Source organism: Kitasatospora sp. NPDC086791 (genome assembly GCF_040685975.1).
GTDB lineage: Bacteria > Actinomycetota > Actinomycetes > Streptomycetales > Streptomycetaceae > Kitasatospora.
The window spans coordinates 1-57,671 of sequence record NZ_JBFBOC010000028.1 but is presented as its reverse complement, the minus strand read 5'-3'; the positions used below and the strand labels follow the sequence as shown (position 1 = coordinate 57,671).

Below are 57,671 nucleotides of genomic sequence, written 5' to 3'. Positions count from 1 at the left end.
CGTGGAAGCGGGGCCGACGGGCCTTTCCGAGGACTGCTGGGCGTCCGGGTTCCTCCCGGCGCCGGGGTCAGCTCGCGGCCGGAGCCGGGCTGGACGGGGCCGAAGAGCCCGTGCTGCCCGATGCGGGGGCCGGCGTCGTCGTGGTCGACGTGGTCGACGACGATCCGGAGCTGACCGTGCTGCTGGAGGAGGAGCGGCTGTCGGTCCGGTAGAAGCCGGAACCCTTGAACACGACACCCACGGCCGAGAAGACCTTGCGAAGCCGTCCCTGGCAGTCGGGGCACGTGGTCAGCGCCTCGTCGGTGAACTTCTGCACCGCCTCCAGGCCGTTGCCGCACTCGGTGCACTGGTACTGGTACGTGGGCACTTGTCTTCCTCCTGGCACTCTCGCCTGATGAGTGCTAACGATGGTCAATGATGCGGCATTCCGCTGGATCAGTCCAGCGACTCCGGTGTGAGATCGGCCCCGCCCCGGCCCGGGACCGGCCGCGAACCACCGCCCGCTCAGCCCTTGGCCGCGCCCACCAGCTGCGCAGCACCGCCGCGCCCGGCGGAGCCGTCGTCCGGACCCGCGGCCGTATCCACAGCCGAACCCACGGCCGAATCCGCCGCGGACCCCGACCCCGCCCCCGGCGTCAGCAGGTGCCGCAGCGAGAACAGCGCGACCAGCCCCAGTCCGGCGCCGATCACCGGCACCAGGAACCCGGTCGAGGGCCCGTGCCCGTCGATCAGCTTCCCCGCCGCCATCGAGCCGACGGCCAGCCCCAGCCCGATGGCGCCGGTCAGCCAGGTGAAGGCCTCGGTCTTGGCGCCGTCCGCGACCAGCGTCTCGACCAGGGTGTAGCCGCTGATCAGGGTCGGCGCGATGGCCAGACCGCAGACCAGCCCGGCGACGGTGAGCGCGACCAGGTTCGGCATCGCCCACAGCGTGGAGCAGCCCAGCACCAGCAGCGCGTAGCTGAGCAGCATCCGCTGCTGGACGGGCCGCCGCCAGGCGATCACGCCGTACAGCACGCCGGCCAGCATCGAGCCGCCGGCGAAGATCCCGTAGACGGTGCCGCCCGCGTCGTGCTGCCCGACCGAGTCGGCGAAGGCGTTCACCGACACCTGCATGCCGCCGAACACCGCGCCGACCCCGAGGAAGGTCCCGGCCAGCAGCCGGACACCGGGGGAGGCGAGCGCCGAGGCCCGCTCGGTGCCGGGCCGCGGCACGATCCGGGCGGGGGCGGTGCGCCGCTGGGCGGCGAAGGCCAGGCCGCCGACGACGGTCAGCGCGGCCTCGGCGACCAGGGCGGTCGCGGGGTTGGCGAGGGCGGCGATGCCGGAGGCCAGGATCGGGCCGATCACGAAGGTGAACTCGTCGGTCACGGACTCGAAGGCGAACGCGGTGCCGACCCGGGCGGCCGAGGCGTCGGACGGGCCGTCGGCGGTGAACCGGCCCACCCAGCGGGCCCGGACCATCGCGCCGATCTGCGGCACGCTCGCACCGGCCGGGACGGCGGCCAGGAACAGGCTCCAGGCCGGCGCGTGCCCGAGGGCCAGCGCGATCAGCACGCCGACCGAGACCCCGTGCACCAGGACGGTCGGGACGAGCACCGCGGCCTGCCCGTACCGGTCGGCCAGCCGCCCGGTCTGCGGCCCGACGAGGGCCTGGGCGACGGCGGCGACGGCGCTGACGGTACCGGCGGTGCCGTACGAGCCGTGGGTCTGGGTGACGAGCAGCAGGATGCCCATGCTGAGCATCGCGTACGGCAGTCGCGCGACGAGGGCGGGGGCCAGGAAGGTCCAGGCTCCGGGGGTGCGCAGCAGCTCGCCGTACCCGACGCGGGCGGGGGCCTGGGCTGCGCTGGTGTCCGCGGTGCTGTCCGCGGAGGTGTCGACCGTTCGGCGGGCCGTCACGGTCGGTCCTTCCTGCTGCCTGGTAGCGCGGCAGGGCATGGTGTGGCCCCGACGGCGCCGAGAGTCGTCCTCTCGCGCGTCGACCGGGGTAGATACCGGGTCGGCCCGGTGTGATGGCCGGGGGCGGACCGCGGCCGCCGAGCGGTCGCGCCAACTCTGCGTCAGGCAGATGCTGGGGGTGGTCTAGCGGTAGTTATACGGCGTGGTCGAACCAGCATACATTTACGCGCGTAGACGCCGCCAGTCCCCCCACTTTCGCAGGTCCCCGGGCCTCCCTCCCACCGGCCCGCAGCCCACCGGCCCGCCCCCCGGGCGTCACCGCCCGTTGAGCCACCCCGCGAGCTTGCCGCCCTTGTCCACGGCCCGCAGCCGCCGCTCCGCCGCCTCGCCGACCTCGTCCGTGGTGACCACCAGCAGCTCGTCCCCGCCGCGCAGCACCGTCGCCTTGTCCGGCACGAAGGAGTTGCCCTCGCGCACGACCAGGGTGACCGCCGCGCCCTTGGGCAGCCGCAGTTCGCCGATCTCCACGCCGGACATCCGGGAGGTGGGGGAGAGCGCGACCGACAGCAGGTGTCCGTGCAACTTCTCCAGCGGGGCGGACTCGATGCCGAGGTCCTGCCCCATCGCGCCCTCGCCGATCCGCAGCCGCTTGGCCACCCAGGGCAGGGTCGGGCCCTGGAGCAGGGTGAAGACGACGACCAGGATGAAGACGATGTTGAACACGTCCGCGGCCTTGTGCGCGCCGGACACCACCGGGATGGTGGCCAGCACGATGGGCACCGCCCCGCGCAGCCCGGCCCAGCTCAGCAGCGCCTGCTCGCGGGCCGGCACCCTGAACGGGGTCAGCGACACCACCACGGACAGCGGCCGGGCCAGGAAGACCAGCACGCCGCCGATGACCAGCGCGGGCACCACCGCGGAGCCCATGGTCGCGGGCGTGCAGAGCAGGCCGAGCAGCACGAACATGCCGATCTGCCCGATCCACGCCAGCCCGTCGGCGAAGCCGCGGACGGCCGGCCCGTGCGGCAGCTTGGAGTTCCCGAGGATCACCGCGCTGATGTAGACCGCGAGGAAGCCGGAGCCGTGCAGCAGCGCGCCGCCCGCGTAGGCGAGCACGGTGAGCGCCATCACGGCGATCGGGTAGAGGCCCGAGGAGGGCAGCGCGACGTGCTTGATCCCGTACGCGCCGATCCGGCCGACGGCGAAGCCGATCGCCGCGCCGATCGCGAGTTCGGCGAGGATCGTGCCGATCATGACGTACCAGGGGTCCAGCTCCCCGGTGGTGGCGAAGGCGACGACCAGGATGACGACGGGCGCGTCGTTGAAGCCGGACTCGGCCTCCAGCAGACCGGTGAGCCGGTGCGGCAGCGGGACCATCCGCAGCACCGAGAAGACGGCCGCCGCGTCGGTCGAGGAGACTATGGCGCCGAGCAGCAGCGAGGTCCGCCAGTCCAGGCCGACCAGCCAGTGCGCGCCGGCCGCGGTGGCGAACACGCTGACGCCGACGCCGACGGTGGCGAGCACGGTGGCCGCCGGCACCACCGGCTTGATCTCGCGCCAGCTGGTCTTGAGACCGCCCTCGGCCAGGATCACCACGAGCGCCGCGTAGCCGATCACCTGGGTGAGTTCGGCGTTGTTGAAGGTGAGGCCGATCCCGTTCTGGCCCAGCGCCACTCCGATCCCCAGATAGATCAGCAGGCTGGGCAGCCCTGATCGGGTGGAGATCCGGACGGCGACCACCGCGAAGAGGAGGATCACGGAGGCTTCGAGAAGGAGCTGGTTCAGATGGGAGACGTTCACGCAGGGGCACCTCGGGCAGGCATGGGCGGACGGGGTGTCTGGTGGTGCGATGGGGCCGACCCGTTAAGAAGGCGTCAATGCTCCTCTTGCGGATCGTTACTCAGTCTAACATTTTGCCATATCTTTAGCTTGGTCCCCCGTTCACAGTGCCCGGCCGACTCGGCCTAATGTGGTTCCCTGTCACGGCCGCAGGCCCTGGACACGCCCGCCCGCCCCGAAGTCAGGACCGCAAGGACCCAGATGCCCCGCTCGAAGAAGTTCCGGCGCGCCCGTCTGTTCGTGATCGTGCTGGTCGTGCTGCTGGTGGCCGGCGTCGGCTACGGCGGCTACCGCGGGGTCTCCGCGGTCCGCGCCTCGTTCCCGGAGGTGGACGGCAGCGTCAAGGTGGCGGGCCTGACCGCGCCGGTCGACGTCAAGCGGGACGCCAACGGCATCCCGCAGCTGTACGCCGACACCCCCGAGGACGTGTTCCGCGCCCAGGGCTACGTCCAGGCGCAGGACCGCTTCTGGGAGATGGACGTCCGACGGCACATCACCGCCGGCCGGCTCTCCGAGATGTTCGGCGACGGCCAGGTCGACACCGACGCCTTCATCCGCACCATGGGCTGGCGCCAGGTGGCGCAGAAGGAGTACGACACCAAGCTGGCGCCGGAGACCAAGAAGTACCTGCAGGCCTACGCGGACGGCGTGAACGCCTGGCTCGCCGAGCACCCGGGCGGTGCGAAGGCCTCGCTGGAGTACGCCCTGCTCGGCGTCGCCAACAGCGGCTACACGCCCGAGCAGTGGTCCCCGGTCGACTCGGTGGCCTGGCTCAAGGCGATGGCCTGGAACCTCTCCGGGAACCTCCAGGAGGAGGTCGACCGCTCGCTGCTGGCACAGGACTTCGGCCCGGACAAGATCGCCGAGCTGTACCCGGACTACCCGTACGCCCGCAACGGCACCATCGTGAAGACCGGCACGGTGGCCGGTGACAACACCTACCGCCCCGCCGACGGTTCCGCGCAGCCGGGCGCCGGCAACGGCACCGCCACCGCCCAGGGCGCGGCCACCACCAAGGCGCTGCTGCAGGGCCTCACCGACCGGATCGACGGGATGCCGCAGCTGCTCGGCCGCCCCGGCCAGGGCATCGGTTCCAACTCCTGGGTGGTCGCCGGCTCCCACACCACCACCGGCAAGCCGCTGCTGGCCAACGACCCGCACCTCGGCCCCGGCCTGCCCTCGGTCTGGTACCAGATGGGCCTGCACTGCCGGACGGTCTCCCCGGCCTGCCAGTTCGACGTCTCCGGCTTCACCTTCGCGGGCATGCCCGGCGTGGTGATCGGCCACAACAAGGACATCGCCTGGGGCTTCACCAACCTCGGCGCCGACGTGACCGACCTCTTCCTGGAGAAGGTCACCGGCCCGGACACCTACCAGGTCGACGGCAAGGACGTGAAGTTCGACCTCCGCAAGGAGACCATCAAGGTCGCCGGCGGGGAGGACCGCACCATCACCGTCCGCACCACCCAGACCGGCGCCCCGCTCATCTCCGACCAGAGCACCGAGCAGCAGAACGTCGGCAAGTACGCCCCCAACGGCACCTCCGCCCCCGACCGCGGCACCGGCGGCTACGGCGTGGCCCTGCAGTGGACGGCGCTCAGCCCCGGCAAGACCATGGACGCCGTCTTCGCGCTGGACAGGGCGAAGAACTGGGACGACTTCCGCGCCGCAGCGAAGGACTTCTCCGTCCCCGCGCAGAACCTGATCTACGCCGACGCCAAGAACATCGGCTACCAGGCCCCGGGCACCATCCCGGTCCGCGGCAAGGGCGACGGCAGTTACCCCGCGCTGGGCTGGGACTCCGCGTACCAGTGGAAGGACCCGATCCCCTTCGGCGCGCTGCCGTGGAGCCTCAACCCCTCCTCCGGCTACATCGTCACCGCCAACCAGGCCGTGGTGGACCCGAGTTACAAGTACACCCTGACCAAGGACTGGGAGTACGGCACCCGCGCCAAGGAGATCACCGACCAGATCGAGGGCCTGCTCAAGAACAACGGCAAGATCTCGCCGGACGACATGCAGACCCTGCAGCTGGACAACACCAACGTGATGGCCCAGACGCTGGTCCCGCTGCTGCTCAAGCAGCAGATCGACGACCCGTACGTGCGCGAGGCCCAGGACCTGCTGAAGGACTGGAACTACCACCAGGACGCCGACTCGGCCGCCGCCGCCTACTACAACGGCGTCTGGCGCCAGCTGCTCACCCTCGCCTTCGGCCAGAAGTTCCCGGCCGACCTCCGGGCCAAGGACAACTGCCTGCTGGTCCGCCGGCAGGACGACCCCACCAAGCCGGACAGCACCACCAAGATCGTCACCGAGTGCGGCACCCGCGACCCGGGCAAGGCCCAGCCGGACGGCGGCGACCGCTGGACCGAGGTGGTCCGCCAGCAGCTGGAGAAGCCCGACAGCTCGTGGTGGACGTACATCGACTCCCAGCACAGCGTCCAGAAGGGCCTGGACAACCTGCTCAAGGAGGCGATGAAGAACGCCCGCCAGGAGCTGACCTCGCTGCTCAGCAAGGACGTCTCCACCTGGAGCTGGGGCCGCCTGCACAAGCTGGAGCTGCGGGAGCAGACCCTCGGCAGCGACGACTCCTCGATCGCCTCCGGCGCGCTCCACAAGCTGCTCAACCGCGGCCCGTACCGGCTCTCCGGCGGCTCGGCGACGGTCGACGCGGCCGGCTGGAACGCGGCGGCCGGCTACCAGGTGGACTGGATCCCGTCGATGCGCATGGTGGTCGACCTGAACGACCTCGACTCCTCGCGCTGGGTCAACGTCGGCGGCGCCTCCGGCCACGCCTTCCACGACAACTACAACGACCAGACCGACCTCTGGCTCAAGGGCAAGCTGCTCACCTGGGCCTACACCCCGGACGCGGTCGAGAAGGCCACCAAGCACAAGCTGGTGCTCACCACCGGCTGACGCCCCGGAAGCCCGAAGGCCCGGAAGCCCGAAGATCCGGAAGCCCGAAGGCCCGCAAGACCCGGAGTCCGGAAGGTCCTGGACGACGAACCCCGCGGCCCCGCCCCCTCGCCCGAGGGAGCGGGGCCGTCGTCGTCGTCCGCCCGGGTCACCCCAGCCGCCGCACCCCCGACGGCGTGACCGCCAGGTCCACCGGCCGGTCGTGCGGCTCGGCGGGCACCCGCTCCAGCAGCTCGTGCTCGTACAGCAGCACCGCCAGCACCGGCCGGACACCCGCCCGCCCCAGCCGCTCCAGCACCCGGTCGTAGCTGCCGCCGCCCCGGCCCAGCCGCAGCCCGCCGCCGTCCACCGCGAGGCCCGGCAGCAGCACCACCGAGGCCGCCGTCACCGCCTCCGGCCCGAGCCGCGGCCCGACCGGCTCCAGCAGCCCGCGCCCGGCCGGGGCCAGGTCTTCCGGCCCCGCGTACACGGCCCAGTCCAGGTCGTTGTCGGCCAGCAGCACCGGCAGCAGCACCCGCACCCCGCGCGCCCGCAGCGCGTCCAGCAGCGGCCTGGTGCCGGGCTCCGCGCCCACCGAGACGTACGCGGCCACCGTGGCGCCCGGTCCGGCCAGCTCCCCGGCGTGCCCGGCCAGCGCGAGCGCCGCCGCCGTGCGCTGATCGGCGGAGAGCGCGCGCCGCCGGGTCAGCAGCCGTGTCCTCAGGTCGCTCTTCTCGTTGTGCACCGGATCCTCCACGTCTCCAGACCGTCGACTCCAGACCGTCGACGCGCAGAGCCTGCCACGCGAAAGGGCGCCCCGATTGTCCACCCCGCTGCTGGTCCAGGCCCTGGCCGCGCTGAGCGCCCCCGCGCTGGCCGGCGCCACCGTCCTCGGGCTGCGGGTGCGGCGGGAGCGGGCCGGCGCCGCGGCCGGATCGCAGCGGCTGCGCGAGCGGATCGCCGAACTGGAGGGCCGATGCGCCGAGTTGGAGCGCACCGCGTCCTGCGACCCGCTCACCGGCGTGTGGAACTACCGGCACCTGCAGCTCACCCTGGACCGGGAGATCGAACGGGCCCGCCGCGCCGAGCACGCCGACCAGACCGACGGCCCCCGCCCGCTCGCCGTGCTGATGCTGGCGATCAGCGGCTTCGACGCGGTCATCGCCGAGCACGGCCGCGGCCGGGCCAACGCGATACTGCGCGACCTCGCCCAGCGCCTCGCGATGGAGATCCGCCGGGCCGACACCCTGGGCCGTTACAGCGGTGAGGAGTTCCTGGTGCTGCTGCCCGACACCGGTGCCGAGGGCGCCGCGCAGGTCGCCGAGCGTCTGGTCTGGTCGGTCCGCCGCCACCTGCTGCTCGACTGGTCCTCCGGGACGCGCGAATCCCGCCCGGCGCACGGCAACGGCCTCACCGCCGCCGCCGGCGTCGCCGTCCTGCCCGAGGACGGCGCCCACGCCGCCGTCCTGCTGCGCGCCGCCGACGCGGCGCTCACCGAGGCCCGGGCGGCCGGCGGCGACTGCTGGCGGATCTCGCCACGCGATGTCGACCGCTCCTCCACCGGGGTTCCCGAAACGGTCACTTCCGGTACGGAATACGGTCCGACTGCCGAACGTGACCGTTCGGAAAAGCCGGGTAGTCTGTCGCCCTGTGCCGGAGGGGACCCCCTCGCCCAGCCGGTCCCTTCCCATACGCCAGCCACTGTGGCCGTGCCCCGCGACGTGCTGTCCTAGCCGTCCGACCGCGCTCGGCCGGGCGAAAACGTGCCTGAGTAAGGTAAACGCATGACGACGACCAACTCCCGAGTTCCGGTAACCAAGGCCGTGGTACCCGCGGCCGGACTGGGCACCCGCTTCCTTCCGGCGACCAAGGCCACCCCGAAGGAGATGCTGCCCGTCGTCGACAAGCCGGCCATCCAGTACGTCGTCGAGGAGGCCTCCGCCGCGGGCCTGTCCGACATACTGATGGTCACCGGCCGGAACAAGCGCGCTCTTGAGGACCACTTCGACCGCGCCTACGAGCTGGAGGAGCTCCTCGCGCGCAAGGGCGACCAGCAGCGCCTGGCCCGGGTCCGGGAGTCCGTCGAGCTGGCCAACATGCACTACGTCCGCCAGGGCGACCCCAAGGGCCTCGGCCACGCCGTCTCGGTCGCCGAGCAGCACGTCGCCGGCCAGCCCTTCGCCGTCCTGCTGGGCGACGACCTGATCGACCCGCGCGACCCGCTGCTCTCCCGGATGATCGAGGTCCAGCAGGAGCTCGGCGGCTCGGTCGTCGCCCTCATGGAGGTCGACCCCTCGCAGATCCACCTCTACGGCTGCGCCGCCGTCAAGGCCAACGGCTTCGGCGAGGACGTCTTCCAGGTGACCGACCTGGTCGAGAAGCCCGAGCCCGGCGAGGCCCCCTCGAACTACGCCGTCATCGGCCGCTACGTCCTCGACCCGCTGGTCTTCGACGTGCTGCGCGAGACCCCGCCCGGCCGCGGCGGCGAGATCCAGCTCACCGACGCCCTGCGCGAGCTCACCACCCGTGAGCCGGCCGACGGCGGCCAGGTGCACGGCGTGCTCTTCAAGGGCCGCCGCTACGACACCGGCGACCGCGCCGACTACCTGCGCGCTATCGTCCGTCTGGCCGCCGAGCGCGATGACCTGGGCCCGGAGTTCCGCTCCTGGCTGCGGGAGTTCGTCGGTTCCGAGATGCAGGACTGACACGACAGAGAGCGAGTCGCCGATGACCGGGTCCACCGAGCACAGCACCACGGCCGCAGCCTGCTGCGACGCCGGAACGGACCCGGCACCGGCGGCCCCCCGCCGCTGGACGGTCGACGAGCACCTCGCCGACGTCCTGGCAGCCGTCGGCCCGCTGCCCGCGATCGAGCTGCGCCTGCTCGACGCCCAGGGCTGCCGGCTCGACGAGGACGTGGTCGCCGACGGCGACCTGCCGCCCTTCGACAACAGCTCGATGGACGGCTACGCGGTCCGCACCGCCGACACCGAGGGCGCCACCGGCACCTACCCGTCGGTGCTCCCGGTGGTCGGCGACGTCGCCGCCGGCGCGGGCGAGCTGCCGAAGGTCGGCCCCGGCCAGGCCGTCCGGATCATGACCGGCGCCCCCGTCCCGCCCGGCGCCCAGGCCGTCGCCCCGGTCGAGTGGACCGACGGCGGCACCGGCACCGGAGTGGCCGCCGCCGCGATGACCGCGCCGCTCCCGGACGAGGAGGTCCGCGTCCTGCGCCCGGTCGCCGAGGGCGCGCACATCCGCCGCCGCGGCAGCGACGTCGCGGCCGGCTCGAAGGTCCTGGCGGCCGGCACCCGGCTCGGCCCCACCCAGCTCGGCCTGCTCGCCGCGATCGGCCGGGCCACCGTGAAGGTCCGCCCGCGCCCGCGGGTCGTGGTGATGTCCACCGGCAGCGAGCTGGTCCAGCCCGGTGAGCCGGTCGGGCCCGGGCAGATCGCCGACTCCAACAGCTTCACCCTCACCGCCGCGGCCCAGGAGGCCGGGGCCATCGCCTTCCGGGTCGGCGCCGTCCCGGACGACGCCGACCGGCTGCGCGCCGCCCTGGACGAGCAGCTCGGCCGGGCCGACCTGATCGTCACCAGCGGCGGGGTCAGCGTCGGCGCGTACGACGTGGTCAAGGAGGTCCTGCAGGCCCGCGGCGGAGTCGACTTCCGCAGCCTGCGGATGCAGCCGGGCAAGCCGCAGGGCTTCGGCCGGATCGGCGGCGCGGACGGGGTCCCGCTGCTGGCACTGCCCGGCAACCCGGTGAGCGCCTACATCTCGTTCGAGCTCTTCGTCCGCCCGGTCATCCGCACCATGCTCGGCGCCGCCGACGTGCACCGCCCGGTCGTCCGCGCGCTCTGCCCGGTGGCGCTGCGCTCCCCGGCCGGTCGCCGGCAGTTCCTGCGCGGCCGCTACTCGGCGGCGGACGGCACCGTCGAGCCGGTCGGCGGCGCGGAGTCGCACCTGGTCGGCGCGCTGGCCCGGGCCGACTGCCTGATCACCGTCCCCGAGGACGTCACCGACCTGCCGGCCGGCAGCGCGGTGGACGTGGTGCTGCTGGACTCCTGAGCGCCCGGCGGGCCCGCCCCGCGCCGAGCGTCGACACCGGGTCCTGAGCGCCCGGCGCGCCGGGGGAGTTGTACGGTAGCGCGGTACTTCGACCCGCGCGCCCCTGGAGCCACCCGTGACGACACCTCCCCCCGGCGACCGCCTCACCCACGTCGACGACCAGGGCGCGGCCCGGATGGTCGACGTCTCCGAGAAGGCCACCACCGCGCGCACCGCCGTCGCGGCCGGGAGGGTGCGGGTCTCCCCGGCGGTGGTCGAGCTGCTGCGCGGCGAGGGCGTGCCCAAGGGGGACGCCCTCGCGGTGGCCCGGATCGCCGGGATCATGGGCGCCAAGCGGACCCCGGACCTGATCCCGCTCTGCCACCCGATCGCCGTCTCCGGCGTGACGGTCGACCTGGCCGTCGCGGACGACGCGGTGGAGATCACCGCCACCGTGCGGACCGCCGACCGCACCGGCGTCGAGATGGAGGCGCTGACCGCCGTCGCGGTGGCCGGGCTGACCGTGATCGACATGGTCAAGGCCGTGGACAAGGCCGCCGCCGTCGAGTCCGTCCGGGTGCTGAGCAAGACCGGCGGCAAGAGCGGCGACTGGTTCGCCCCGGAGGCCGGCGCGTGAGGGCGCTCGCCGTCACGGTGTCCAACCGCGCCTCGGCCGGTGTCTACCAGGACCGGGGCGGCCCGCTGCTGGTGGCCGGCCTGACCGCGATGGGCTTCACCGCCGACGGCCCCCGGGTCGTTCCGGACGGCGAGCCGGTGGAGGCCGCGCTGCGCGAGGCCGTCGCGGCCGGCTACGACGTCGTGCTGACCACCGGCGGCACCGGCATCTCGCCGATGGACCTCACCCCCGAGATGACCGCCCGGGTGATCGACCGCCAGGTCCCCGGCATCGCCGAGGCCATCCGCGCGTACGGGCGGGAGAAGGTGCCCACCTCGGCGCTCTCCCGCGGGCTCGCCGGGCTCGCCGGACGTACCCTGATCGTCAACCTGCCGGGCTCGACCGGCGGCGTCAAGGACGGCCTGGCCGTGCTGGAGCCGCTGCTCGCCCACGCCGTCGACCAGCTCGGCGGCGGGGACCACCCCCGGTCCGACGCCCCGGCACCCGGGGCTCCAGCATCCAGGAGAGGGCACTGAACGCCGGCTGGCCGGTAGAACTGCACGAGGGGGAGGTCGTGCTGCGTCCGATCCGGGCCCGCGACCAGCGCGACTGGCAGGAGGTGAGCCGCCGCAACCGGGACTGGCTGCGGCGGTGGGAGGCCACCGTGCCGCCCGGCCCGGCCGGTCAGGTCGCCGGGCCCCGCCCGACGTACCGGCAGATGGTCCGCTTCCTGCGCGGCGAGGCCTCGGCGGGCCGGATGCTGCCCTTCGTGGTGCTCCACAAGGGCCAGCTGGTGGGCCAGTTGACCGTCGGGGGGATCACCTGGGGCTCGATGTGCTCGGCGAACATCGGGTACTGGGTCGACGAGGCGGTGGCCGGCCGGGGCATCATCCCGACCGCCGTGGCGCTTTCGGTGAACTACTGCTTCCGCACGCTCGGACTGCACCGGATCGAGGTCTGCATCCGGCCGGAGAACGGCCCGAGCCGCCGCGTGGTGGAAAAACTGGGCTTCCGCTCGGAGGGAATCCGCCCGCGCTATCTCCACATCGACGGCGACTGGCGCGACCACCTGGTCTACGCGCTGACCGACGAGGAGGTCCCCGAGGGGATGCTGGAGCGCTGGCGGGCGCTCAGTTCCGGCCGCGATCCCGGTAATTGAATATATGTTCGAATCAAATATCGATATGGCATCGGCTCGGTGGCGGACCGTCACAAATGCCGGCAAAATAGTCGGAGAATCAGCTTGATCACACGACACGCCGCGTCAAATTGCTGCCAGGCCTTCCCCACCGCCCGTACGGTGTGAATCGTGAGCAGTAGCGGCCTTATCTACGCCGTCATCGTAGGGGCCTGGGCCGCCTATCTGGTGCCGATGTGGCTCCGCAGGCAGGACGAACTCAACGAGGCGCGCCCGACGGAACGCTTCAGCACCGCCATCCGCCTGCTGGCCGGGCGTTCGGCGCTGGAGCGGCGGGCAGCCCGGGCCCTGGGCGACGAACCGAGTGGCGACGAGCAGAGCAACGACGGCCCTCCCGGACGGGACGGGGCCGCCTCCGACGACCCCGCGGCGCGGGAGCCCGAACCCCCGGCGGAGCGGCCGGCCGAACGGCCCGCCCCGGCGCCACGGGTCGGGGTCGAGCGCCGGGCGCGGCTGCTGGCCCGCCGGCGCCGGATGGTCACCGCCCTCTTCCTCTCCTTCGCGCTCGGCGCGGTGGTCGCGGCGGTGGCCGGACTGGCCTTCCTCTGGGTCCCGGCCGTCCCGGCGGTCCTCCTCACCCTGTACATCGGCCACCTGCGCCGGCTGGAGCGCCAGCGGTACGAGGTGAAGCTCGACCGCGTCCGGGCCGCCCAGGCGGCCGAGCGGCTGCGCAAGCGCGAGCAGCAGCGGGCCCAGGCCCCGGCGACCGACGCCGCCCCGGCCGAGGCGCCCGCGGCGGAGCCGGCCCCGGCCGCGCCCGCCGAGGAGCGCGCCGTACGCCGCCCGCACCTGCGGCTGGCCGCCGAGCCCGAGGAGGCGGCCGCCGCGGTGCCCTCCGCCTCCGCGGTGGCCGAGGCGACCGAGCACGAGGAGTGGGTCGACGGCATGCGCGAGCGCGGGGCGGCCGGCCCGGACTCCTGGGAGCCGGTGCCCGTCCCGCTGCCGACCTACGTCACCGCGCCGGTCGCGCCCCGGGTCTCCCGCGGGCTGGACCTGTCGGCCCCCGGCACCTGGACCGCGGGCCGCCCCGCCGAGTCCCGCACCACCCCGCTGTTCGACCAGTACGCCGAGCCGCAGGCCCCCGAGGCCCGCCCCCGCGCGGCCAACGAATGACCCGGGCCACCCCCCGACCAGCACCGCGATCCGGGGGGTGGTCACGGACCCCCTCCGAAAGGTGCTAGAGTTTCTTCTCGTTGGGGCTGTGGCGCAGTCCGGTAGCGCACCTCGTTCGCATCGAGGGGGTCAGGGGTTCGAATCCCCTCAGCTCCACCCAACGGACCGGCTCCGGCCGGTTCACCGAAATCCCGCCGGGAGGCAACTCCCGGCGGGATTTCGCGTTTCCTGACGCCGGGTCGGCTCCGGGCCGCCCCACGGGCCCGCTGTGGCCGGGATCACAACACCTTCCGGGTGCGGTTTCTGACGCGGTTCGGGCCTCAGGGGGGTCGGTTATGGTGGGTGGGCCCAGACGCTGACGACGGAACGATCTGGTCTATCTCAACGGGGTGCCATCGCGGTGCGCGAGTTCGGTCTGACACGGCGGGTGCGGCGAACCGGCCCGGACGAACCCGGCGCCGGCCCGGCAACCGGAAGACCGAATTCCTGGACCCTCGCGGCGGCCTGCGCGGCGGCCGTGTCACTGGCGGTGTTCGCCTGCTTCCGGCACGCCCACGGGGCCACCATGGTCGACATGCTCGTCTACCGGGCCGAGGGCCAGGCCGTCGTCCGGGGCGAGGACCTGTACGCGATGCGGCTGCCCGGCTGGGACCTGCCGGCCACCTACCCGCCGTTCGCCGCGATGCTCTTCGTGCCGAGCACCTGGTTCGACGTGAGCACCCTGCGCGTCCTGGTGATGCTCCTCAACTACGCGCTGCTCGCGCTGGCCGTCCACCTGTCGCTCAAGCTGGCCGGGTGGCCGAGGCAGCACCGCCCCGCCGTGGTGATCCTGGCGACCGGCCTGGGCATCTGGCTGGAGCCGGTCTTCACCACCTTCCAGTACGGCCAGGTCAACCTCGGCATCCTCTGCCTGGTCCTGTGGGACCTGACCCGCTCGGACCGGAACCGGTTCAAGGGCGTGGGCATCGGCCTGGCCACCGCCATCAAGATCACCCCCGGCCTGTTCGCGGTCTACCTCTTCCTGACCGGCCGGGTCCGGGCCGCGCTGGTCTCGGCCGGCACCTTCCTGGCGGCGGGCCTGATCGGCTGGGCCCTGCTGCCGGACGCCTCGTACGGGTTCTGGACCACCTACCTCTGGGACCCGAGCCGGGTCGGCGTGACCGTTCTGGTGGACAACCAGTCGCTGCGCGGCGCCGTCTGCCGGCTGCTCGACGTCAACGACCCGGGCCTGGTCGGGCTGGTCGCCTCCGCGCTGGTCGGCGTGCTCGGGCTCGGGGTGGCGGTGCTCGCCGGGCGCTCCGCGCGGGTGCTGCGCCGGGCCGACGCCTGGGGGGCGGTCTGCGCCGCGTTCACCGCGCTGCTGGTCTCGCCGATCAGCTGGACCCACCACTGGGTCTGGTGCGTCCCGCTGCTCGCCCTGCTGGCGGTCGAGGCCCGGACCGGGGCGCGGCGGGTCCTGCTCGGCGTGACCCTGCTCGTGTTCCTCTCCCACGTCATGTGGACGGTGCCGCACCGCTGGGGGCGCGGGGTCGCCTGGTACTGGCAGCTGCCCGGCGCGATCTACCCGCCGATCGGGATCGCCGTCCTGGCCGTCGTGGGGGTGCGGGTGTACCGCGCCCGGCGGCAGGCCGCGGACGCGACCGGCGGCGGGGCCTGGGCCCTCCCGGCCACCGCGCCGGACCGCGATCCCGCGCTGACGAACCGGACCTGACGGACCGGACCGGACCGACGGACCCAGACCGGACGGATCAGAGCTGACGTGACCACCCAGAGCACCCAAAGCACTCGGAGCGCCCAGGGCACCCGGAGCACCCGGACCGCTTCCGCGCCGCCGGCCGCCGCACCCGCCGCCGCACCCGGCGCCCGGGGCGCGGCCGCGGCCCTCCTGCGCGGCCCTGCCCGGCGCACCGCGCTGCTCACCGCGCTCTGCTTCGCGGTGACGTGCGCCATCGGCCTGCAGGGCTGGACGTCGGTCTCGCTCGGTGGCTTCGACCTCGGCATCTTCGACCAGGGTGTGCGCGGCTACGCCCACTTCGGGCTGCCCGTCTCGTCGCTGAAGAGCTACCACCACGAGTTCCCGCCCGGCTTCTCGCTGCTCGGCGACCACTTCTCGCCGGTCCTGGCGCTGCTCGCGCCGCTGTACTGGATCTGGGACGACCCGCGCTCGCTGATCATCGGACAGTCGCTGCTGTTCGCGGCCGGGGTGCCGCTGATCCGGCGGATCACCGCGCACGGCTTCGCCGCCGCCCAGCCGCGCACCGCCCGGCGGGCCGCCGACCTGGCGGGCCTGGTGTACGCGCTCGGCTGGCCGCTGCTGGTCGCCGCCCGGGTCGGCTTCCACGAGGTCGCCTTCGCCGTGCCGCTGACGCTGCTGATGCTGGAGCGCGGCCTGGCCCGCCGGTACGGCACGGTGGTGCTCGCCGCCGTCCTGCTCTGCTGCACCAAGGAGGACCTCGGCCTGATGGTCGGGGCGTACGGGCTGGTGCTGCTGCTGCGCACCCGCCGGACGGCGGACCGGGCAGGCCGGTTCACCGGCCTCGGGCTGCTGCTGGGCGGGCCGGTCGCCTCGGCCGTCGCGATCACGTGGCTGATCCCGGCGATGGGCGGGGAGCCGGGCTACTACTGGAACTACGGTTCGCTCGGTACGGACGGCGGGGACGCGCTGCGGCACCTGCTGCACGACCCCTTCCTGCTGGTGCAGGCGGCCCTCGACCAGCCGCTCAAGCCGCTGCTGCTGCTCTGGCTGTTCGGCACCACGCTGCTGCTGCCGCTGCGCTCGGCGACCGTGCTGTGCGCGCTGCCGCTGCTGGCCGAGCGGATCCTGTCCAGCAATCCCAACCACTGGTCGATCGCCCGGCACTACGACTCGATGCTCTGGCCGATCCTGCTCACCGCCGGGATCGAGGTGCTGGGCCGGCTGAGCGCCGCCGAGCGGCCCGCGCGGACCGTCCGGCGGGCGCGTCGGCTGGGCCTCGGCGCGGCCGGCATCGCGCTGGTGGCCGCCGTACCGATCGGGCTGCTGCAGCTGGCCGTGCCGTCCTCCTGGTCGGCCAAGCCGAGCGAGGCCGCGCTGGTCCGGGCGGCCGCGCTGATCCCGGACGGGGCGTCGGTCGAGGCGGACAACCAGATCGCGCCGCGGCTGACCGCCCGGACGGACGTGGTGCTGGTGGACGGCACGCCGCGCGGGCGCGAGTACGTGCTCACCCGGTCGAACAAGCGCTCCTTCCCGTTCGCCGCGGACACCGAGCAGGCCCAGCGGATCCGGTTGCTGCTGGAGCACGGGTACCGGCAGTTCTGGGCCGAGGACGGGGTGGTGCTGCTGCACCGGGAGAGCGGCGAGCCGGTGCCCGGCGAGCACGTGCCTGGGCCGGGCAGCAAGCCGGTCCAGGACAAGGTCCCGTCCGACGTGGGGCACGACCTCTTCCGGGGCTGACGCTCGCTGCCGGGGCCGACGTCCGCGGTCGGGCCCTGATACGGCCGAGGGCCGGCCCGGAGGAACTCCTCCGGGCCGGCCCTCGGGGCGTACGGGGGCGCGGGTCAGGGACGGTCGGCGTACGAGCCGCTCTGGTGCGAGCCCTGGGGCGGGACGGAGCCGTGGTGGCCGGGCCGCCGGCCGTGCGGGTGCCGGGTCAGGTTGTAGCCGAGGACGCCCGCCAGCGCGGCCAGGAAGCCGCCGCCGATCGTCCAGTACCAGCGGCTGTTCCAGCCGGAGAACCAGCCGGTGTACCAGTGCTCCTCCTCCGCGACCGGGGCGGCCGCCTTGGCGGTGCTCGCGCCGCCGCCGGCCGGCGGGACCAGCGGGGCCTTCAGCTCCCCGCCCTCCGGCTGGGCGTTGTCCGAGCCGCCCTTGGCGGCGACGTGCAGTTGGACGGCGGAGGCCAGACCGAGGTCCGGCTGCGGGACGTCGGTGACCGACAGCCGCACGTAGTAGGTGCCGGGCAGCGGGTCCCCGGACCACGGCTCGGCCCAGGTGCGGACCTCGCGCAGGGTGCAGTCGAGCGCCAGCGTGGCGGTGCCCTGGTCGGCGGTCGCGTTCTGGGTGCCCGCGGTGCAGGCCTGCCGGCGGCGCAGCCCGTCGAAGACCTCGACGGACCAGGTCTGCGGGCCGTGCCGGTCGGTCGAGGGGGCCAGGTTGACGGTCAGCCTGACCGTCGGGGTCTGGCCCTCGGAGGCGCCGAACGCCCAGTACAGGTAGTCACCGGTGGAGACGGCGACGTTGGCGTCCTGGCCGGGGGAGAGGTTGACCGCGGTCAGGAAGGAGGTGCCGGCCTTGGTGGCCGGGGCCGGGGTGCCGCTCGCGCTGGCCGAGGGGGACGGCGCGGCCGAGGCGGCCGGCGCGCCCAGGGCGAGGGCGGGCAGCAGGGCGAGGGCGGCGAGGGCGCCGCGAATCGTCGTACGCATGGTCAGTTCTCCCGCCAGACGGCGATCCGCCACCGTGCGATCCAGCCGAACAGCAGGCCGCAGACCAGGCCGGCGAGGGTGAGGGTGAGCAGCAGGATCCAGCCGCGGCCGAGGCCCATCGCGGCGCCCTCGGGGGCGGGCGAGGAGGAGGCCAGGTCCACGGTCAGCTCCAGCGGCAGGCCGGGGTCGGCCTGCACACCGGCCTGCGGGGACAGCGAGTTGCTGACCACCAGGCAGACGGTGGTCGCCGGCTTCTCCTTCGACTCCTTCGAGGCGGAGCCCGGGCTCGCGGTGACGTAGCCCTTGGAGTCGTCGGTGGACCAGCGCAGGCCGGTGGAGATCACGTCGGTGCGGCTGCTGCCCGCGTCGGTGCCGCGGACCAGTTCCTGGCCGGCGGCGCTGGTGGCCTGCAGCAGGACGCCGTAGTCCCGGGCCACCGGGCGGTCCAGCGCGACGCTGACCGAGGCGCGCAGCTCCTGGCCGGCCTTGACCGGGACCTTGTAGACGCGGTGCTCGGAGAACTTCTCGCGGTCGGTGTAGACGCCCGGGGCGAGCACCGGGGCGCTCTCGCACTTGTCGGTGCCGGAGGTCTTGACCGGCGTCACCGTGTAGGTGTCGTTGGAGCGGTCGACCAGCTGCTTCACCTTGTCGGTGAGCTGCTCCTGGGTGCGCACGTCGGTGTAGGTGCCGCCGGTCGCGTTGGCGATGCAGAGAAGCTGCTGGCGGGTCTTGTCGTCGTGGGCCAGGCCGAGGGTGTCGACGACCAGGTGGATGCCCTGGGAGGCGAGTTCGCGGGCGACGTCACAGGGGTCGGGCGGGGTGCAGGTGTCCTCGCCGTCGGTGATCAGCACCACCCGGCGGGTGGTCTCGCCCTTGCCGAGGTCCTGGGCGGCTCCGCGCAGCGCCAGGCCGATCGGGGTCCAGCCGGTGGGCCGCAGGGTGGCGACGGCGGTCTTGGCCTCGACCTTGTTGGTCTTGCCGACCGGGAACAGCTGCTTGGTGTCCTGGCAGCCCTGGACCTTGTCGTTGCCGGGGTAGGTCGCGCCCAGGGTGCGGATGCCGAACTCGGTCTCCGCGGGCAGTGCGTCGATCACCTCGTTCAAAGACTGCTGGGCCACCGAGATGCGGCTCTTGCCCTGGATGTCCGTGGCCGTCATGGAGCCGCTGACGTCCAGGATCAGGTCGACCCGGGGGGCCTCCTTGGGGGCGGGGGAGCCGGCTGATGGTTCGTCGGCGTGGGCGGGCAGGCCGAGGAGCAGCGAGGCGCCCGTTATCGCCAGGGCGGCCAGCAGGCTGCCGAGCCTGGTCTGTGGTCGTCGTCCGGTAGTCACCCGGCCGATCCTAGGGATCATCAGTTCGCCATGGCGAAACGAGACCGGATCGTGCACCCACCGGCTCCGGGCGAACTCCGGCGCGAACTCCGGCTCGGGGGTGCGGAATCCGCGCTCACGCCGGTCTTACGCGCGGTGGATAGCCTTCGTACCCGGCGGGCGGAACGGGGGAGCGATGGAGCTGGCGGCGGTCGGCAAGCGGTACGGGCGGAGCGGGCCGTGGATCCTGCGCGGGGTCGATCTGGCCGTCGGGCCCGGGGAGTTGGTGCGGATCGCGGGGGCGAACGGGAGCGGCAAGTCGACGCTGCTGCGGCTGGTCGCCGGGATCGAGCGGCCGAGCGTGGGCCGGGTGGTGCGGCCCGGCCCGGTGGCGTACGTGCCCGAACGCTTCCCGCCGGCGCTGCCGTTCGACGCCGCCTCGTACCTGCTGCGGGTCGGCCGGGTGCACGGGCTGCCGGCGGAGCGGGCGCGGCGACGGGCGGGGGAGTGGCTGGACCGGTTCGGCATCGCGGACCGGGCGGGCACCCCGCTGAGCCGGCTGTCCAAGGGCACCTGCCAGAAGGTCGCGGTCGCGCAGGCGCTGATGGCCGAGGCCCGGGTGCTGCTGCTGGACGAGGCCTGGACCGGGCTGGACCCGGAGGCCCGGGCGGTGCTGGACGAAGCGGCCGCCGAGCGGGCGGCGGCGGGTGGCACGGTGCTGTTCGTCGACCACGACCCGGCCCGGCTGGAGGGGCTCACCAGCGCTGCGTACCGGGTCGGCGCGGACGGTGCGCTGCGGCCCGTCGAGGACGCGCCGGCGGGGCTGGTGACCGGGTCGGTGGCGGGCGGCCCGGTGATGGTGGTCGAGGTGGACGTCCCGGACGGCCTTGCGCTTCCGGACCGGCTGCCGGGGGCGCCGGAGCGCACCGCCCTGGCCGGGACCGCGGTGCGGCTGACCGTGTCGGCCGCGCACTCGGACGCGTTGCTGCGCCGCTTGCTGCTGGGCCGCCCGGCGGTCCGGGTGCTGGTGGTCCGGCGGCGCGGGGACGGGGAGGCGGCAGCGGTGCCGGGGGCGGACGAGGGGCAGCGGTGACGGGGCGGATCGGTTCGACGGCGCGGTACCACCTGGAGCTGCTGCTGCGCTCGCACGCCTGGCTGCCGCCCTTCCTGGCGTACGTGCTGCTGCTGGTGATCGGGGTGACGGTGGGCGACCCGCTGCTGGGCGGCCTCGGCCTGGGCGCGGGGGCGCTGCTGCCGGTGAGCGCCTGGTTCGTCCGCGGTGTGCTGGCCGCGGAGCCGTCGGCCTCGCGGGCCTGCCTGGTCGCGGTGGCGGGGCCGGTCCGGGTGCACCTGGGCGCGTTGCTGGCGGCGCTGACGGTCCCGCTGGTGCTGGCGGTGGGCCAGGTGGTGGCACTGGGGTGGACCAGCGGGCCGGTGGCCGACCCGGGGGCGGCGGGGCGGCCGGAGACCTGGGCGGCGCTGTTGGCGGGGCTGCTGGCCTCGGTGGTCTGCGCGCTGCTCGGGGTGCTGGCCGGGGCGCTGGCCGACCGGCCGGTGCTGACCCGCGGGCCGTACGGGATCCCGGTGGCGCTGACGCTGTCCGCGCTGCTGCTGGTGGTGCCGGTCTCGCCGGCCAACGCGGCGGTGCGCGGGCTGGTGGCGGCGGCCCGGACCGGCCGGGTCGCGGTGCCCTGGGTGGAACTGCTGCTCGCCGTCGCCCTGCTGGCCGCGGGCTGCGCGGGCGTCGTGGCGCTGGCGGGGCGGCGGCCGGAGTGAGCGGGGTCGGGCTGAACGGGCCGGACTGAGTGGGTAGGCGTGCGCGGGCCGGCCTCAGCGGGCCGGACGGAACGGGTGCTCGGCGGATGATCTCTGCGACGGGCCCTGAGCTGGGGCTCTAGCCGCTCCATGGCAGATGCGCCGTTTGCGAAGTGTCCGGTTTGTGCATCGATATGTGCCGATGTGGACAATGCGCGTACCCGTACTGTTCGTTTGCGACACTGGTGCTTTCGCCGGGTACTGTCCCATCTTTGTTCGGTTGGTCCACAATGCCGCCCTTCGGGGCATTGGGCGACCAGCCGCCAGGACACCCTCCCCCGCCTAGAAGGACCGCAGTTTTGGCCAGCAACACCCTCGGTGCGCGTCTGCTGCGACGCAAGCCCGTCTCGACCCTGATCGCGGAGAGCGAGGGGCGTGACGCCCTTCCGGCCGGCGCGCCCGAGGAGGGCGGTCGCTCCGGCATCCACCTGCGCCGCTCGATCGGACTCTGGCAGCTGTCCTCGATCGGCATCGGCGCCACCATCGGCACCGGCATCTTCTTCGTGCTGAACACCGCGGTGCCCTCGGCCGGCCCGGCCGTCATCCTGTCCTTCGTGATCGCCGCGGTCACCGCCGGACTCACCGCGCTCTGCTACGCCGAGATGGCGTCGGCGATCCCGGTCTCCGGCTCCTCGTACTCCTACGCCTACGCCACCCTCGGCGAGGGCGTGGCCTTCGCCGTCGGCATCTGCCTGCTGATGGAGTACGGCGTCTCGGCCTCCGCGATCGCGGTGACCTGGGCCGAGTACCTGAACAAGTTCTTCGACCTGGCGTTCGGGTTCAAGATCCCCGAGGCGCTGTCCGGCGCACCGGACGGCACCCACTGGTTCAACCTGCCGGCGCTGCTGCTGGTCGCGATGGTCTGCTTCCTGCTGATCCGCGGTGTCAGCGAGTCGGTGAAGGTCAACGCGGCGATGGTCGCGATCAAGATCGTCATCCTGCTGATGTTCATCGGCGTCGCGCTCACCGGCTTCCACTCCGGCAACATGACCCCGTTCATGCCGCTCGGCATCAGCGGCGTGCAGGTCGCCGCGTCCAGCATCTTCTTCTCCTTCATCGGCCTGGACGCCGTGTCCACCGCCGGTGAGGAGGTCAAGAACCCGCGTCGCACCCTGCCGATGGCGATCATCATCTCGCTGGTCGTGGTGACCCTGCTCTACATCCTGGTCGCCCTGGCCGGCATCGGCGCCCAGCCCTGGACCAAGTTCGACGGCCAGGAGGCGGGCCTGGCCCAGATCCTCCAGGACATCACCGGCCAGAGCTGGCCCGCGATGGTCTTCGCGGTCGGCGCGATCGTCTCGATCTTCAGCATCACCCTCGTGGTGATCTACGGCCAGACCCGCATCCTGTACTCGATGGGTCGCGACGGCCTGCTGCCCAAGCGCTTCGCCGAGCTCTCCCCGCGCACCGGCACCCCGATCTGGAACACCATCGTGGTCGGCCTCGGCGTGGGCGCACTGGCCGCCTTCATCCCGCTGCGGGTCCTGGCCGACATCACCAGCCTCGGCACCCTCATCGCCTTCTCGGTGGTCTCGATCGGCGTGATCGTCCTGCGCCGCACCCAGCCCGACCTGCCGCGCGGCTTCAAGGTGCCCGGCTACCCGGTCGTGCCGGTGCTGAGCATCGTCTTCTGCGCCTACCTGATCAAGGGTCTGCACGCCGACACCTTCCGGGCCGGCGGGATCGCCCTCGCCGTCGCGGTGGTCGTCTACTTCGGCTACAGCGTCAAGCACTCCCGGCTGGAGCGGGCCGCGCAGGACGCCGTGCCGGTCGCGCAGGACGCCGTACCGGTCGCGCAGGACGCCGCGTCGGCCGACCGTACCGCCGGCTGACCCGGAGACGAATCAGACGTGAAGGGCCGCCGACCGACAGGACATCCGGCGGCCCTTTTCGTGTCGTCGCACGCCCAGTGCCCCATGCCATGGCGACAGGGCCGGGCCCGCACCCATAACCTTCCACCATGGTGAGCACCCGCACGCCCGGCTACTCCCGCCCGCGCGGCCGCTTCACCGGCCGCCGCAGAACGCCGGCCCAGACCTTCGCGACCGAGACGTCGTCCGGACCAGGACGACCGCCGAGAGGCTTCTCGGTCCGCCCGTTCCCCCGCCAGCGTGGCGAGAGCACCTTTCCGCCCACGCCCGATCGGCTGAATCCCGCCAGGCTCGCCTCGACGCGAACCGTCCAGCTGTTCGGCTGCCTGATCGCGGCCGGCTGGGCCGCCGCCTTCCCGCTCGTCTCCGACCTGCCCAACCAGCGGCAGTGGGGCCTGATCGCCGCCCCCGCCTACGCCCTGGCCGGGCTGCTCTGCCTGACCCTGCCGGGCCGCTTCGCCGCCCGTACCGCCGCCGCCGTCGCCCTCGTCGGTGCCGTGCTCCTGCCGCTCGGACTGCTCGCCCTGCACGGCCGCCACCAGTCCGAGGTGATGGTGGTCGAACGCTCGGCCCACCTGCTGCTCACCACCGGTGACGCCTACCTGCCGCACCCGGTGGTGGTCACCGACTACAACCCGTACCTGCCGGCGATGGCCCTGTTCGGGTTGCCGCGCCAGTTGCTCGGCGACTCCACCGCCTTCACCAGGGTCGCCGGGGACGCCCGGATCTGGTTCGCGCTGACCTTCTTCGCCTGTCTGCTGGGCGCCTGGCGGCTGCTGCGGCCCGCCCACCCCGGCACCGGCGACCCGCGCGCGCCGCTGCTGCCGCTGGCCGTCCTCACCGCCTCGCCGCTGATAGCGCTGGCCCTGGCGGTCGGCGGGGTGGACCTGCCGCTGATCGGCGTCTGCTGCCTCGCCATGGCGCTCGCCGAGCGGAACCGCCCCGTCGGCGCCGGATTGGTGCTCGCCCTCGCCTGCACCCTGAAGTGGACGGCCTGGCCCGCGCTGCCGGTCGCCGTCCTGCTGCTCTGGCGGCTGTACGGCCGCCGGCCCGCCGCCCGGACCGCGCTGATCGGGATCGGGGTGAGCGCGGCGGTGATCCTGCCCGCCGCCCTGACCCAGGCGGACGCGCTGCGCGAGCAGGTGGTGCGCTTCCCGCTCGGGCTGACCGCGATCCGCACCCCGGCGGGCAGCCCGCTGCCCGGCAAGGTGCTGGCCGGGTTCGGGCCGACCGGGCACTCCATCTCGCTGGCCCTGATGACCGTCGCCCTGGTCGGGGTGGCGATCTGGCTGCTGGCCCGGCCGCCGGTCTCCGCGATCGCCGCGGCCGACCTGCTGGCCGCCGGGCTCGCGATCGCCTTCATGCTCGCCCCGGCCGGGCGGTTCGGGTACCTGGCGCTGCCGGTGGTCCTGGTGATCTGGCCCCGGCTGGCGGCCCGGCGCTGGAGCAGTCGGCGCCCCGCCCCGCTCGGCCTGGTGCCGGACGTGCCGGAGCCCGCCCTGCCGCGAGGCTGAGAGCGGGCTCCGTACGGGGGCTGCCGGTACGTCCACTGCGCCGGCGCCTCCCGTGACCGGGGGACCGCCGACGGGTCCGGCGGGCGCGGCCTAGCGGCCGGCGGCGGCCTTCAGGATGGAGGCCACCGCCGGGCCGGCCGCGTCGACGCCGTGGCCGCCGCCCTGGACCTCGGAGGCGACCGCGATGTTGCCGCGGAAGGCGGCGAACCAGCTGTTGGTGGTGGACGCGCCCTGGACCTCGGCGGAGCCGGTCTTGGCGCCCGCGTTGTCGGTGATCCCGGCCATCACGTCCTTGGCCGTGCCGCCGACGGCGGTGGCGTTCATCATCGCGCGCAGCTTGGCGGCGACGTCCGGCGAGATCTGGCGGGCCGCCGCCTGCTGCGGGAGACCGGCCACCAGGATGGGCTGCTTGAACGCCCCGCTCTGCACGGTGGCGGTGATCGAGGCGATGGCCAGCGGGTTCATCTGGACCTTGCCCTGGCCGATGTAGTTCATCGCCTGCTCGTCCTTGCTGCCCGGCGTCGCCGGCACCTTGCCGTCGGCGTTCGGCAGGCCGGTCTTCCACTCCAGGCCGATGCCGAACAGGTCCTTGGCCGTGCCGGACAGCGTCTCCGGCTTGAGGCTGGTCAGGCCCTGGTTGATGAAGGCCGTGTTGCAGGACACCATGAAGTCCTGCTGGAGCGTGTTGTTCGGGAAGGCGCCCGGGAAGTCGTTCGGGATCGCGACCGCGTTGCTGCTCTTCTCCGGGCAGGCCACCACGGTGTCCGGGTTGATCCCGGCCTCCAGCAGCGCCGCCGAGGTGACGATCTTCATCGTCGAACCCGGCGCGAGCAGCCCGGTGAACGCCCGGTTCTGGCCGTTGGCGGGCGAGTTGGCGAAGGCCAGCACCTGGCCGGTGCTCGGCTCGATCGCCACGACCGAGCCGGGCTTGCCGCCCAGGTCGGTCATCGCCTTCTCGGCGGCGGCCTGGACGGTGTTGTCGATGGTCACCTTGAACGGCTTGCCGGGCTTCGGCTCGACGATGGTGAACAGCTTGTCGGAGGGGGCCTTGCCGGCCGGGTCGCTGATCACCACGGCCTTGCCCGCGTCCTGGTCCCGGGTCGGGTCCGGCGGGAGCAGCTTCTGGGCGTTCTCCTGCACGGTGTTCATCAGCGCGGCGGTGAGCGAGGCGCCCTGCAGCGGCTTGCCGTTGCGGTCGACCACGGTGGACGGCGGGGCGAAGACCTGCTGGGTGGCGATGGTCTCGTTGCCGGACAGGTGGGGGTGGAGCACCGACGGCGCCCAGTGCACGGCCGGGGTGTTGTCGCTCATCTTCACGACGCCGAGGAAGCCCTGGTAGTCCCAGGCCCGGCTGGTGCCCTCGAACTCGGCCCGGGCCTTGAAGCTCATCAGCGTGCCGGTGGGCCCGGGCGTGGCGGTGGCGGACGGCGAGTCGGTGGCGCCCGGGGTGCCGGCCGCGGGCGTCGCGGAGGCCGCGGCGGTGGGCTTGGCCGGGGCCGGGGTGCCGGTGGCGGCGGAGAAGACCTGCTGGGTGGTCGGACCGGTCGGGGTGAGGGTCAGCGCGCTCGGTTTCACCTGGTCCTTGAAGGCGGTCAGCGCGGTGGTGGCCGCGGCCGGGTCGTCGGTGAGCGAGGCGGCCTTGGCGATGTCGCCGGCCGCCCAGGCCGCCAGGAAGTCCTTCGCACCGGCCGCCGCCTGATCGGCCGAGGGCGGCTCGGCGACCACCGTACGGGCCTTCGCGCCCCCGGACCCGGAGTCCGAGCCGCCCATCAGGCTGTACGCGGCGTAGCCGCCGCCCGCGAGGACGACGATGGACACGCCGGTGATGATGCCGATCTTCGCGCCACTGCGCATGGTGCAGGTCCCCCAGGGGTCTCGCGGCCGGGCGCAACCGGCCGGGGCCGGAAACGCGGTACGCCCCCCACCCTAGGCAGCCGGAATCGGTGCGCCGACGAAACGCCCGGGACTTGTGACGGATCTGGTACGTGTCGTGCACCGTATACGGACGGAACCGGGGGAGACGGTGCGGGCCGGACCGGGGGCGGGGGCGCGCCGGAGCGCGGGCGGCGGCCGCGCGCCGGGACGCGGGAGGGGAGGCCCGGCGGCGGGCCCGGCCGTCAGATCCAGCTGTTGAACCACATCCGGCGGCGCCAGTCGTCCAGCGGGATGGTCTGGCCGGTGAACAGCGGGAAGAAGAACAGGAAGTTCCAGACGATCAGCAGCACCAGCAGGCCGGCCGCGGCGGAGCCGATGATCCGGCGGTCCCGGGAGGCGCTGGGCGGGCCGATCAGGGCGCCGATCAGCATCGTCACCGCGAGCGCCAGGAACGGGACGAAGACCACCGCGTAGAAGAGGAAGATCGTCCGCTGCTGGTAGGCGAACCACGGGAGGTAGCCGGCGGCCAGGCCGCACAGCAGCGCGCCGGCCCGCCAGTCCCGCCGGAACGCCCAGCGCCACAGGCAGTAGACCAGGGCCACCACGGCCGTCCACCACAGCAGCGGGGTGCCGATGCCCAGCACCTCGCGGGCGCAGTCGGCGACGGTGCAGCCGGCCTGGCCCTGCTTGGGGGACTCGTAGTAGAAGGAGACCGGCCGGCCCAGCACCAGCCAGGACCACGGGTTGGACTGGTAGGTGTGCGGGTCGCTCAGGTGGGTGTGGAACTCGTAGACCGTGGTGTGGTAGTGCCACAGGGCGCGCAGGCCCTCGGGTATCCACGGGTAGTCGGTGTCCCGGCCGACCGCCCAGTCCCGGCCCCAGCCGCCCTTGCCCGGGGCGTTGCTGCTGGCGAACCAGCCCCACCAGGACGCGACGTAGACCACGATCGGGAGCACGACGACGGAGCCGAAGGCGGGCGCCACGTCCCGGGCGAGCACCGCCCGGAACGGGCGCCGGGCGCCGGCCAGACGGCGGGCGCCGACGTCCCAGAGCACCGTCATCAGGCCGAAGGCGGCCAGCACGTACAGGCCGCTCCACTTGGTGGCGCAGGTCAGGCCGATGCAGACGCCGGCCGCGATCCGGTACGGGCGCCAGCCCAGGCCCAGCCGCTGGGCGAGCTCCGGATCCTCGACCCCGCCCAGCCGCTCGGCGAGCAGGCCCCGGGTGCGGTCGCGGTCCAGCAGCAGGAAACCGAAGGCGGCGACGATCCAGAACATCACCACCAGGTCCAGCAGGGCGGCCCGGCTGAGCACCAGGTGCAGGCCGTCCACCGCGAGCAGCAGGCCGGCCACGCAACCCAGCAGGGTCGAGCGGAACATCCGGCGGGCGATCCGGGCCAGCATCAGCACCGACAGGGTGCCGAGCAGGGCCACCGCGAAGCGCCAGCCGAAGGGGTTCATGCCGAACAGCTGCTCACCCGCGCCGATGATCCACTTGCCCACCGGCGGGTGGACCACGTACGAGGGCGTCGCCCGGTACGGGACGGCCGCGCCGGGCGTCATGATCGTCGTGTTGGCGTCTTCCGGCCAGCTGATCTCGTAGCCGCCGTGCCAGAGCGCGTAGGCGTCCTTGGCGTAGTACGTCTCGTCGAAGATGATCGCGTGCGGCTGGCCGAGGTTCGTGAAGCGCAGGATCCCGGCGAACACCGCCACCGCGACCGGGCCCAGCCAGCCCGACCAGCGGCACAGGAAGAACCACAGGCCCTGCGGCAGCGAGACGCCCAGGCGCAGCAGCAGCGGCGACTGCGGCACGTCGCGCGGGGTCACCCGGGGGCCGTCCGGCATCGGCGGCACCAGGCGCTCGGCCAGCGGTGCCGTCGGGCGGGCGAGGTAGCCGTGGCCGGCCAGGCGCTCGCGCCAGGTGGGGGGCGTGGGGGGCGTGACGGGGGAGGGGCCGGTGGGGGCCACGGCGAGGGCGGCGGCGGACTCCGGCGGGCGCGGTGACGGCACGCCGGCGCCGCCCCACGCGGAGTGGTCCGTACCAGTGGGCGTCTGCGCCGCCGTGTCGCCGTTCATCCGCCACATCGTAGGGGCGCTCCTCGTACGCGTGTCCGCTCCCTCGGAAGCTGACCGAATCGTCACCAAAAGCCCCGCGCGGCGGCAGCTGGAAGGATGGGGCCCGTGACAGGAGTACTCGTTCTCGCAGGCACCCCCATCGGCGACGTCTCGGACGCCCCGCCCCGACTGGTCCACGAACTGGCCACGGCGGACGTCATCGCGGCGGAGGACACCCGGCGGCTGCGCCGGCTCACCCAGGCGCTCGGGGTGACCCCGGCCGGCCGCGTCGTCTCGTACTTCGAGGGCAATGAGGTCGGCCGCACCCCCGAACTGGTCGAGGCGCTGCGCGGCGGCGCCCGGGTGCTGCTGGTCACCGACGCCGGCATGCCCTCGGTCTCCGACCCCGGCTACCGGCTGGTCGCCGCGGCCGTCGAGGCCGACGTCAAGGTCACCGCGGTGCCCGGGCCGTCCGCGGTGCTCACCGCGCTCGCGCTGTCCGGCCTGCCGGTCGACCGCTTCACCTTCGAGGGCTTCCTGCCGCGCAAGACCGGCGACCGGGCCCGGCAGCTCGCCTCGATCGCCGCCGAACCGCGCACCATGGTCTTCTTCGAGGCGCCGCACCGGATCGCCGAGGCGCTGGCCGCGATGGCCGCGGCGTTCGGGCCGGAGCGCCCCGCCGCCGTCTGCCGCGAGCTCACCAAGACCTACGAGGAGGTCAAGCGCGGACCGATCGGCGAGCTGGCGGCCTGGGCGGCCGACGGCGTCAAGGGCGAGATCACCGTCGTCGTCGCGGGCGCCCCGCCGGCCGCGCCGCAGGAGCTGACCCCGGCCGAGCTGGCCCGGCTGGTGGCCGTGCGCGAGGAGGCGGGGGAGCGGCGCAAGGAGGCCATCGCGGCGGTCGCGGTCGAACTCTCGCTGCCCAAGCGAGAGGTCTTCGACGCGGTCGTGGCGGCCAAGGCGGTGGCGGCCGAGAAGGAAGGGCCGGACGCGGCGCCGAAAAAGGGGTGAATTCCGGGGGTTGCGTTGCGCACCGGTAGTCGTACCTTGGAGGGAAGGCCCCGGTAAACACCCACTGAGCTGAAGTTTCGGTCGCGGTTCGCAGTCGTCGGGAGGCCCTTCGTATAGGGCTTCCCAACCCGCATCCAATTCTTCACAAGCGGGGCATCGGCCGAGGCGGTCCGGGCATTTCCTGGAATGGAAAGACCCAGCCGGGCGAGCGCCCGGCGGGCGCTGGGAGACGGCTATGAGCGAGATCGTCGGTAGCCCCCGCAGTGGCAACGCACTGAGCACCGCCGGCCTGACCGGCCGCGGGCACACTCCCGTCGAGACCGTACGGGAGGCCTACTCCTTCGCCTGCCTGCGCTGCGGGTACGGCTGGGAGCAGGCGTACGACATCGAGCACCACGCGGCCAAGGACGGGCACGTCGTGTTCGAGTACCACGCCAACGGCGTCCGGGTGCCGTCCCCGCTGCTCAAGCCGACCTGCCCCGGATGCGGTGGCCACACCGTCCGGATCATGCGCGAGGGCCGGGTGTCCTCCGCCGAACAGTCCGTGCACCACGCCCCCGGCTTCTCGATGCACGCCGAGCCGGCCGGGCCGCTCCCGGCGTCCGGGGCCGCCGAGCCGCGCGGGCGCTGGGCCCGGTTCTGGTCGCGGCTGCTGGGCTGACGCCGGGGCGGACGCGGGCGGACGCGGGAAGACGCGGGAGGACGCGGGAAGGGCCGCCCCCGGCCGGGGAACAACTCGGTCGAGGGCGGTGCGCGTGCCCGACTAAGCTTTCCGACCATGGCGGCCACTGCAGACCACAGCACCACCGGGGCGAGCGCCCCGGCGTACTACGTATCCACCCCGATCTACTACGTCAACGATCGCCCCCACCTGGGCCACGCGTACACCACCGTGGCGGGCGACGTCCTCACCCGCTGGCACCGCCAGCGCGGCGAGAAGGTGTGGTACCTGACCGGTACCGACGAGCACGGTCAAAAGATCATGCGGACCGCCGAGGCGAACGGCGTCAGCCCGCAGGAGTGGTGCGACAAGCTGGTCGAGGAGGCCTGGAAGCCGCTCTGGGAGCACCTGGAGATCGCCAACGACGACTTCATCCGCACCACCCAGCAGCGCCACACCGACCGCGTGCAGGAATTCGTCCAGGACCTGTACGACAAGGGCGAGATCTACAAGGGCGGCTACTCCGGCCCGTACTGCGTCGGCTGCGAGGAGTACAAGCTCCCGAACGAGCTGCTCGACGGCGCGACCGAGGACGAGAAGCTCTGCCCGATCCACAAGAAGCCGGTGGAGTGGCTGGAGGAGGAGAACTACTTCTTCCGCCTGTCGGCCTACGGCGAGAAGCTGCTGGAGTTCTACGCCGAGAACCCCGGCTTCATCGCCCCCGAGACCGCCCGCAACGAGGTGCTGCGCTTCGTCGAGCAGGGCCTGCAGGACCTCTCGATCTCCCGCTCCACCTTCAACTGGGGCGTCCCGCTGCCCTGGGACGAGAAGCACGTCCTCTACGTGTGGGTCGACGCGCTGCAGAACTACATCACCGCGGCCGGCTACGGCAGCGACCCGGAGCGCTTCGCCGAGCTGTGGCCCGCCTCCGTCCACCTGGTCGGCAAGGACATCCTCCGCTTCCACGCCGTCATCTGGCCCGCCATGCTGATGGCCGCCGGGCTGCCGCTGCCCAAGCGGGTCGTGGCCAACGGCTGGCTGATGGTCGGCGGCGAGAAGATGTCCAAGTCCAACCTGACCGGCATCGCGCCCACCGACCTGACCTCGCACTTCGGCGTGGACGCGTACCGCTACTACTTCCTGCGGGCGATCCCGTTCGGCACGGACGGCTCGTTCTCCTGGGAGGACTTCACCGCCCGCTACACCTCCGAGCTCGCCAACGACTTCGGCAACCTGGCCTCCCGGGTCGCCGCGATGGTCGGCAAGTACTTCGACGGGGTGCTGCCGGCCGCCGCCGCCCCGGGCGAGGCCGAGCAGGCCGTCGCCGACGGGCTGGCCAAGGCCGTCGGGACGGCCGACCGCAAGATCGGCGAGGAGCTGGACTTCGCCGGCGGCCTCGCGGCGATCTTCGAGTTCGTCAAGCAGGTCAACGGCTACATCACCGAGCAGGAGCCCTGGAAGGTCGCCAAGGACGACTCGGCGGAGGGCCGGGCGCGCCTCGCGACCATCCTCTACACCGCCGCCGAGTCGCTGCGCGCCACCGCCGTCCTGCTCAACCCGGTGATGCCGTCCACCGCCGAGAAGCTGTGGGACTCGCTGGGCGCCGACGCCGCCGGGCTGGGCGCGCTGTCCGCGCAGACCATCGCCACCGTCGCCGACTGGGGCCGGCTGCCCGCCGGTGCCACCGTCACCAAGGGCGAGATCCTGTTCCCGCGCCTCGAAGAGAAGCCGGCCGCCTGACGTGGCCGCCAAGGACGACGCCCGGTCGACCCCGCCGCCGCTGCCGGAACCCCTGGCAGTGGCGGTGGCCGACTCGCACACCCACCTCGACATGCAGTCCGGCACCCCGGCCGAAGGCCTGGCCCGGGCCGCCTCGGTCGGGGTCACCACGGTGGTCCAGGTGGGCTGCGACGTGCCCGGCTCGCGCTGGGCCGCCGAACTGGCGGCCCAGTACGAGCAGGTGCACGCGGCCGTCGCCCTGCACCCGAACGAGGCGCCGCGGATCTTCCTCGGTGACGCGGACGGCTGGTCCGGGCAGCAGCGGAAGGCCGGCGGCGCCGCCGCGCTGGACGAGGCGCTCGCCGAGATCGACCGGCTCGCCGCGCTGCCCCAGGTGCGGGCCGTCGGCGAGACCGGCTTGGACTACTTCCGCACCGGGCCGGAGGGCGTGGAGATCCAGAAGGAGTCGTTCCGCCGCCACATCGAGATGGCCAAGCGGCACGGCAAGGCCCTGGTCATCCACGACCGGGACGCCCACGAGGACGTCATCGCCGTCCTGCTGGCGGAGGGCGCCCCGGAACGGACCGTCTTCCACTGCTACTCCGGCGACGCCGAGATGGCCAAGACCTGCGCCGAGCACGGCTGGTACCTCTCTTTCGCCGGCCCGGTCACCTTCAAGGCCAACCAGCCGCTGCGGGACGCGCTGCTCGCCACCCCGCTCGACCGGATCCTGGTCGAGACCGACGCCCCCTTCCTCACCCCGCACCCCTACCGCGGCCGACCCAACGCCCCGTACCTGATCCCGGTCACGGTGCGGTCGATGGCGGCCACCCTGGGGCTGCACGAGGACGAGCTGTCGGCGGCCATCGCGGAGAACACGGCGCGGGCCTTCGGGTACTGAGGGGTGGTGGGTCGGCGGAGTCCGGGCCGGGCGCCGGGTGCGGCCGTCGGGGTTCGTGCCGGGCGGCGCCGGTTGCCGCCGTCCGGGCCGGCGCGTCCGGACGCCGGCCCGTACGCCCGTATCCTTGGCGCGTGAGCACCACCGACCCCACCCCTGACAGCCACCTGCTGGGCGCCGCCGACATCCGGGAGCTGGCGGCCGCGTTCGGCGTGAAGCCGACCAAGCAGCGCGGGCAGAACTTCGTCATCGACGGCAACACCGTGCGTCGGATCGTCCGGGCCGCCGACGTGACGGAGCAGGACGCGGTGGTGGAGGTCGGGCCGGGGCTCGGCTCGCTGACCCTCGCGCTGCTGGAGGTGGCGCGGCACGTCACGGCGGTCGAGATCGACCCGGTGCTCGCCCAGCACCTGCCGGACACCGTCGCGGCCCGGATGCCGGGCAAGGCCGACGCCTTCGACCTGGTGTTCAGCGACGCCATGGAGGTCACCGAGTTGCCCGGGCCGGCGCCCACCGCGCTCGTCGCCAACCTCCCGTACAACGTGGCCGTGCCCGTCCTGCTGCACATGCTGGCGACCTTCCCCAGCATCGAGCGGACCCTGGTGATGGTGCAGAGCGAGGTCGCCGACCGGCTCGCCGCCAAGCCGGGCAACAAGGTCTACGGCGTCCCGTCGGTCAAGGCCAACTGGTACGCGGACGTGAAGCGGGCCGGCGCCATCGGCCGGAACGTGTTCTGGCCCGCCCCCAACGTCGACTCCGGGCTGGTCTCGCTCATCCGCCGCGAGCCGCCGAAGACCAGCGCCAGCCGCGAGGAGGTGTTCGCGGTGGTCGACGCCGCGTTCGCCCAGCGGCGCAAGACCCTGCGTGCCGCACTGGCCGGCTGGGCCGGCTCCCCCGCCGCTGCCGAGCAGGCGCTCGCCGGCGCCGGGATCGACCACAAGCTGCGCGGCGAGATGCTGACGGTGGAACAGTTCGCCGCGATCGCCGAGCACAAGCCGAAGGCTGGGAACGAGTGATCACCGTACGGGTACCGGCGAAGGTCAACGTCCAGCTCGGGGTCGGCGGACTGCGCGCCGACGGCTTCCACGACCTGGCCAACGTGTTCTTCGCCGTCGCCCTCGGCGACGAGGTCACCGCCACCCCCGGCGAGGGCGTCACGCTGACCTGCTCCGGGCCGGACGCCGCCGCCGTCCCGCTGGACGACAGCAACCTCGCCGCCCGCGCCGCCCGGCTGCTCGCCGCCCACCACGGCATCGCCGACCCCGGCGTGCACCTGCACATCGCCAAGGCCATCCCGGTGGCCGGCGGCATGGCCGGCGGCAGCGCCGACGGCGCCGCCGCGCTGGTCGCCTGCGACGCGCTGTGGCAGCTGGACACCCCGCTCGAAACCCTGCTGGAGCTCGCCGCGGAGCTGGGGTCGGACGTGCCGTTCGCCCTGCTCGGCGGGGTCGCGCTGGGCCGCGGCCGGGGCGAGATCCTGGAACCGCTGGCCGTCGGCGGTACCTTCCACTGGGTCTTCGCGGTCGCCGACGGCGGCCTGTCCACCCCCGCCGTCTTCCGCGAGTGCGACCGGCTGCGCGACCAGGCCGGCACCGGCTCCAGCGACACCGACGTCCCCACCCCCGACGCCGACCGGGCCCTGCTCGCCGCGCTCGCCGAGGGCGACGCCGTCGCCCTGGCCGAGGCGCTCGCCAACGACCTCCAGCCCGCCGCGCTCTCGCTGCGCCCCTCGCTCGCGGACACCCTGCGGGCCGGCACCGAAGCGGGCGCGCTCGGGGCCCTGGTCTCCGGCTCCGGGCCCACCTGCGCCTTCCTCGCCAAGGACGCGGACGCGGCCGCCGCCGTCGCCGAGGCGCTGCGGGCCTCCGGCACCTGCCGGACGGCGCACGTGACGTACGGGCCGGTGCCGGGGGCCTCCGTGCTGCCGCAGTAGCGGGGCGGGTTCCGGGTGCCGCTCCGGCGACGGGGTGCGGGCGTCGCCGTCGCGGCAGGAGCAGCGCGGTGAGGGCGTCGCTGCGGGCCCATTAGGCTGGGGAGATCGGGGTCACCCGAGCCAGGGGCGGTGCGCCGCCCCGCGACCGCCGAACCCAGGAGCGCAGCACACGTGGCCGTCAACCTCGCCACCATCGAGTCCGTCACGAAGGTCTACGGCACCCGCACCCTGCTGGACGCGGTCAGCCTCGGCGTCAGCGAGGGCGACCGGATCGGCGTCGTCGGCCGCAACGGCGACGGCAAGACCACCCTGATCCGGATGCTCGCCAAGCTGGAGGAGCCCGACAGCGGTCGGATCACCCACTCCGGCGGCCTCCAGCTCGCCGTCCTCACCCAGCACGACTCGCTCGACCCCGAAGCCACCATCCGGCACGAGGTGATCGCCGACCGGGCCGACCACGAGTGGCTCGGCGACGCCCGGATCCGCGACATCATCGAGGGCCTCTTCGGCGGCCTCGACCTGCCCGGCTTCGCCGACGGCCTCGACACCGTCATCGGCCCGCTCTCCGGTGGCGAGCGCCGCCGGATCGCCCTCGCCAAGCTGCTGCTCGGCTCGCCCGACCTGATCGTCCTGGACGAGCCCACCAACCACCTCGACGTCGAGGGCATCAACTGGCTCGCCGAACACCTGCAGAAGCGCCGCTCCGCGCTGGTCTGCGTCACCCACGACCGCTGGTTCCTCGACCAGGTCTGCACCCGGATGTGGGACGTCCAGCACGGCGAGGTGCACGAGTACGAGGGCGGCTACTCCGACTACGTCTTCGCCCGCGCCGAGCGCTCCCGGATCGAGGCCGTCGAGGAGCAGAAGCGCCAGAACCTCGCCCGCAAGGAGCTCGCCTGGCTGCGTCGCGGCGCCCCCGCCCGCACCTCCAAGCCGCGCTACCGGATCGAGGCGGCCAACGCGCTGATCGCCGACGTGCCCGACCCGCGCGACAAGTCCGAGCTGATGAAGTTCGCCAACGCGCGGCTGGGCAAGACCGTCTTCGACCTGGAGGGCGTGACCGTCAAGGCCGGCCCGAAGCTGCTGCTGGAGAACCTCACCTGGCAGCTCGGCCCCGGCGACCGGATCGGCCTGCTCGGCGTCAACGGCGCCGGCAAGACCTCGCTGCTGCGCGCCATGCGCGACGCCTACGCGAGCGAGGGCGACGTGCAGCCCGCGTCGGGCGTCATCAAGGTCGGCAAGACCGTCCGGCTGGCCTACCTGTCGCAGGAGGTCGCCGAGCTGGAGCCGACGACCCGGGTGCTGCAGGCCGTCGAGCAGGTCCGCTCCCGGGTCGACCTCGGCAAGGGCCGCGAGATGAGCGCCGGCCAGCTGTGCGAGCAGTTCGGCTTCGGCAAGGACAAGCAGTGGACGCCGGTCGGCGACCTGTCCGGCGGCGAGCGCCGTCGCCTCCAGCTGCTGCGGCTGCTGATGGACGAGCCCAACGTGCTGTTCCTCGACGAGCCGACCAACGACCTGGACATCGAGACGCTCAACCAGCTGGAGGACCTGCTCGACGGCTGGCCCGGCTCGATGGTCGTGATCAGCCACGACCGCTTCTTCATCGAGCGGACGACCGACGTCGTCCACGCGCTGCTCGGCGACAAGAAGATGCGGATGCTGCCGAACGGCGTGGACGAGTACCTGGAGCGGCGCGCGCGGATGGCCGCCGCAGCCGTTCCGGCCGCCGCCGCTCCGACGGCGTCGTCGTCGGCGGCCGGGGACGCCGCCGCTGCCGGGCTGTCCGGCGGGGACCTGCGGGCCGCCAAGAAGGAGATGCAGAAGCTGGAGCGGCAGATCGCCAAGCTGGACGAGAAGGAGTCCAAGCTGCACGCCCAACTCGCCGAGCACGCCGCCGACTTCTCCAAGGTCGCGGAGCTGGACGCGCAGCTGCGCGGGGTGCGGGACGAGAAGGAGGAGCTGGAGATGAGCTGGCTGGAGCTGGCCGAGCAGGTCTGAGTCCGGGCCTGGGCCTGAGTCCGGGTCGGGGCCTGAGTCCGGGCCGGGGCTGTGGCTGTTAGGCCGTTTGTCCGCTCAGCCACTTGGCCGTTTGTCGGCTCACCGCTCAGCCGCTCAGCCGCTCAGCCGCTCGCGAGGAGCGTTTCGAGTTCGTCCGCCGCACGGCCCAGCGCACTGTGCGTGGGGTCGTGCGGCGCGGTCGGACGGTCCGCCGGTGTGGTCGGCGGGCGGTGCGCACGGGCGGCGGCGGTCAGCTCGTCCAGCGCCCGGCGGACCCGGTCCACCTCGGCCGGGTCCGGCACCCGGCCGCCGTACCGGATCTGCGCCGCGAACGCCGCCACCGCGCCGCCCAGCCGTTCCAGCGCCGCCGTCGCCGGCAGCCACCGCTCGGCCAGCCGCCCGGTGGGCGGCGGTTCGGCCAGCCCCTGCCGCACCTCCTGGCGGGCGTCCGCCAGTGACCGGTACGCCGAACGGCGGAGCCACACCTCGGCGCGGTCGGCCGGCCCGGCGGTCACCGCGTCGAGGTAGGCCCGCAGCGCCGTCGCCGCCTCGACCAGCCGGGGCTCGATCCGGTGGCGCGGACGCTCCGGCCACAACAGGTACCCGAAGAGCAGGACGATCGAACTGGCCAGGACGGTGTCCAGCACCCGGGGCCAGAACTCCGACGCGCTGCTCTGGCCGCCGAGTTGGAGCAGGACCAGCGCCATCGGCGTCATCACGACGGTGTTCAGCCCGTAGTGCGCCGCCGTGGCGTACGGCAGCAGGGCCACGCAGAGCGCCGCCATCGCCGTCAGCGCCCACCGCTCGGTGGTCGCCGTGACCAGCGCCGCCGTCACGGCCACCCCGAGCACCGTGCCCACCGACCGGCTCACCGCCCGCAGGAACACCGAGCCGAGGTCCGGCTTCAGCACGAAGGCGATCGTCATCGGCACCCAATAGCTCTTGCTGAGAGGGTAGTTGGCGGTCACCGCCGAGCCCACCGCCACGCACAGCGCGACGCGCAGCCCGTACCGCACCGACGGCCGGGACAGCAGTCGCGCCCGCAGCCGCCACGGATCGGGCGGAGGCGCCGGCGCGGTACCGAGCCGCGTCTCCCGGCCGGCCACCGTGTCGGTGGCGGCACGCAGGGCCACGTCCAAGGCCTGCCGGGACGGCGTGTCCGGCCGCCAGTCGGGGACGGCGACCTCGCCACCGCCCTGCCGCACCGCCGCCGCCAGCCGGTACGGCACCTCCGCGACCTCCGGCGGCACCGGGCGCCGGGCCCACAGCAGGCCGGTCGCCGCCTCGGTGGCGGCGAGGGCGGCCTCGTACCCGCGGCTCGCCGGCCCCGTCCCGGCCAGGACGTCCTGGACCTGGTTCAGACGGGCCGTCAGCACCTGGCGCGAATCGGCGGCCCGCGCCGTGCCCAGATCGGCCAGGGTGCGGCCGAGCGCCTCGTACGCGGCGGCCAGCGCCCGGTACCGCGGATCGGCCGCCGGCCGGTCGGGCACCCCCGCCGGCAGCCCGAGCAACACCACGAACCCGGCCCCGGCCAGCATCATCGGTGCCGCCGCCCACCACGGCCCCGGCAACGGCATCCCGCTCCCCAGCGCGGCCGACACCAGCAGCAGCATCCCGGCCGCCGACCCCCGCGGACCCGTCGCACTCAGCGCACCGGACACGAAGGCGGTCAGCGTCAGCGCGGCGCCCAGGGCGAGCGCGCCGACACCGGCGGACTGGAGCGCGGTGCCGACCAGCATGCCGAGCGCGGACGCGAACACCGCGGTCCCGATCCGGACCACCCGCAACCGCGACGGCTCGACCCGGTCGTTCATCGTCGCGTGCATCGCCCCGAGCCCGGCGAACACCCCCAGATCCAGCCGGCCCACCCACAGCCCCGCCGCCAACGGCACCGCCATCCCCGCCGCCGCCCGCACCATCAGCGCCCACGGCAACGGTGGCCGCGCGGGCCGCACGGCGCGGGCCCACCAGGGGGTGACCTTCGGAGAACTCATGCGGACACGTCCGTTCTGCGGCCTGGGGTCGCTGCTGTGCGACATTGCGCGGCAGATGGGGCGTACCGGGGCAGTCTACCCAGCGGCCCGCGCGCCTCGCTGTGCATGTCAGGTTCGTACCGATCGCGTACAGGCGGCCCAAGGGCCCTGCCGGTCCGACAGGGGCGATGGCTACGATGACGGAGGCGAAAACCGCCCGCGGGGCGGTCGGTTCGCCGACCAGGACGGTACGGCCGAGAAGTTGACGGTGTGTTGCGGAGCGGAGTCCCCGGGGTTTCCCGGAGCGGCCGCTCGTACGGGGGAGAGGTGAACTGCTGTGGGAGACACCAGCGCGCCGGGCGCGGGGAGCCCGGGCACAGGAACGAGTCCGGCGGGGGCCAAACCGGCCGGCGGCGATACGTACACGTTGCCCGCCAACCCGAAGATGTACGGCCCCACCATCAGTGAGTCGCAGACGTACTCAAGTGCCCAGGACCTGGTGACCGCCTTCGGCGGTCAGAACGTCCAGGTCGAGATCGACACGCTCACGGTCTTCGCGAAGAAGGTCGAGGCCCTGCTCCAAACGATGGAGGGGTCCGCGGCCGCGCCGTACAACATGCAGGAGCAGAAGCTCCAGGGCAAGGACTTCGCGAGTGCGACGTTCGTCGAGGCCACGGACCTCACGACCGCCTACGGCAAGGTTCACGCGGAACTCGTCCAACTCCACAAGGATTTCCTGTCCCAGATCACGGCGATGAAGGACGCGGTCTCGCGGACGGCGGGCGGCTACCAGACGAACGAGGACCATACGACGGCCGCACAGAAGGCGATCGCGACGAGTACGGGCGTCACCACGCCGGCGGGGACGAACGTGCCCGGACCGAGGCGAGGCGGCAGCAGCCTCTGATCGAGGCTCGGGGGAAGAACGTACGGGAGACGGGGAGTAGGCATTGGCAGGCGAGACGAAGTTCGACGCCATCGAACATCAGAAGCTCTACGACATGGTCAAGGACACCAATCCCACGTTGGTGCTGAGCCGTGGTAATCAGCTCGGGCAGGCCGGTCGGGTTCTGAACGAGCTGAGTGCGGCACTCAAGTCGCACCTCGGCAACATTGTCTGGGAAGGCCCGGCGGCTGAGAACTTCAAGACGTGGGCCAAAAACCTGCAGCAGTCGGCCGAGTTGCTGGGCAAGTACTCCTCGGGCGCCGGCGATGCCATGCACCAGGCCGGTGAGGTACTCAGCAGTGTCAAGTCAGGCATGCCGCCCGTGCCGCCGGATGCCCTCAGGTGGGTGAACGATCGCAAGACTCAGAAGCCCGACCCTCAGGTGATCCAGCGGCTGCAGCTGGTCTCCATCAAGCCGGACGGCAGCGGGCCCACCAATGCTGAGATCGACACGGCCATGAAGCGCGCCAACCCCGATACATGGGTCTCCGAAACGGAGGCGATGGCAGGCGCGCGCGAGCTCTACATGGCGCACCAGGAAGCCATCCACCAGATGGAGAAGCTGGGGCAGGCGTACACGGCGGCGGCGACGACATTGAACGGGCTCGGCGACAACGTGGTGTTGCCGGGGACGCCTGCGCCATCGAACCAGAATGACTCCACGGCGATCCCTGGGGACAGAGGAAACGGAGGTTACGCAGGTTCCCTGCGCGCTCCTCGCGTAGGTGGGGGCAGTGTCGGGGAGAGCCACAGTCCGTCCGTAGGTAACTACGGCGGCGGTTCCGTGGCGGCCCGAGACCCGGGAACCAACTGGCAGGAGCCACCCAGCTCTGGTCACACTGGCCCGGTTCCTCCGCACGGCGGCGGTCAACTGCCGCCTGCGCCGCAAGACCCGGGCTCCGTGACCTCGCCGACCGGCCCGACCAACCGTCCCGGAACCGACCTCAACAGCTCTCCGACCTTGCCGACCCTGCCGGGGCAAACCGGCCCCTCCGGTTCTGGTGGCGGCCTGCCGGTGAACGGTCCAGGTGGTAGCCCGGTTGGTCCTGGCCTGCCCGGCGTCCCAGGTGGGACTTCGGGGATGCCCGGCTTCCCAGGAGGCGGACCCATCGGCTTCCCGGTCGGGGGCGGCGGCGGTTCGGCCCCGGCCAAGAGAAACGGCAGCGGTTACCTGCCCGGCAAGGGTGGCGGCTCGATTCAGGCCCGTACGGTCCCGTTCGGCGGCGGCACGGTGCCGGGTAAGTCCAGTGGCACTCCGGGCTTGCCCAGCGGAACGGTCTTCGGCTCCCGCGAGGCCCAGGCCGGTCGGGCCGGACTGCCCGGCGGTGCGGGTGGCATACACCCCGGTATGGGCGGCCACGGTGTCGGTGGCTCGGGAGGCGGCGGCGTGCGCGGGGGCCGGGGCCTGACCTCGACTCCGGGTGGCATGGTCGGCGGCCGTAAGGGACCGGCCGCCGGTGGGGAGTTCACTCCGGGCGGTACGGGCCTGCGTAATCGGGCCGCCGCAGCGGGCGCCGCCGAAGGCGGGGCCCGGTCAGGCCAGAACGGCATGATGGCCCCCGGAGCGGCGGGCCACGGTGGACGAAACGGGCGTGACAAGCGCAAGCGGGCGGACTACCTCCACGAGGACGAGGAGACCTGGACCAGCGACACGCCGCACAGCAACCCAGACGTGGTTGAGTGAGTAGGACGGCAACGACTGCCCGGCCACTGGGCCTTTCCAGTGGCCGGGCATGCCTGTTCCGGGCCCGAGTTCCGGGTTAGTGGAGAAAACGACGAGGAGTTGTGATGGGGCGGACGAACGTGCGAGTGCGTTGGCGGGCCACTGCTGCGCTTCTGGCGGCGGGAGTCGTAGCCGGCCCGATTGCATCGCCAGCGGTCGCGGATGGATCGATTCGTGAGAAGCAGTGGCATCTGGACGCGATGCACGCGTCAGAGATGTGGAAGATCTCCAAGGGGCAGGGAATCACGGTTGCCGTCATCGACGGCGGCTTCAAGCTGGACCATCCCGATCTGGCCGGGCAATTCCTTCCGGGGAAGGACTTCAGTGGCGGCACCGGGGGCGTAGGGGCCTATGTCGACGGGCACGGTACGGAGATGGCGAGCCTGATTGCCGGAACCGGCAAGAGCGGCGGGGGGACAGGTGCTTACGGCCTGGCTCCCGCAGCCAAGATTCTTCCGCTAAAGATCAATAATGGCTCTGTGTCGGCAGCTCTCCCGTCCGACTTTTTTGACCAGATCGGCCAGGCAGTCAGCTTTGCGGTTGATCAGGGCGCGAAGGTCATCAATATCTCGCAGGGCATGGACGCGGCCAGGTTCTCTTCGGAGGATGTGGAGAAGCTGAACCGCATCTTCGCGCAGGCGAGGGCCAGGGGGGCGCTGGTTGTGGCCAGTGTCGGAAACCAGGCCAAGGCTGGGAACCCGGTTTCCTATCCCGGCGGGTTGCCCAATGTCGTTGGGGTTGGAGCTGTCGATCGCGACGTAGTTGCGACTGATGAATCCGAGCAGGGTCCGCAGGTGATCCTTGCCGCACCTGGAATGGATATCGTTGCCGCCTGCGCGGCCGATACCGGATATTGCCAGAGTCATGGAACGTCTGATGCTGCTGCTTTGGTCTCTGCATCGGCGGCCCTGGTTTGGGCTGTTCACAAGGATTGGTCTGCAAATCAAATTTTGCGAGTCCTTATCAGTACGTCGGGCAAGCCGAATGACGGATCCGCGCGAAACAATGACGTCGGCTACGGCGCGGTACGGCCCCGGATCGCCCTGACTGATCCAGGGGATCCTGGCGCAGCGGATGTGTCTCCGGTTCCGGTGACGGAGCCTTCCCCGTCCGCGAGTCCGTCCAGGTCTGTGAGTCCGCCCGCCCCTACGTCGTCGGTGCCGAGCCCCACGGAGAGCCCGGTTGGCGGAGTCGTGGGCGCGCCGCCGGTGCAGCCGAAGGCTGATGCGGCGTCCGGGTCGAGCAGCACGTTGCCGATCGTCGGTGGTGTGGTGGCCGGGCTGGTGCTGCTGGCGGGGGTGGTGTTCGTCGTGGTGCGGCGGCGGAGGGGGGCGGCTTAGCTCCGGGGGGATGTTCGACGTACGGGTCCGGGGCTCGTGGGAGTGCGGTGCGGGTGTGGGGGCGTGGGAGTGCGCCGGGGTCACTCGGGTGGGGGCTGGTGGGGGTGGGGGCCCGGTGGTGAGGGTGGTGGTATGGATGCGGACGGTGCTTGGCGGGCAGGGCAGTTGCGGCGGGCGGCGGCTGCGGCGCTGATCGGGACGGCGATCGAGTTCTACGACTTTTTCCTCTACGGGACGGCGGCCGCGTTGGTGTTCGGGCCGGTGTTCTTTCCCGGGCTGGGGTCGGTGGGGGCGTTGTTGGCGGCGTTCTCGGTGTACGCGGTGGCGTTCCTGGCCCGGCCGTTGGGGGCGGTGGTGTTCGGGCACTTCGGGGACCGGGTGGGGCGGAAGGCGACGCTGGTGGTGTCGTTGCTGCTGATGGGGCTGGCGACGGCGGTGGTGGGGGTGTTGCCGGGGTTCGCGGCCTGGGGGTGGTGGGCGCCGGTGGTGCTGGTGGCGTTGCGGGTGTGCCAGGGCGTGGGGTTGGGCGGGGAGTGGGGTGGGGCGGCGCTGTTGATCGCCGAGAACGCGCCGGCCGGGCGGCGGGGGCGGTACGGCGGGTTCCTGCAGCTCGGGCCGACGATCGGGTTCGTGCTGGCGAACGGGGTGTTCCTGGCGCTTCAACTCGCGCTGGACGAAGGGGCGTTCCGCGCGTGGGGCTGGCGGGTGCCGTTCCTGGCCTCGTTCGTGCTGGTCGCGGTGGGGCTGTTCGTGCGGCTGGGGATCGAGGAGTCCCCGCTGTTCCGCTCGGCCGGGCGCGGGGAGCGGGCTCCGGTGCTGGAAGTGCTGCGTGAGCACTGGCGTCCGGTGCTGGCGGGCGGCGGGGCGATCACCGTGGGGTACGCGCTGTTCTACCTGACGACGACGTACGCGCTGGCCTACGCGACCTCGGGGCTGGGGGTGGCGAGCACGCTGGTGCTGACGATGCTGCTGGTCGGTGCGGTGGGCATGGCGGTGACGGTGTGGCTGAGCGCCTCGCGCAGTGACCGATGGGGGCGGCGGCGGACGCTGTGGTGGGCGACGGCCCTCGCCGCGGGCTGGTCGCTGGTGCTGTTCCCGCTGGTGGAGACGGTGAGCCGGCCGCTGATGTTCCTCGCGCTGGCGGGCGCGATGGTGGCGCTGGGCTGCATGTTCGGGCCGGTGGCGGCGTTCCTGCCGGAGCTGTTCCCGACCCGGGTGCGCTACACGGGCGCCGCGTTGACGTACAACCTGGGCGGCGTGATCGGCGGTGCGACGACGCCGCTGGTGGCGACCCGGCTGACCGAGGCGTACGGGACGGCGCAGCCGGCGGGCTGGTACCTGGCGGGGTTGGGCGCGCTGGCCCTGGGGTGTCTGCGGCTGCTGCCGGAGACCGCCGGCGCCGAGCTCGGGGCGGTGGACGCCGGACGCCGCCGGGCGCCCCTGCTGGGGGCGGATCCGGCGGCGTAGGCGCGTGGCGTTGGCGTAGGCGCGTGAGGGGCCCGGGTCAGCCGACCAGGGCGGCGCGGCCGGCCAGCACCACGGCGGTGTGCCGGGCGACGCGCTCGCCGAGGTGCTCGGCGGTCGCGATGTCGGCCTTGTGGACGGCCTCCGGGCCGGCGTCGGACGGCGAGGAGGCGGCGGCGCCGCTGAAGAAGCCGAGGCGGTTGAGGTCGTTCTCGGAGGCGGTGGTGGCGTTCCAGCCGGGCTTGAGGCCGAGGTTGACCCAGTTCATGCCGTGCTGGGCGGCGAGGGTCTGGAAGAAGCCGAGGGTGCCGGCCTTGTCGCCGCTCTTGGAGGCGGAGTTGGTGAAGCCGGCGGCGACCTTGTCCTTCCAGGCGTCGGTGAACCAGCGCTTGCTGCTGGCCTCGGCGAAGACGTGGAAGGCGCCCGAGGCGGTGCCCATGTAGGTGGGGGAGCCGAAGACGATCGCGTCGGCGGCGTCCAGCTGGGCCCACTGCTCGTCGGTGATGGTGTCGACGGCGATCGTGACGACCTCGGCACCCGCGGCGGCGGCTCCGCGGGCGACGGCCTCGGCGATCACGGCGGTGTGGCCGTAGCCGGAGTGGTAGGCGAGGGCGACGGTCGGACGGACGGCGGTCATGCGGGCACTCCAGGGAGAGGACGGGCGCGGGGCGGCGGAGGCCGGCCCGCAGGCGTGGGGCGGATCGGGGGCAGGGAGACGGACCGGGGGCAGGACGCGGTGAGGCGGCCCCGGTCCGTCGCGGTCTCCAATATAGACCAGGTCTCTATTGGTTACCAAGGATGGATTGGAGACTGCGGGGCTACCCTGGACGGCATGACGACCGAGGAAGCGACCAGGGCCCGGGCGGGACAGCGCGAGGAGCCGACCGGACAGCCGGAGGGCTCGGCGGAGCAGGGCTATGACGTCTTCGCCCGGCTCTGCCCCAGCCGCGAGGTGTTCGCCGAGCTGGCCGACAAGTGGTCACTGCTGATCCTGATGAGCCTCGCCCTCTGCGGGCCGCAACGCTTCTCCGAGCTCCAGCGCGGGATCGGCGGGGTCAGCCGCAAGATGCTCACCCAGTCGCTGCGCAACCTGGAACGCAGCGGCCTGGTGCTCCGCACGGTCTTCCCCGAGACGCCGCCGCGCGTGGTCTACGACCTGTTGCCACTCGGCCGCGAGCTGGCCGACCTGGTCGCGCCGCTCGGCCGGTGGACCGAGCACCGCGCCGGGCGGATGGTGGCGGCCCGCGAGGAGTTCGACGCGGCGCACGCCGAGGACTGACGCCGCCGGAGGGGGTGGACGGCCGCCCGGGTGGGACCGATTTCCCTTCCGGCCCGACGGCCGTGTAATGTCTTCCTTGTTCGACCGGCCCGGTGAAAACCCGGCAAGCCCCTATAGCTCAGTCGGTAGAGCGTCTCCATGGTAAGGAGAAGGTCTGCGGTTCGATTCCGCATGGGGGCTCAACTGGAAGACCCCCGCCTCGCGGCGGGGGTCTTTCGCGTTTCCGCTGACGACGGGCAGCTGACGGCCGATGCGCGACCGATCGATGCGCGACCGGCCGGCCCGCCACGGGCCGACGCGCTGGCGGGCTGGCGAGTCGGGTACGGAATGCGCTGTGATGGTGCGTCATCGGCCTTCCGCCCGAGGGGTGCGGACGCGAGCCGGACCCCGACCGGGAGGTGTCATGGGCGTTCGACTCGTGGTGGTGGACGACCACCGGCTGTTGGCCGAGGCGCTGGCCACCGCGCTCCAGCTCCGCGGCCACCGCGTGCTCGCGGTCGGTTCCCCGGCCGGTGTTGCCGCCGACCTGGTGGCCGGACGGCGGCCCGAGGTGTGCCTGCTGGGAGTGGCCGCACCGGGGGAGTCGGGTGCCTTCGACGGGCTGCGCCGGATCCGCCGGGAGCGGCCCGAGGTGGCCGTGATCGTGCTCGGGCCGGTGGGCGAACTGCGGGGCGTGGCAGGGGCGTTCGCGGCCGGCGCGGCGGGCTACGTGCCCAGCGACGAGCGGATCGAGGTGGTCGAGCGGGCCATCGGACGGGCCAGGGCGGGCGAGGCCGCGGTCGCGGTGGACATCCTGCGCGGGGCCTTCGACCAACTGCTGCGCCCGGCCGCCGAACCGGACGACGAGGCCGTTCGGCTGCTGCGGCTGCTGACCCGGCGTGAGGTGCAGGTGCTGGCCCGGATCGCGGACGGCGAGGACACCGCGGCGATCGCCGCCGGGATGCGGATCGCCGCCAGCACCGCCCGGACGCACGTCCAGCGGGTGCTGATGAAGCTCGGCGCGCGGACCCGTCTGGAGGCGGCCGCGGTGGCGGCGCGCACCGGCCTGCTGGAGCGGATGTCCGGCGGCTGAGGGTGCCGGGAGCGGCATCCGCGAAGGTCTTCGCGAGGCCCCGGTGAAGGCGCCGGACCGGCGGCGGCGCACGGGCAGGATGGCCGGGGGCTGAGGACTTGGTGAAGAGCCTGCGAGCTGTCACCCGCGTGGTCCGGAGCACTCCGGTGGGTTGGGAGAATGGCCGCAGTCGTACGCATTCCGTCGATGGCCCCGCCGACCGGTCGGACCATCGCCCGCTGGAGGTCGCAACATGAGTAAGTACCTGGTCACGGGTGGCGCCGGCTACGTCGGCAGTGTGGTGGCCGCCCACCTGCTGGAGGCGGGGCACCAGGTGACCGTCCTGGACGACCTCTCGACCGGTTTCCGGGAGGGCGTCCCGGCCGGCGCCGAGTTCGTCGAGGGCCGGATCCAGGAGGCCGGCAAGGTGCTGGACGGCTCCTTCGAGGGCGTGCTGCACTTCGCCGCCTCCTCGCAGGTCGGCGAGTCGGTCGTGGACCCGGAGAAGTACTGGCGCAACAACGTGGCCGGCTCGCTGGAGCTGATCAGCGCGATGCGCGCGGCGGGCGTGCGCAAGCTCGTGTTCTCCTCCACCGCCGCCACCTACGGCGAGCCGGAGGCCGTGCCGATCGCGGAGACCGCCCGGACCGCCCCGACCAACACCTACGGCGCCACCAAGCTCGCCGTGGACCACCTGATCACCAGCGAGGCCGTCGCGCACGGCCTGGCCGCCGTCTCGCTGCGCTACTTCAACGTGGCCGGAGCGTACGGCGCGTACGGCGAGCGGCACGACCCCGAGTCGCACCTGATCCCGCTGGTCTTCCAGGCCGCGCTCGGGCAGCGCCCGCACATCGCGGTGTACGGCGACGACTACCCGACCCCGGACGGCACCTGCATCCGCGACTACATCCACGTCGCGGACCTGGCCGAGGCCCACCTGCTGGCGCTGGCCGCCGCCAAGCCGGGCGAGCACCTGATCTGCAACCTGGGCAACGGCAGCGGCTTCTCGGTGCGGGAGGTGATCGAGTCGGTCAAGCGCGTCACCGGCCGGGAGATCCCGGTGCAGGTCGCCGGCCGTCGCGCCGGTGACCCGGCGGTGCTGGTGGCCTCGGCCGCCCGCGCCCACGAGGCGCTGGGCTGGACCCCGCGCCGCCCGAACCTGGACGACATCGTCGCCGACGCCTGGCAGTTCACCCTGGAGAAGAACGGCCGGTAGTCCCGTCGGGGCCCACCGGCCCCGTGGCCCCCTGCGGGCCGCCGTGGGCACGCGCGCACGGCGGCCGCGCACCGGCCGGAGGGCGTAAGTCCGGCCACTCACGCACCGCCTGACGAAACTTCACCAAATCGCCACGAGGGCGTTTCCCGACCCCGTACCCTGAGTCCGGTACCGGTGGGGGCCGGCGCCTTTCCACCGGCCACCGGTGGGCGGGCGGAACGGCGGGTCCGGAACGCGGACGCCGGGCCGGTCCCCGCTCCCGGGCTCGGGCGGTCTGAGCAGGGGGAGGGACGATGGGGCGGATGCGCGTCCTGGTGGTCGACGACCACCGGATCTTCGCCGAAGCACTGGCTGCGGCGCTCGCCGCCGAGCCCGACGTGGAGGTGGGCGCGGCCGGCAGCGCGGCCGCCGCCGAGCGGGCGCTGGAGCGCGCCGCCGCCGAGGGCCGGGCCTACGACGTGGCACTGATCGACGCCGACCTCGGGGCCGGCGGGGGCGGAGCGGTCGGACCGCCGGGGGCGGCTCCGCCGACGGTCCGCAGACGGCCCGCTCCGGAGTCCGCCGAGGAGGCCCGGCGCCGGGCGGTCCCGCCGGTACCGCCGCCGCGACGCCCGGCCGTACCGCCCGGGGCGCCTTCCGCGCTGTCGTCGCCCCTGTCGTCGCCGGTGTCGCCGATGTCGGCCCCGTTATCGTCCGCGGTGCCGGGCGCACCGCTCGGCGGCGCCCGGCCGGTGGCGGACCCGCTCCGGGCCGACCAGCTCAGACCCGCCGCCGTACCGCCCGACGGCATCACCCTGCTGGCCCGTCTGCGCCGGGCCCACCCCGGGCTGCGCGCCGTCGTCCTGGCCACCGCCGACGACCCGCACCGTGCCGCTCGCGCCCTGCACGCCGGTGCCACCGGCTGGGTGGCCAAGGAGAGTTCACTGGCCCGGCTGCTCGCCGTGGTCCGGGGCGTGCTGCGGGACGAGACGCACCTGCCGCCCGCGCTGCTCACCGGGGTGATCCGCGAACTCACCACCGCCCGGCGGGACCGCACCGAGAGCGAGCGGCTGGTGGACACCCTGACCCCGCGGGAGAAGCAGATCCTGCGCTGCATGGTCGCGGGCCTGGGCCGGCAGGCCGTCGCGGAGCGGCTCTACCTGTCGCCGCACACCGTCCGGACCCACATGCAGAACGTGCTCGGCAAGCTCGGGGTGCACTCCACGCTGGCCGCCGTCGCGGTCGCCCGCCGGGCCGGGGTCAGCCCCGCCGAGCCGGCCGCGCCACCGCCGCCGTCGGTGGCGGCCACCGTCGAGCGCTCCTGACGCCGGGCCGCCGAAGGACGCCGGGTCGCCGAAGGACGCCCGGCCGCCGAGGACGCGTGGCCGGTCCTGCGGCCAGGACGGCCGAGGCGTCGTGACGGCCGGGGTTCAGCCCGGGATGTTGTCGAACGGGGCGACCAGCAGCCGCAGCAGCGTGGCGAGTTCGCTCTGCTGACCGGAGGTGAGCTGGGCGAGCAGTTCGCGTTCGTGCGTGAGGAGTCCGGCGAGCGCCTGGTCGGCGCGGTCGCGGCCGTCGTCGGTGAGCCGGACCAGCACGCCGCGCCGGTCGTCCGGGTCGGGCAGCCGCTTGACCAGGCCCTTGCCGGTGAGCCGGTCGATCCGGTTGGTCATGGTGCCGGAGGTGACCAGGGTCTGGGTGAGCAGCTGGCCGGGGGAGAGCTGGTACGGGGAGCCGGCCCGCCGCAGGGCGGTCAGGACGTCGAACTCCCAGGGCTCCAGGCCGTGCTCGGCGAAGGCGGTGCGGCGGGCGCGGTCCAGGTGCCGGGCGAGCCGGCTGACCCGGCTGAGCACCTCCAGCGGCTCCACGTCGAGGTCGGGGCGCTCCCGGCGCCACGCTGCGACCAGCCTGTCGACCTCGTCCTCCATGACGATCAGTGTATCGGTGGATGTGTCGATGTGAAGTCTCTTGACATCGAGAAATGTGCCAGCGAGGCTATATCGAGATATCTTGACGTCGAGATACTTTTGAGGTGGACCATGACCGACCCCGTCTGGGACCCGACCCAGTACCTGCGCTTCGCTGACGAACGAACCCGCCCGCTGCGCGATCTGCTCGCCCGCGTCCCCGCCCTTCCGCACCCCGGCGAGGAGACGATCCTCGACATCGGCTGCGGCCCCGGCAACTCCACCGCCGTCCTGCGCGAACGCTGGCCGCACGCACGCCTCACCGGCGTCGACAACTCCGCCCCGATGCTCGCCACCGCCCGTACCGAGGGCGAGCCCACCGCCGACTACCTGCTCGCCGACGCCCGCGACCACGACCCGGCCCCGGCCCGCCCCGACCTCATCGTCTCCAACGCGACCCTGCAGTGGTTGAACCCGGACGGGCCCGAGCAGGGACGGGCCGGCGGCCACCTCGACCTCGTCCAGCGCTGGGCCGCCGCCGTGAACCCCGGCGGCGCCGTCGCCTTCCAGGTCCCCGGCAACTTCGACGCCCCCAGCCACGCCCTGCTCGCCGACCTGCGCCGCAGCCCCCGCTGGCGCGGTCGGCTCGGCGAGGACGCCGTCCGCCCCGGTGTCCACCCGCCCGAGCGCTACCTCGACGCCCTCGCCGCCGCCGGCTGCCTGCCGGACGTCTGGGAGACCACCTACCTGACCGCGCTCCCGGGGCCGGACCCGGTCCTGGAGTGGGTCAAGGGCACCGCGCTGCGCCCCGTCCTGACCCGGCTCGCCGATCCGGCCGACCGGGCCGCCTTCCTCGCCGAGTACGGGCGGCTGCTGCGCGAGGCCTACCCGGCCGGGCCGGCCGGAACGGTCTTCCCGTTCCGGCGGATCTTCGCGGTGGGGATCAGGCAGTAGCGATCAGGGGCGGCAGGGCCCCGGCGAGCGTAGGCAGGCGTCGGCGGGCGTCGGGCTCAGCCCTGGCGGTCGCCGACCAGCTTCGGGTGCCGCTCCAGGCCCTCCAGCCCGTGCCAGGCGAGGTTCACCAGGTGCGCCGCCACCGTCGCCTTGTCCGGCTTGCGGACCTCCAGCCACCACTGCCCGGTCAGCGCGACCATCCCGACCAGCATCTGCGAGTACATCGGCGCCAGCCGCGCGTCGAAACCGCGCGACTTGAATTCCAGGCCCAGGATGTCCTCCACCTGGGTCGCGATGTCGCTGATCAGCGAGGCGAAGGTGCCCGTCGACTGGGCCACCGGCGAGTCCCGGACCAGGATCCGGAAGCCGTCCGTCGAGGTGTCGATGTAGTCCATCAGTGCGAAGGCCGCCTGCTCCAGCAGCTCGCGCGAGTGCCCGCCGGTCAGCGCCCCCGTCACCATGTCCAGCAGCAGCTGCATCTCGCGGTCCACCACCACCGCGTACAGCCCCTCCTTGCCGCCGAAGTGCTCGTACACGACGGGCTTCGACACCCCGGCGCGCTCGGCGATCTCCTCCACCGAGGTGCCGTCGTAGCCGCGCTCCGCGAAGACCGTCCGGCCGATCTCCAGCAGCTGCTCGCGGCGCTGCTTGCCGGTCATCCGGACCCGGCCGCCCCGGCGGCGCGGGGCCGGGCCCCCGGTGCCCCGGTCCGCGGCCCCGCCGGCGGTTCCGCCCGTCGGTGCAGCGGCCCGCGGACGGGCCGACGCCGCAGCGGGCGCCGCGTCCGTCCGCGTGCTGTGGTGACCGCCTGTGGTGTCTGCGCTGCTCCCGTTCACCCCTACATCATGCTGGAAGCGCCGCCTCATGCGGCGCGGCGGGCGGCGATCCGCTGCCCGTCCGGCCAGCGGACGTCCCGGACCCAGCCGGCCAGCTCGAACCAGCGGATCAGCCGGGCCGAGGAGTCGATCTGCCCGCGCAGCACCCCGTGCCGGGCCGCGGTCGGGTCGGCGTGGTGCAGGTTGTGCCAGGACTCGCCGCAGGAGAGCACCGCGAGCCACCAGACGTTGCCGGAGCGGTCCCGGGAGCGGAACGGGCGCCGGCCGACGGCGTGGCAGATCGAGTTGATCGACCAGGTGACGTGGTGCAGCAGCGCCACCCGGACCAGCGAACCCCAGAAGAAGGCGGACAGCGCGCCCGTCCAGGACAGCGTCACCAGGCCGCCGATCAGCGGGGGGATCGTCAGCGAGATCGTGGTCCAGAGCCAGAACAGCCGGGAGATCCGCCGTATGGCCGGGTCGCGGATCAGGTCCGGGGCGTACCTGAGCTGCGAGGTCTGCTCCTCGTCGAACATCCAGCCCATGTGCGCCCACCAGAGGCCCTTCATCAGCGCCGGGACGCTCTCCCCGTAGCGCCAGGGCGAGTGCGGGTCGCCCTCCTTGTCGCTGAACCGGTGGTGCTTGCGGTGGTCGGCGACCCAGCGCACCAGCGGGCCCTCGACGGCGAGGCTCCCGGCGATCGCCAGGGCGAGGCGCATCGGGCGGCCGGCCTTGAAGGCGCTGTGGGTGAAGTAGCGGTGGTAGCCGACGGTGATGCCGTGGCAGGTCAGGAAGTACAGGGAGACGGTGATCGCGACGTCCGTCCACCCCAGCCCCCAGCCCCAGGCCACCGGTACGGCGGCCAGCAGGGCGGCGAACGGCACGAGGATGAACAGTCCGAGCGCGACCCGCTCGGCCGGGCCCTGCTTCTCCCCGCCACGGGTGGCGGACAGTCGTGTGGCCGCGGTGTCAGGCGCGGTGTCGGGCGCGGTGTCGTCGGGAGCGGTATCGGCAGCGGTATCGGGATCGGGAGAAGGAGTGCGGGACGCGGTGGTCCCCGCGCGCGCCTCGCCTGCCTGGATGGTCATGGGCGTCCCTTTGCGGCGTCCCGGAACGGGAGAGAAGCGGAGCCTACGTCGGCGTAACCTACGGCATCGTAGGTTGCGCTCCGTGTCCCGGGGAACACGCTGCCGCGCGGCGCTTGAGTGAATTCACCCGACTGGATGGATGAACCGGAGGCCCGGGGAGTTCGCCAAGGGAGCGGGAATCGGAGCCTTGCGGATCGGTGCAAGTCGATACCCACGGCGGGGTCCGCTCGGGTAGGGTCTGACACGACTGTCCGCCGTGGTGTAATGGCAGCACAGGGCCCTTTGGAGGCCTTTGTCTGGGTTCGAATCCTAGCGGCGGAGCCTTTGCACGCCTCTGGTTCGGGCGTCTTCCCCCGCGCCGGTATTGTCGGTGCTGCTCGGCGGACTGTGCATATGGCGACCGGCCTGGGTCCCGGCCGGGCCCGCTCTGCCCTCTCTGTGAACCTACCGAGGAGCCTCCCCGCATGGGTGCCAATTCGCTTGCCGCCGTTGTCGTGCTCGCCGCCGGTGGCGGGACCCGGATGAAGTCGAACAAGCTGCCCAAGGTGCTGCACGAGGTGTGCGGGCGGTCGCTGGTGGGTCACGCGGTCGCGGCGGCCGGGGAACTGACGCCGGAGCAGCTGGTGGTGGTCGTCGGGCACCAGCGCGAGCAGGTGCAGGAGCACCTCACCGCGCACTACCCGGCGGTGCGGACCGCGGTGCAGGAGCAGCAGAACGGCACCGGGCACGCGGTCCGGACGGCGCTGGAGGCGCTGGCCGCGGACGGTGCGGTGCTGAACGGCACGGTCATCGTCACCGCCGGCGACTCGCCGCTGCTGACCGGGGCGACCCTGCGCCGGCTGGCGGACGCCCACACGGCCCAGCGCAACGGCGTCACCGTGCTGACCGCCGTCGTCCCGGAGCCCTTCGGCTACGGCCGGATCCTGCGCGACGAGGACGGCACGGTCGCCTCGATCGTCGAGGAGCGGGACGCCACCGACATCCAGCGCACGATCGCCGAGATCAACTCGGGCGTCTTCGCCTTCGACGCCGACCTGCTGGTCAAGGCGCTGGCCGAACTCACCACGGACAACTCGCAGGGCGAGGAGTACCTGACCGACACCCTGGAGATCCTGCGCAAGGCCGGCCACCGGGTGGGCGCCGTCGTCGCCGAGGACCACCGGGACATCCTGGGCATCAACGACCGGGTCCAGCTGGCACAGGCCCGTCGGCTGCTGAACGACCGCCTGCTGGAGCGGGCGATGCGCGAGGGCGTCACCGTGGTGGACCCGACGACCACCTGGATCGACGTGCAGGTCACCTACGAGCCGGACGCCGTGGTGCTGCCCAACACCCAGCTGCAGGGCGCCACCCACCTGGCCGAGGGCTGCGAGGTCGGCCCGAACTCGACCCTGAAGGACACCCTGGTCGGCGCCGGCGCCCGGGTGAGCAACACCACGGCCGACCGCGCCGAGATCGGCGAGCTGGCCACCGCCGGCCCGTACGCCTACCTGCGGCCGGGCGCGAAGCTGGCCCGCAAGGCGAAGGTCGGCACCTACGTCGAGGTCAAGAACTCCGAGCTCGGCGAGGGCGCCAAGGTGCCGCACCTGTCGTACATCGGCGACGCCACGATCGGTGAGGGCACCAACGTCGGCGCGGCCTCGGTGACCGTGAACTACGACGGTGTGAACAAGCACCGCACCGTCATCGGCGCGCACTGCCGCACCGGCTCGGACAACATGTTCATCGCCCCGGTGACCGTCGGTGACGGCGCTTACACCGCCGCCGGCTCGGTGATCACCGCCGACGTCCCGGCGGGCGCGCTCGGCGTGAGCCGCGCGCACCAGCGCAACATCGAGGGCTGGGTCGAGCGCAAGCGCCCGGGGACCGCGTCGGCGCAGGCCGCGAAGGCCGCGACGGACGGGGCCGGGGGAGCCTGACGCACCGGGCGGGAGCCCGGGGTGCGGTCCCGGGGCGGACGGTTCCTGCGCGGGCGCGTAACCTTGGGGACATACGTGCGCCACTGGGCTTACCGCCCGTGTCCAGGCGTACCGACAATTCCCCGACCCCGTACCGCGCGTGGGCCTCGCCTGCCCGCAACGGGTCGAGGATTCAGCGTCCGCAACGCGAGGAGACGGTGCAGTGAGCGGGATCACGACGTCGGGTGAGAAGAAGCTGAAGCTCTTCTCCGGCCGTGCCCACCCGGAGCTGGCGAGGGAGGTGGCCGAGGCGCTCGGCACCGAGCTGGTGCCCACCAAGGCCCTGGACTTCGCCAACGGCGAGATCTACGTCCGCTTCCTGGAGTCGGCCCGCGGTGCGGACTGCTTCGTGATGCAGAGCCACACGGCTCCCATCAACCAGTGGATCATGGAGCAGCTGATCATGATCGACGCTCTGAAGCGGGCCTCCGCCAGGAGCATCACCGCGATCCTGCCGTTCTACGGCTACGCCCGCCAGGACAAGAAGCACCTCGGCCGCGAGCCCATCTCGGCCCGGCTGGTCGCCGACCTGCTGCGCCAGGCCGGTGCCGACCGCCTGATGGCCGTGGACCTGCACACCGCGCAGATCCAGGGCTTCTTCGACGGCCCGGTCGACCACCTCTTCGCGCTGCCGCTGCTGGCCGACTACATCGGCGAGAAGGTGGACCGCTCCAAGCTGACCGTCGTCTCGCCGGACGCCGGCCGGGTGAAGGTGGCCGACCAGTGGTGCGACCGCCTGGACGCCCCGCTGGCGATCATCCACAAGCGCCGCGACATCACCCAGGCCAACACCATCCTGTCGGCCGACGTGGTCGGTGACGTCAAGGACCGGGTCTGCGTCCTGGTCGACGACATGATCGACACCGCCGGCACGATCTGCGCCGCGGCCGACGCGCTGTTCGAGAACGGCGCCGCGGACGTCCTGGTGGCCGCCACCCACGGCGTGCTCTCCGGCCCGGCCGCGGACCGGCTGAAGAACTCGCGGGTCAGCGAGTTCGTGTTCACCAACACGCTGCCCACCCCGGCGCAGCTCCAGCTGGACAAGATCACCACGCTGTCCATCGCCCCGTCGATCGCGGCCGCGATCCGCGAGGTCTTCGAGGAGGGCTCGGTCACCAGCCTCTTCGAGGGCGTGCACTGACGAAGCCCGCGCAGGCGGCCCCGGTCCCGACGGACCGGGGCCGTCGCCGATTTCGCGCCAGGCGGTGGGAGCGGTTAGACTCGTGAAACTGCTCGGCGAGGGATGCCGTGTGCCTGCTCGACGGGCGCCCGCTCCGTGATCGACGCGCTGCCGGTGGCGGATCCCCGTCCGCCGGCAGGCCGTTGCCGCCGAGTGACCCCCGAACGTACTGAGGGTGTGGTCCCGGCGGTTTTTCGCGTTGCCTGCACCCCCGCGCCATTTCCACGAGGAGTGCAGTCGTGTCCGAGATCCGTCTTGCCGCTGAGACCCGTACCGAGTTCGGCAAGGGTGCCGCCCGTCGTGCCCGCCGCGCCGGCTTCGTCCCCGGTGTCGTCTACGGCCACGGCCACGCCCCGGTCCACCTGAACCTGCCCGGCCACGACCTGATGATGGCCCTGAAGACCCCGAACGCCCTGCTGGTCGTGCCGATCGAGGGCAAGGACGAGTACGTGCTGCCGAAGGCCGTCCAGCGCGAGGCCATCAAGCGCAGCATCGAGCACGTCGACCTGCTGCTGGTCAAGCGTGGCGAGAAGGTCACCGTCGAGATCCCGGTCCACACCGAGGGCGAGCTGGCCCCCGGCGGCAACCTGCTCGAGCACGTGCTGAACGCCCTGCCGATCGAGGCCGAGGCCACCCACCTGCCCGAGTCCGTCACCGTCTCGGTCGAGGGCCTGGAGGCCGGTGCCTCGATCCACGCCAAGGACATCGTCCTGCCGGCCGGCGTCGCCCTGGCCGTCGAGGCCGACGCCGTCGTGCTGCAGGTCATCGGCGCCCAGGCCGCCCCGGCCGAGGACGAGGCCGCCGAGGCCGAGGGCGCCGAGGCCTGAGCCTCGCCGCTGAACAGCTGAGACCGCTGCCCCGGTCGCTCCCGCTGGAGCGGCCGGGGCAGCGGTGTGTCCGGGATGATGACGTCGAGCGTGAAGGCGAGGAGTGAGGGCGCTATGGCGGACGAGTACGAGGGCCCCTGGCTGGTGGTGGGGCTGGGCAACCCGGGTGAGCAGTACGCCCGGAACCGGCACAACATCGGGTTCATGGTGGTGGACCTGCTGGCGCAGCGGATGGGCGCCAAGTTCAAGGCGCACAAGAGCCGGGCGCAGGTGGCCGAGGGACGGCTGGCGGGCAAGCGGGTGGTGCTGGCCAAGCCGATGTCCTTCATGAACCTCTCCGGCGGGCCGGTGACGGCGCTGCGCGACTTCTACAAGGTGCCGGCCGCCGCGCTGATCGCGGTCCACGACGAGCTGGACATCGACTACGCGGCGCTGCGGCTGAAGCTGGGCGGCGGGGACAACGGCCACAACGGGCTGAAGTCGATCACCAAGTCGCTGGGCCCCGAGTACCACCGGGTGCGCTGCGGGATCGGCCGCCCGCCGGGCCGGATGGAGGTCGCGGACTTCGTGCTGAAGGACTTCTCCTCGACCGAGCGCAAGGAACTGGACTGGTTCGTGGACCGCTCGGCGGACGCGGTGGAGGCGCTGCTGTCCGAGGGGCTGGAACGGGCCCAGGGCACGTACAACTCCTGAGCGTCCGTCAACAGGGCGCGCCGGGTACGCAACAGTCGTACAACGCTTGACCGGCCAAACCTGAATCCGTGTGAGAAGTCTGTGCGGGATCGGATAGCGTCGGTCCGGTACGCGAACGAGTCCTGGGGAGTTCTCGATGCGGAGTTTGGGGCCGGTCCGCCCACTGCGGCGGACCCGGGGGGTCCGGCTGAAACAGTTCGGGCGGAGGGTCGGCACGGCCGGTGCGCTGGGGGCGGCCGGGGTGCTGCTGTCGAGCGGTGCGGTGGCGCACGCCGACCCGGTGGCCGAGCCGGATCCGCTGATCGCCCCGGAGCCGGCGGCGGCGCAGCCGGTGCTCGGCGAGTCGATGGGCCCCGACGCGGGGCTGCTGGCCGTCGGGGGCGGCCTGGTGGTGGCGGCCGGCGGTGCGGCGCTGTGGTTCAAGCGCAGGCGTGCGGGCGAGCCCGCGGAGTAGTGCGGAGCAGTTCACGAGGCCTCGGGGCCGGTGTCCACGGTGTGGGCGCCGGCCCTTCGTCGTTCCCACCGGCCTCCCGGCCCCCGGCCCGCTGCGGCCCGGAACACGGCGGAGGGGCCGACGGTGATCACCGTCGGCCCCTCCGCCGTGTTCC

48 protein-coding genes and 3 tRNA genes are annotated in these 57,671 nt (G+C 73.0%); 38 read left to right on the top strand and 13 right to left on the bottom strand.

Annotation, left to right across the window (positions count from 1 at the left end; genetic code table 11):
- Positions 1-67: 67 nt before the first annotated feature.
- The 3 genes from AB0Q99_RS27610 to AB0Q99_RS27600 form a co-directional block, all read right to left on the bottom strand.
- The gene (locus tag AB0Q99_RS27610) at positions 68-367 is read right to left on the bottom strand and encodes an FmdB family zinc ribbon protein (RefSeq protein WP_363576211.1); all 300 of its coding nucleotides are present in this window, start codon (positions 365-367) and stop codon (positions 68-70) included.
- A 137-nt stretch (positions 368-504) separates the two neighbouring features.
- Complete coding sequence (locus AB0Q99_RS27605) at positions 505-1,899, bottom strand: MFS transporter (protein ID WP_363576210.1); 1,395 nt, start codon at positions 1,897-1,899, stop codon at positions 505-507.
- A gap of 315 nt (positions 1,900-2,214) precedes the next feature.
- Complete coding sequence (locus AB0Q99_RS27600; protein ID WP_363576209.1) at positions 2,215-3,699, bottom strand: potassium/proton antiporter; 1,485 nt, start codon at positions 3,697-3,699, stop codon at positions 2,215-2,217.
- A 240-nt stretch (positions 3,700-3,939) separates the two neighbouring features.
- Here AB0Q99_RS27600 and AB0Q99_RS27595 point away from each other — a divergent pair, with 240 nt between their 5' ends.
- Positions 3,940-6,660 (top strand): penicillin acylase family protein, encoded by a 2,721-nt coding sequence (locus AB0Q99_RS27595; RefSeq protein WP_363576207.1) that lies wholly within the window; start codon positions 3,940-3,942, stop codon positions 6,658-6,660.
- 148 nt (positions 6,661-6,808) lie between these two features.
- Here AB0Q99_RS27595 and AB0Q99_RS27590 read toward each other — a convergent pair whose 3' ends face one another.
- Positions 6,809-7,384 carry a 5-formyltetrahydrofolate cyclo-ligase gene (locus AB0Q99_RS27590; protein ID WP_363576205.1) on the bottom strand — a complete coding sequence of 192 codons (576 nt, stop codon included), beginning with the start codon at positions 7,382-7,384 and terminating at the stop codon, positions 6,809-6,811.
- Positions 7,385-7,460: 76 nt separating this feature from the next.
- Here AB0Q99_RS27590 and AB0Q99_RS27585 point away from each other — a divergent pair, with 76 nt between their 5' ends.
- The 10 genes from AB0Q99_RS27585 (at position 7,461) to AB0Q99_RS27540 (ending at position 17,043) form a co-directional block, all read left to right on the top strand.
- On the top strand, positions 7,461-8,372 hold the full coding sequence (locus AB0Q99_RS27585) for a diguanylate cyclase (RefSeq protein ID WP_363576203.1): 912 nt from the start codon (positions 7,461-7,463) through the stop codon (positions 8,370-8,372).
- A gap of 51 nt (positions 8,373-8,423) precedes the next feature.
- Positions 8,424-9,344: a UTP--glucose-1-phosphate uridylyltransferase GalU gene (gene galU / locus AB0Q99_RS27580; protein WP_363576201.1), complete on the top strand. Its 921-nt coding sequence runs from the start codon at positions 8,424-8,426 to the stop codon at positions 9,342-9,344.
- A gap of 22 nt (positions 9,345-9,366) precedes the next feature.
- Positions 9,367-10,704 (top strand): gephyrin-like molybdotransferase Glp, encoded by a 1,338-nt coding sequence (glp, locus tag AB0Q99_RS27575; RefSeq protein ID WP_363576199.1) that lies wholly within the window; start codon positions 9,367-9,369, stop codon positions 10,702-10,704.
- 175 nt (positions 10,705-10,879) lie between these two features.
- Complete coding sequence (moaC, locus tag AB0Q99_RS27570; protein ID WP_363576266.1) at positions 10,880-11,320, top strand: cyclic pyranopterin monophosphate synthase MoaC; 441 nt, start codon at positions 10,880-10,882, stop codon at positions 11,318-11,320.
- Positions 11,317-11,835 (top strand): MogA/MoaB family molybdenum cofactor biosynthesis protein, encoded by a 519-nt coding sequence (locus AB0Q99_RS27565; RefSeq protein ID WP_363576198.1) that lies wholly within the window; start codon positions 11,317-11,319, stop codon positions 11,833-11,835. The genes moaC and AB0Q99_RS27565 overlap by 4 nt, the downstream gene beginning before the upstream one ends.
- On the top strand, positions 11,832-12,458 hold the full coding sequence (locus AB0Q99_RS27560; protein WP_363576265.1) for a GNAT family protein: 627 nt from the start codon (positions 11,832-11,834) through the stop codon (positions 12,456-12,458). The genes AB0Q99_RS27565 and AB0Q99_RS27560 overlap by 4 nt, the downstream gene beginning before the upstream one ends.
- A 150-nt stretch (positions 12,459-12,608) precedes the next feature.
- Positions 12,609-13,610 (top strand): hypothetical protein, encoded by a 1,002-nt coding sequence (locus AB0Q99_RS27555; protein ID WP_363576196.1) that lies wholly within the window; start codon positions 12,609-12,611, stop codon positions 13,608-13,610.
- Between the two features lie 82 nt (positions 13,611-13,692).
- Positions 13,693-13,766: transfer RNA gene (locus AB0Q99_RS27550), tRNA-Ala, on the top strand.
- A gap of 361 nt (positions 13,767-14,127) precedes the next feature.
- Entirely contained in the window at positions 14,128-15,321 is a 1,194-nt protein-coding gene (locus AB0Q99_RS27545) for a glycosyltransferase 87 family protein (protein ID WP_363576194.1), read from the top strand.
- 48 nt (positions 15,322-15,369) lie between these two features.
- Complete coding sequence (locus AB0Q99_RS27540; RefSeq protein ID WP_363576192.1) at positions 15,370-17,043, top strand: DUF2079 domain-containing protein; 1,674 nt, start codon at positions 15,370-15,372, stop codon at positions 17,041-17,043.
- 104 nt (positions 17,044-17,147) lie between these two features.
- Here the strand turns inward: AB0Q99_RS27540 and AB0Q99_RS27535 are convergent, their stop codons facing one another.
- Positions 17,148-18,011, bottom strand: a complete 864-nt coding sequence (locus AB0Q99_RS27535) for a peptidase (protein WP_363576190.1) — start codon at positions 18,009-18,011, stop codon at positions 17,148-17,150.
- A 2-nt stretch (positions 18,012-18,013) separates the two neighbouring features.
- Positions 18,014-19,363 carry a VWA domain-containing protein gene (locus AB0Q99_RS27530; RefSeq protein ID WP_363576188.1) on the bottom strand — a complete coding sequence of 450 codons (1,350 nt, stop codon included), beginning with the start codon at positions 19,361-19,363 and terminating at the stop codon, positions 18,014-18,016.
- Positions 19,364-19,517: 154 nt separating this feature from the next.
- Between AB0Q99_RS27530 and AB0Q99_RS27525 the strand changes: the two genes are divergently transcribed.
- From AB0Q99_RS27525 to AB0Q99_RS27510, 4 genes are all read left to right on the top strand, one after another.
- Positions 19,518-20,414, top strand: coding sequence for an ABC transporter ATP-binding protein (locus AB0Q99_RS27525; RefSeq protein WP_363576186.1), 897 nt, complete (start codon positions 19,518-19,520; stop codon positions 20,412-20,414).
- Positions 20,411-21,097 carry an ABC transporter gene (locus AB0Q99_RS27520; protein WP_363576184.1) on the top strand — a complete coding sequence of 229 codons (687 nt, stop codon included), beginning with the start codon at positions 20,411-20,413 and terminating at the stop codon, positions 21,095-21,097. Before AB0Q99_RS27525 ends, AB0Q99_RS27520 begins: the two co-directional genes overlap by 4 nt.
- A gap of 338 nt (positions 21,098-21,435) precedes the next feature.
- Positions 21,436-22,968 carry an amino acid permease gene (locus AB0Q99_RS27515; protein ID WP_363576183.1) on the top strand — a complete coding sequence of 511 codons (1,533 nt, stop codon included), beginning with the start codon at positions 21,436-21,438 and terminating at the stop codon, positions 22,966-22,968.
- A 128-nt stretch (positions 22,969-23,096) separates the two neighbouring features.
- On the top strand, positions 23,097-24,521 hold the full coding sequence (locus AB0Q99_RS27510) for a glycosyltransferase family 87 protein (RefSeq protein ID WP_363576181.1): 1,425 nt from the start codon (positions 23,097-23,099) through the stop codon (positions 24,519-24,521).
- A 90-nt stretch (positions 24,522-24,611) separates the two neighbouring features.
- Here the strand turns inward: AB0Q99_RS27510 and AB0Q99_RS27505 are convergent, their stop codons facing one another.
- Both AB0Q99_RS27505 and AB0Q99_RS27500 read right to left on the bottom strand, forming a co-directional pair.
- Positions 24,612-26,375, bottom strand: coding sequence for a penicillin-binding transpeptidase domain-containing protein (locus AB0Q99_RS27505; RefSeq protein WP_363576180.1), 1,764 nt, complete (start codon positions 26,373-26,375; stop codon positions 24,612-24,614).
- Between the two features lie 263 nt (positions 26,376-26,638).
- Positions 26,639-28,471 carry a phospholipid carrier-dependent glycosyltransferase gene (locus AB0Q99_RS27500; RefSeq protein ID WP_363576178.1) on the bottom strand — a complete coding sequence of 611 codons (1,833 nt, stop codon included), beginning with the start codon at positions 28,469-28,471 and terminating at the stop codon, positions 26,639-26,641.
- Positions 28,472-28,576: 105 nt separating this feature from the next.
- On the opposite strand from AB0Q99_RS27500, the gene rsmI reads away from it, so the two are divergent.
- The 7 genes from rsmI (at position 28,577) to AB0Q99_RS27465 (ending at position 36,670) form a co-directional block, all read left to right on the top strand.
- A complete protein-coding gene (rsmI, locus tag AB0Q99_RS27495) occupies positions 28,577-29,461 on the top strand; it encodes a 16S rRNA (cytidine(1402)-2'-O)-methyltransferase (protein ID WP_363576176.1) in 885 nt (294 codons plus the stop codon).
- 235 nt (positions 29,462-29,696) lie between these two features.
- Positions 29,697-30,122 carry a hypothetical protein gene (locus AB0Q99_RS27490; protein WP_363576174.1) on the top strand — a complete coding sequence of 142 codons (426 nt, stop codon included), beginning with the start codon at positions 29,697-29,699 and terminating at the stop codon, positions 30,120-30,122.
- Between the two features lie 117 nt (positions 30,123-30,239).
- Positions 30,240-31,862, top strand: a complete 1,623-nt coding sequence (gene metG / locus AB0Q99_RS27485; RefSeq protein ID WP_363576172.1) for a methionine--tRNA ligase — start codon at positions 30,240-30,242, stop codon at positions 31,860-31,862.
- Between the two features lies 1 nt (position 31,863).
- Positions 31,864-32,742: a TatD family hydrolase gene (locus AB0Q99_RS27480; RefSeq protein ID WP_363576170.1), complete on the top strand. Its 879-nt coding sequence runs from the start codon at positions 31,864-31,866 to the stop codon at positions 32,740-32,742.
- A 131-nt stretch (positions 32,743-32,873) separates the two neighbouring features.
- A complete protein-coding gene (gene rsmA, locus AB0Q99_RS27475; protein ID WP_363576168.1) occupies positions 32,874-33,755 on the top strand; it encodes a 16S rRNA (adenine(1518)-N(6)/adenine(1519)-N(6))-dimethyltransferase RsmA in 882 nt (293 codons plus the stop codon).
- Positions 33,752-34,672: a 4-(cytidine 5'-diphospho)-2-C-methyl-D-erythritol kinase gene (locus AB0Q99_RS27470; RefSeq protein WP_363576166.1), complete on the top strand. Its 921-nt coding sequence runs from the start codon at positions 33,752-33,754 to the stop codon at positions 34,670-34,672. The genes rsmA and AB0Q99_RS27470 overlap by 4 nt, the downstream gene beginning before the upstream one ends.
- 171 nt (positions 34,673-34,843) lie before the next feature.
- The gene (locus AB0Q99_RS27465) at positions 34,844-36,670 is read left to right on the top strand and encodes an ABC-F family ATP-binding cassette domain-containing protein (protein ID WP_363576164.1); all 1,827 of its coding nucleotides are present in this window, start codon (positions 34,844-34,846) and stop codon (positions 36,668-36,670) included.
- A gap of 122 nt (positions 36,671-36,792) precedes the next feature.
- Here AB0Q99_RS27465 and AB0Q99_RS27460 read toward each other — a convergent pair whose 3' ends face one another.
- Positions 36,793-38,664, bottom strand: coding sequence for an FUSC family protein (locus AB0Q99_RS27460; protein WP_363576162.1), 1,872 nt, complete (start codon positions 38,662-38,664; stop codon positions 36,793-36,795).
- A 406-nt stretch (positions 38,665-39,070) separates the two neighbouring features.
- Here AB0Q99_RS27460 and AB0Q99_RS27455 point away from each other — a divergent pair, with 406 nt between their 5' ends.
- The 4 genes from AB0Q99_RS27455 (at position 39,071) to AB0Q99_RS27440 (ending at position 44,119) form a co-directional block, all read left to right on the top strand.
- Positions 39,071-39,550 (top strand): hypothetical protein, encoded by a 480-nt coding sequence (locus AB0Q99_RS27455; protein WP_363576160.1) that lies wholly within the window; start codon positions 39,071-39,073, stop codon positions 39,548-39,550.
- Positions 39,551-39,593: 43 nt separating this feature from the next.
- On the top strand, positions 39,594-41,273 hold the full coding sequence (locus tag AB0Q99_RS27450; RefSeq protein ID WP_363576158.1) for a hypothetical protein: 1,680 nt from the start codon (positions 39,594-39,596) through the stop codon (positions 41,271-41,273).
- A gap of 104 nt (positions 41,274-41,377) precedes the next feature.
- Entirely contained in the window at positions 41,378-42,652 is a 1,275-nt protein-coding gene (locus AB0Q99_RS27445) for a S8 family serine peptidase (protein ID WP_363576156.1), read from the top strand.
- 132 nt (positions 42,653-42,784) lie between these two features.
- Complete coding sequence (locus AB0Q99_RS27440; RefSeq protein ID WP_363576154.1) at positions 42,785-44,119, top strand: MFS transporter; 1,335 nt, start codon at positions 42,785-42,787, stop codon at positions 44,117-44,119.
- Positions 44,120-44,156: 37 nt separating this feature from the next.
- Here the strand turns inward: AB0Q99_RS27440 and AB0Q99_RS27435 are convergent, their stop codons facing one another.
- On the bottom strand, positions 44,157-44,753 hold the full coding sequence (locus AB0Q99_RS27435; protein WP_363576152.1) for a flavodoxin family protein: 597 nt from the start codon (positions 44,751-44,753) through the stop codon (positions 44,157-44,159).
- Positions 44,754-44,948: 195 nt separating this feature from the next.
- On the opposite strand from AB0Q99_RS27435, the gene AB0Q99_RS27430 reads away from it, so the two are divergent.
- The 5 genes from AB0Q99_RS27430 to AB0Q99_RS27410 all read left to right on the top strand — a co-directional run bounded on the left by AB0Q99_RS27430 (position 44,949) and on the right by AB0Q99_RS27410 (position 48,966).
- Positions 44,949-45,395 carry a helix-turn-helix domain-containing protein gene (locus tag AB0Q99_RS27430; protein WP_363576150.1) on the top strand — a complete coding sequence of 149 codons (447 nt, stop codon included), beginning with the start codon at positions 44,949-44,951 and terminating at the stop codon, positions 45,393-45,395.
- A 107-nt stretch (positions 45,396-45,502) separates the two neighbouring features.
- Positions 45,503-45,575, top strand: a tRNA-Thr gene (locus AB0Q99_RS27425).
- Between the two features lie 223 nt (positions 45,576-45,798).
- Entirely contained in the window at positions 45,799-46,467 is a 669-nt protein-coding gene (locus AB0Q99_RS27420; protein ID WP_363576148.1) for a response regulator transcription factor, read from the top strand.
- A gap of 232 nt (positions 46,468-46,699) precedes the next feature.
- Positions 46,700-47,662, top strand: coding sequence for a UDP-glucose 4-epimerase GalE (galE, locus tag AB0Q99_RS27415; RefSeq protein ID WP_363576146.1), 963 nt, complete (start codon positions 46,700-46,702; stop codon positions 47,660-47,662).
- A 293-nt stretch (positions 47,663-47,955) separates the two neighbouring features.
- Positions 47,956-48,966, top strand: a complete 1,011-nt coding sequence (locus AB0Q99_RS27410; protein WP_363576144.1) for a response regulator transcription factor — start codon at positions 47,956-47,958, stop codon at positions 48,964-48,966.
- Positions 48,967-49,071: 105 nt separating this feature from the next.
- Here AB0Q99_RS27410 and AB0Q99_RS27405 read toward each other — a convergent pair whose 3' ends face one another.
- Entirely contained in the window at positions 49,072-49,569 is a 498-nt protein-coding gene (locus tag AB0Q99_RS27405; RefSeq protein WP_363576142.1) for a MarR family transcriptional regulator, read from the bottom strand.
- A gap of 111 nt (positions 49,570-49,680) precedes the next feature.
- Here AB0Q99_RS27405 and AB0Q99_RS27400 point away from each other — a divergent pair, with 111 nt between their 5' ends.
- Complete coding sequence (locus tag AB0Q99_RS27400) at positions 49,681-50,502, top strand: methyltransferase domain-containing protein (protein WP_363576140.1); 822 nt, start codon at positions 49,681-49,683, stop codon at positions 50,500-50,502.
- A gap of 56 nt (positions 50,503-50,558) precedes the next feature.
- Here AB0Q99_RS27400 and AB0Q99_RS27395 read toward each other — a convergent pair whose 3' ends face one another.
- The gene (locus AB0Q99_RS27395) at positions 50,559-51,161 is read right to left on the bottom strand and encodes a TetR/AcrR family transcriptional regulator (protein WP_363576138.1); all 603 of its coding nucleotides are present in this window, start codon (positions 51,159-51,161) and stop codon (positions 50,559-50,561) included.
- 203 nt (positions 51,162-51,364) lie between these two features.
- On the bottom strand, positions 51,365-52,405 hold the full coding sequence (locus AB0Q99_RS27390; protein WP_363576136.1) for a fatty acid desaturase: 1,041 nt from the start codon (positions 52,403-52,405) through the stop codon (positions 51,365-51,367).
- 250 nt (positions 52,406-52,655) lie between these two features.
- On the opposite strand from AB0Q99_RS27390, the gene AB0Q99_RS27385 reads away from it, so the two are divergent.
- The 6 genes from AB0Q99_RS27385 (at position 52,656) to AB0Q99_RS27360 (ending at position 57,517) form a co-directional block, all read left to right on the top strand.
- Positions 52,656-52,726, top strand: a tRNA-Gln gene (locus AB0Q99_RS27385).
- A 143-nt stretch (positions 52,727-52,869) separates the two neighbouring features.
- Positions 52,870-54,324, top strand: a complete 1,455-nt coding sequence (gene glmU / locus AB0Q99_RS27380) for a bifunctional UDP-N-acetylglucosamine diphosphorylase/glucosamine-1-phosphate N-acetyltransferase GlmU (RefSeq protein WP_363576134.1) — start codon at positions 52,870-52,872, stop codon at positions 54,322-54,324.
- Positions 54,325-54,526: 202 nt separating this feature from the next.
- Complete coding sequence (locus AB0Q99_RS27375) at positions 54,527-55,504, top strand: ribose-phosphate diphosphokinase (RefSeq protein WP_363576132.1); 978 nt, start codon at positions 54,527-54,529, stop codon at positions 55,502-55,504.
- 278 nt (positions 55,505-55,782) lie between these two features.
- Positions 55,783-56,370 (top strand): 50S ribosomal protein L25/general stress protein Ctc, encoded by a 588-nt coding sequence (locus AB0Q99_RS27370; protein WP_363576130.1) that lies wholly within the window; start codon positions 55,783-55,785, stop codon positions 56,368-56,370.
- A 114-nt stretch (positions 56,371-56,484) separates the two neighbouring features.
- Positions 56,485-57,063, top strand: coding sequence for an aminoacyl-tRNA hydrolase (pth, locus tag AB0Q99_RS27365; RefSeq protein WP_363576128.1), 579 nt, complete (start codon positions 56,485-56,487; stop codon positions 57,061-57,063).
- Between the two features lie 136 nt (positions 57,064-57,199).
- Complete coding sequence (locus tag AB0Q99_RS27360) at positions 57,200-57,517, top strand: hypothetical protein (protein ID WP_363576126.1); 318 nt, start codon at positions 57,200-57,202, stop codon at positions 57,515-57,517.
- Positions 57,518-57,671 lie beyond the last annotated feature (154 nt).

Bases quoted from the DNA above. Each gene is read 5' to 3' on its own strand.
- AB0Q99_RS27460 (WP_363576162.1), bottom strand. From the start codon at position 38,664: ATGAGTTCTCCGAAGGTCACCCCCTGGTGGGCCCGCGCCGTGCGGCCC.
- AB0Q99_RS27405 (WP_363576142.1), bottom strand. From the start codon at position 49,569: ATGGAGGACGAGGTCGACAGGCTGGTCGCAGCGTGGCGCCGGGAGCGC.
- AB0Q99_RS27400 (WP_363576140.1), top strand. From the start codon at position 49,681: ATGACCGACCCCGTCTGGGACCCGACCCAGTACCTGCGCTTCGCTGAC.
- AB0Q99_RS27440 (WP_363576154.1), top strand. From the start codon at position 42,785: ATGGATGCGGACGGTGCTTGGCGGGCAGGGCAGTTGCGGCGGGCGGCG.
- AB0Q99_RS27430 (WP_363576150.1), top strand. From the start codon at position 44,949: ATGACGACCGAGGAAGCGACCAGGGCCCGGGCGGGACAGCGCGAGGAG.
- AB0Q99_RS27395 (WP_363576138.1), bottom strand. From the start codon at position 51,161: ATGACCGGCAAGCAGCGCCGCGAGCAGCTGCTGGAGATCGGCCGGACG.
- AB0Q99_RS27505 (WP_363576180.1), bottom strand. From the start codon at position 26,375: ATGCGCAGTGGCGCGAAGATCGGCATCATCACCGGCGTGTCCATCGTC.
- AB0Q99_RS27595 (WP_363576207.1), top strand. From the start codon at position 3,940: ATGCCCCGCTCGAAGAAGTTCCGGCGCGCCCGTCTGTTCGTGATCGTG.
- AB0Q99_RS27445 (WP_363576156.1), top strand. From the start codon at position 41,378: ATGGGGCGGACGAACGTGCGAGTGCGTTGGCGGGCCACTGCTGCGCTT.
- AB0Q99_RS27525 (WP_363576186.1), top strand. From the start codon at position 19,518: ATGGAGCTGGCGGCGGTCGGCAAGCGGTACGGGCGGAGCGGGCCGTGG.
- AB0Q99_RS27360 (WP_363576126.1), top strand. From the start codon at position 57,200: ATGCGGAGTTTGGGGCCGGTCCGCCCACTGCGGCGGACCCGGGGGGTC.
- galE (WP_363576146.1), top strand. From the start codon at position 46,700: ATGAGTAAGTACCTGGTCACGGGTGGCGCCGGCTACGTCGGCAGTGTG.
- glmU (WP_363576134.1), top strand. From the start codon at position 52,870: ATGGGTGCCAATTCGCTTGCCGCCGTTGTCGTGCTCGCCGCCGGTGGC.
- AB0Q99_RS27500 (WP_363576178.1), bottom strand. From the start codon at position 28,471: ATGAACGGCGACACGGCGGCGCAGACGCCCACTGGTACGGACCACTCC.
- moaC (WP_363576266.1), top strand. From the start codon at position 10,880: ATGGTCGACGTCTCCGAGAAGGCCACCACCGCGCGCACCGCCGTCGCG.
- pth (WP_363576128.1), top strand. From the start codon at position 56,485: ATGGCGGACGAGTACGAGGGCCCCTGGCTGGTGGTGGGGCTGGGCAAC.
- AB0Q99_RS27435 (WP_363576152.1), bottom strand. From the start codon at position 44,753: ATGACCGCCGTCCGTCCGACCGTCGCCCTCGCCTACCACTCCGGCTAC.
- metG (WP_363576172.1), top strand. From the start codon at position 30,240: ATGGCGGCCACTGCAGACCACAGCACCACCGGGGCGAGCGCCCCGGCG.
- AB0Q99_RS27535 (WP_363576190.1), bottom strand. From the start codon at position 18,011: ATGCGTACGACGATTCGCGGCGCCCTCGCCGCCCTCGCCCTGCTGCCC.
- glp (WP_363576199.1), top strand. From the start codon at position 9,367: ATGACCGGGTCCACCGAGCACAGCACCACGGCCGCAGCCTGCTGCGAC.
- AB0Q99_RS27390 (WP_363576136.1), bottom strand. From the start codon at position 52,405: ATGACCATCCAGGCAGGCGAGGCGCGCGCGGGGACCACCGCGTCCCGC.
- AB0Q99_RS27510 (WP_363576181.1), top strand. From the start codon at position 23,097: ATGGTGAGCACCCGCACGCCCGGCTACTCCCGCCCGCGCGGCCGCTTC.
- AB0Q99_RS27410 (WP_363576144.1), top strand. From the start codon at position 47,956: ATGGGGCGGATGCGCGTCCTGGTGGTCGACGACCACCGGATCTTCGCC.
- galU (WP_363576201.1), top strand. From the start codon at position 8,424: ATGACGACGACCAACTCCCGAGTTCCGGTAACCAAGGCCGTGGTACCC.
- AB0Q99_RS27490 (WP_363576174.1), top strand. From the start codon at position 29,697: ATGAGCGAGATCGTCGGTAGCCCCCGCAGTGGCAACGCACTGAGCACC.
- AB0Q99_RS27530 (WP_363576188.1), bottom strand. From the start codon at position 19,363: ATGATCCCTAGGATCGGCCGGGTGACTACCGGACGACGACCACAGACC.
- AB0Q99_RS27420 (WP_363576148.1), top strand. From the start codon at position 45,799: ATGGGCGTTCGACTCGTGGTGGTGGACGACCACCGGCTGTTGGCCGAG.